53 protein-coding genes, 2 tRNA genes and 1 pseudogene are annotated in these 56,489 nt (G+C 28.9%); 49 read left to right on the top strand and 7 right to left on the bottom strand.

Going from position 1 to position 56,489, the window contains the following annotated elements; genetic code table 11:
• Window positions 1–108 precede the first annotated feature (108 nt).
• From I4V63_RS12870 to I4V63_RS12895, 6 genes and pseudogenes are all read left to right on the top strand, one after another.
• Window positions 109–183: transfer RNA gene (locus tag I4V63_RS12870), tRNA-Asn, on the top strand.
• Between the two features lie 107 nt (window positions 184–290).
• Entirely contained in the window at window positions 291–1,670 is a 1,380-nt protein-coding gene (gene trkA / locus I4V63_RS12875) for a Trk system potassium transporter TrkA (protein ID WP_347707735.1), read from the top strand.
• Window positions 1,670–3,118: pseudogene (locus tag I4V63_RS12880) on the top strand (TrkH family potassium uptake protein). Before trkA ends, I4V63_RS12880 begins: the two are co-directional and overlap by 1 nt.
• A gap of 104 nt (window positions 3,119–3,222) precedes the next feature.
• Window positions 3,223–4,602, top strand: coding sequence for a TldD/PmbA family protein (locus tag I4V63_RS12885; protein ID WP_196001655.1), 1,380 nt, complete (start codon window positions 3,223–3,225; stop codon window positions 4,600–4,602).
• 11 nt (window positions 4,603–4,613) lie between these two features.
• On the top strand, window positions 4,614–5,972 hold the full coding sequence (locus tag I4V63_RS12890) for a TldD/PmbA family protein (protein ID WP_196001656.1): 1,359 nt from the start codon (window positions 4,614–4,616) through the stop codon (window positions 5,970–5,972).
• Window positions 5,965–6,915, top strand: a complete 951-nt coding sequence (locus I4V63_RS12895) for an NAD(P)/FAD-dependent oxidoreductase (RefSeq protein WP_196001657.1) — start codon at window positions 5,965–5,967, stop codon at window positions 6,913–6,915. The genes I4V63_RS12890 and I4V63_RS12895 overlap by 8 nt, the downstream gene beginning before the upstream one ends.
• Before the next feature lie 139 nt (window positions 6,916–7,054).
• On the opposite strand, the gene I4V63_RS12900 is transcribed toward I4V63_RS12895, so the two are convergent.
• Together I4V63_RS12900 and I4V63_RS12905 are read right to left on the bottom strand one after the other, a co-directional pair.
• A complete protein-coding gene (locus I4V63_RS12900; protein WP_196001658.1) occupies window positions 7,055–7,621 on the bottom strand; it encodes a GDSL-type esterase/lipase family protein in 567 nt (188 codons plus the stop codon).
• 16 nt (window positions 7,622–7,637) lie between these two features.
• Entirely contained in the window at window positions 7,638–8,276 is a 639-nt protein-coding gene (locus I4V63_RS12905) for a RusA family crossover junction endodeoxyribonuclease (RefSeq protein ID WP_196001659.1), read from the bottom strand.
• A gap of 314 nt (window positions 8,277–8,590) precedes the next feature.
• Between I4V63_RS12905 and tsaD the strand changes: the two genes are divergently transcribed.
• The 3 genes from tsaD to I4V63_RS12920 all read left to right on the top strand — a co-directional run bounded on the left by tsaD (window position 8,591) and on the right by I4V63_RS12920 (window position 12,100).
• Window positions 8,591–9,601, top strand: coding sequence for a tRNA (adenosine(37)-N6)-threonylcarbamoyltransferase complex transferase subunit TsaD (tsaD, locus tag I4V63_RS12910; RefSeq protein ID WP_196001660.1), 1,011 nt, complete (start codon window positions 8,591–8,593; stop codon window positions 9,599–9,601).
• A 104-nt stretch (window positions 9,602–9,705) separates the two neighbouring features.
• Window positions 9,706–10,734 carry an alpha/beta hydrolase gene (locus I4V63_RS12915; protein WP_196001661.1) on the top strand — a complete coding sequence of 343 codons (1,029 nt, stop codon included), beginning with the start codon at window positions 9,706–9,708 and terminating at the stop codon, window positions 10,732–10,734.
• Window positions 10,735–10,879: 145 nt separating this feature from the next.
• Window positions 10,880–12,100: a trypsin-like peptidase domain-containing protein gene (locus I4V63_RS12920; protein ID WP_196001662.1), complete on the top strand. Its 1,221-nt coding sequence runs from the start codon at window positions 10,880–10,882 to the stop codon at window positions 12,098–12,100.
• A 60-nt stretch (window positions 12,101–12,160) separates the two neighbouring features.
• On the opposite strand, the gene I4V63_RS12925 is transcribed toward I4V63_RS12920, so the two are convergent.
• Entirely contained in the window at window positions 12,161–13,279 is a 1,119-nt protein-coding gene (locus I4V63_RS12925; RefSeq protein WP_196001663.1) for a glycosyltransferase family 1 protein, read from the bottom strand.
• 126 nt (window positions 13,280–13,405) lie between these two features.
• On the opposite strand from I4V63_RS12925, the gene I4V63_RS12930 reads away from it, so the two are divergent.
• From I4V63_RS12930 to I4V63_RS12940, 3 genes are read left to right on the top strand one after another with little or no spacing between them, the layout of a single operon-like run.
• Window positions 13,406–14,401, top strand: a complete 996-nt coding sequence (locus tag I4V63_RS12930; RefSeq protein WP_196001664.1) for a CotS family spore coat protein — start codon at window positions 13,406–13,408, stop codon at window positions 14,399–14,401.
• Window positions 14,402–14,416: 15 nt separating this feature from the next.
• The gene (locus I4V63_RS12935; RefSeq protein WP_196001665.1) at window positions 14,417–15,157 is read left to right on the top strand and encodes a hypothetical protein; all 741 of its coding nucleotides are present in this window, start codon (window positions 14,417–14,419) and stop codon (window positions 15,155–15,157) included.
• A gap of 13 nt (window positions 15,158–15,170) precedes the next feature.
• Window positions 15,171–16,205 carry a CotS family spore coat protein gene (locus I4V63_RS12940; protein WP_196001666.1) on the top strand — a complete coding sequence of 345 codons (1,035 nt, stop codon included), beginning with the start codon at window positions 15,171–15,173 and terminating at the stop codon, window positions 16,203–16,205.
• A 62-nt stretch (window positions 16,206–16,267) separates the two neighbouring features.
• Here the strand turns inward: I4V63_RS12940 and I4V63_RS12945 are convergent, their stop codons facing one another.
• The gene (locus tag I4V63_RS12945) at window positions 16,268–17,386 is read right to left on the bottom strand and encodes a glycosyltransferase family 1 protein (RefSeq protein WP_196001667.1); all 1,119 of its coding nucleotides are present in this window, start codon (window positions 17,384–17,386) and stop codon (window positions 16,268–16,270) included.
• Window positions 17,387–17,490: 104 nt separating this feature from the next.
• On the opposite strand from I4V63_RS12945, the gene I4V63_RS12950 reads away from it, so the two are divergent.
• Window positions 17,491–18,492, top strand: a complete 1,002-nt coding sequence (locus tag I4V63_RS12950) for a CotS family spore coat protein (RefSeq protein ID WP_196001668.1) — start codon at window positions 17,491–17,493, stop codon at window positions 18,490–18,492.
• Window positions 18,493–18,651: 159 nt separating this feature from the next.
• Here I4V63_RS12950 and yabG read toward each other — a convergent pair whose 3' ends face one another.
• Window positions 18,652–19,530: a sporulation peptidase YabG gene (yabG, locus tag I4V63_RS12955; RefSeq protein ID WP_196001669.1), complete on the bottom strand. Its 879-nt coding sequence runs from the start codon at window positions 19,528–19,530 to the stop codon at window positions 18,652–18,654.
• Window positions 19,531–19,789: 259 nt separating this feature from the next.
• Here yabG and I4V63_RS12960 point away from each other — a divergent pair, with 259 nt between their 5' ends.
• The 11 genes from I4V63_RS12960 to rho all read left to right on the top strand — a co-directional run bounded on the left by I4V63_RS12960 (window position 19,790) and on the right by rho (window position 32,583).
• On the top strand, window positions 19,790–20,026 hold the full coding sequence (locus I4V63_RS12960; RefSeq protein WP_196001670.1) for a Veg family protein: 237 nt from the start codon (window positions 19,790–19,792) through the stop codon (window positions 20,024–20,026).
• A 444-nt stretch (window positions 20,027–20,470) separates the two neighbouring features.
• Entirely contained in the window at window positions 20,471–22,039 is a 1,569-nt protein-coding gene (locus I4V63_RS12965; protein WP_196001671.1) for an SPOCS domain-containing protein, read from the top strand.
• Window positions 22,040–22,147: 108 nt separating this feature from the next.
• The gene (locus tag I4V63_RS12970; RefSeq protein WP_196001672.1) at window positions 22,148–22,981 is read left to right on the top strand and encodes a cyanophycinase; all 834 of its coding nucleotides are present in this window, start codon (window positions 22,148–22,150) and stop codon (window positions 22,979–22,981) included.
• Window positions 22,965–25,580 (top strand): cyanophycin synthetase, encoded by a 2,616-nt coding sequence (gene cphA / locus I4V63_RS12975; protein ID WP_196001673.1) that lies wholly within the window; start codon window positions 22,965–22,967, stop codon window positions 25,578–25,580. The genes I4V63_RS12970 and cphA overlap by 17 nt, the downstream gene beginning before the upstream one ends.
• A 127-nt stretch (window positions 25,581–25,707) precedes the next feature.
• A complete protein-coding gene (gene ispE, locus I4V63_RS12980) occupies window positions 25,708–26,553 on the top strand; it encodes a 4-(cytidine 5'-diphospho)-2-C-methyl-D-erythritol kinase (RefSeq protein ID WP_196001674.1) in 846 nt (281 codons plus the stop codon).
• A gap of 74 nt (window positions 26,554–26,627) precedes the next feature.
• Window positions 26,628–27,305 (top strand): stage II sporulation protein R, encoded by a 678-nt coding sequence (gene spoIIR / locus I4V63_RS12985; RefSeq protein WP_196001675.1) that lies wholly within the window; start codon window positions 26,628–26,630, stop codon window positions 27,303–27,305.
• Between the two features lie 13 nt (window positions 27,306–27,318).
• Complete coding sequence (locus tag I4V63_RS12990; RefSeq protein WP_196001676.1) at window positions 27,319–28,308, top strand: tRNA 4-thiouridine(8) synthase ThiI; 990 nt, start codon at window positions 27,319–27,321, stop codon at window positions 28,306–28,308.
• A gap of 9 nt (window positions 28,309–28,317) precedes the next feature.
• On the top strand, window positions 28,318–28,734 hold the full coding sequence (locus I4V63_RS12995) for a DUF1934 domain-containing protein (RefSeq protein WP_196001677.1): 417 nt from the start codon (window positions 28,318–28,320) through the stop codon (window positions 28,732–28,734).
• A 92-nt stretch (window positions 28,735–28,826) separates the two neighbouring features.
• Complete coding sequence (locus tag I4V63_RS13000; protein ID WP_196001678.1) at window positions 28,827–29,147, top strand: hypothetical protein; 321 nt, start codon at window positions 28,827–28,829, stop codon at window positions 29,145–29,147.
• 147 nt (window positions 29,148–29,294) lie between these two features.
• Window positions 29,295–30,896, top strand: a complete 1,602-nt coding sequence (locus tag I4V63_RS13005; protein ID WP_196001679.1) for a CTP synthase — start codon at window positions 29,295–29,297, stop codon at window positions 30,894–30,896.
• Window positions 30,897–31,152: 256 nt separating this feature from the next.
• The gene (gene rho / locus I4V63_RS13010; RefSeq protein ID WP_196001680.1) at window positions 31,153–32,583 is read left to right on the top strand and encodes a transcription termination factor Rho; all 1,431 of its coding nucleotides are present in this window, start codon (window positions 31,153–31,155) and stop codon (window positions 32,581–32,583) included.
• Window positions 32,584–32,747: 164 nt separating this feature from the next.
• Here rho and rpmE read toward each other — a convergent pair whose 3' ends face one another.
• The gene (rpmE, locus tag I4V63_RS13015) at window positions 32,748–32,954 is read right to left on the bottom strand and encodes a 50S ribosomal protein L31 (protein WP_005212373.1); all 207 of its coding nucleotides are present in this window, start codon (window positions 32,952–32,954) and stop codon (window positions 32,748–32,750) included.
• Between the two features lie 164 nt (window positions 32,955–33,118).
• Between rpmE and I4V63_RS13020 the strand changes: the two genes are divergently transcribed.
• The 24 genes from I4V63_RS13020 (at window position 33,119) to mreB (ending at window position 55,141) form a co-directional block, all read left to right on the top strand.
• Window positions 33,119–33,703, top strand: coding sequence for a thymidine kinase (locus tag I4V63_RS13020; protein ID WP_196001681.1), 585 nt, complete (start codon window positions 33,119–33,121; stop codon window positions 33,701–33,703).
• A 20-nt stretch (window positions 33,704–33,723) separates the two neighbouring features.
• Window positions 33,724–35,478 (top strand): peptide chain release factor N(5)-glutamine methyltransferase, encoded by a 1,755-nt coding sequence (gene prmC / locus I4V63_RS13025; RefSeq protein WP_196001682.1) that lies wholly within the window; start codon window positions 33,724–33,726, stop codon window positions 35,476–35,478.
• A gap of 180 nt (window positions 35,479–35,658) precedes the next feature.
• Entirely contained in the window at window positions 35,659–36,744 is a 1,086-nt protein-coding gene (prfA, locus tag I4V63_RS13030) for a peptide chain release factor 1 (protein WP_196001683.1), read from the top strand.
• Window positions 36,745–36,795: 51 nt separating this feature from the next.
• Window positions 36,796–37,383: a hypothetical protein gene (locus I4V63_RS13035; RefSeq protein ID WP_196001684.1), complete on the top strand. Its 588-nt coding sequence runs from the start codon at window positions 36,796–36,798 to the stop codon at window positions 37,381–37,383.
• Between the two features lie 19 nt (window positions 37,384–37,402).
• Window positions 37,403–38,452: an L-threonylcarbamoyladenylate synthase gene (locus I4V63_RS13040; protein ID WP_196001685.1), complete on the top strand. Its 1,050-nt coding sequence runs from the start codon at window positions 37,403–37,405 to the stop codon at window positions 38,450–38,452.
• 95 nt (window positions 38,453–38,547) lie between these two features.
• Entirely contained in the window at window positions 38,548–38,997 is a 450-nt protein-coding gene (rpiB, locus tag I4V63_RS13045; RefSeq protein WP_042399483.1) for a ribose 5-phosphate isomerase B, read from the top strand.
• Window positions 38,998–39,048: 51 nt separating this feature from the next.
• A complete protein-coding gene (gene upp / locus I4V63_RS13050; protein WP_042399484.1) occupies window positions 39,049–39,678 on the top strand; it encodes a uracil phosphoribosyltransferase in 630 nt (209 codons plus the stop codon).
• Window positions 39,679–39,855: 177 nt separating this feature from the next.
• The gene (locus tag I4V63_RS13055) at window positions 39,856–40,353 is read left to right on the top strand and encodes a dCMP deaminase family protein (RefSeq protein ID WP_196001686.1); all 498 of its coding nucleotides are present in this window, start codon (window positions 39,856–39,858) and stop codon (window positions 40,351–40,353) included.
• Window positions 40,354–40,657: 304 nt separating this feature from the next.
• Window positions 40,658–41,839, top strand: a complete 1,182-nt coding sequence (locus tag I4V63_RS13060; RefSeq protein WP_196001687.1) for an acetyl-CoA C-acetyltransferase — start codon at window positions 40,658–40,660, stop codon at window positions 41,837–41,839.
• A 646-nt stretch (window positions 41,840–42,485) separates the two neighbouring features.
• Complete coding sequence (locus tag I4V63_RS13065) at window positions 42,486–42,857, top strand: ATP synthase subunit I (protein ID WP_196001688.1); 372 nt, start codon at window positions 42,486–42,488, stop codon at window positions 42,855–42,857.
• Window positions 42,858–43,541, top strand: a complete 684-nt coding sequence (locus I4V63_RS13070; protein WP_196001689.1) for a F0F1 ATP synthase subunit A — start codon at window positions 42,858–42,860, stop codon at window positions 43,539–43,541.
• A 16-nt stretch (window positions 43,542–43,557) separates the two neighbouring features.
• Entirely contained in the window at window positions 43,558–43,791 is a 234-nt protein-coding gene (gene atpE / locus I4V63_RS13075) for an ATP synthase F0 subunit C (RefSeq protein ID WP_195467358.1), read from the top strand.
• A gap of 33 nt (window positions 43,792–43,824) precedes the next feature.
• Window positions 43,825–44,304, top strand: coding sequence for a F0F1 ATP synthase subunit B (locus I4V63_RS13080; RefSeq protein WP_196001690.1), 480 nt, complete (start codon window positions 43,825–43,827; stop codon window positions 44,302–44,304).
• A 2-nt stretch (window positions 44,305–44,306) separates the two neighbouring features.
• Window positions 44,307–44,846: a F0F1 ATP synthase subunit delta gene (locus tag I4V63_RS13085; protein ID WP_196001691.1), complete on the top strand. Its 540-nt coding sequence runs from the start codon at window positions 44,307–44,309 to the stop codon at window positions 44,844–44,846.
• A gap of 10 nt (window positions 44,847–44,856) precedes the next feature.
• Window positions 44,857–46,371 carry a F0F1 ATP synthase subunit alpha gene (atpA, locus tag I4V63_RS13090; protein ID WP_196001692.1) on the top strand — a complete coding sequence of 505 codons (1,515 nt, stop codon included), beginning with the start codon at window positions 44,857–44,859 and terminating at the stop codon, window positions 46,369–46,371.
• Between the two features lie 37 nt (window positions 46,372–46,408).
• Window positions 46,409–47,254: an ATP synthase F1 subunit gamma gene (atpG, locus tag I4V63_RS13095; RefSeq protein ID WP_196001693.1), complete on the top strand. Its 846-nt coding sequence runs from the start codon at window positions 46,409–46,411 to the stop codon at window positions 47,252–47,254.
• Window positions 47,255–47,269: 15 nt separating this feature from the next.
• Window positions 47,270–48,664 (top strand): F0F1 ATP synthase subunit beta, encoded by a 1,395-nt coding sequence (atpD, locus tag I4V63_RS13100; RefSeq protein WP_196001694.1) that lies wholly within the window; start codon window positions 47,270–47,272, stop codon window positions 48,662–48,664.
• A 12-nt stretch (window positions 48,665–48,676) separates the two neighbouring features.
• The gene (atpC, locus tag I4V63_RS13105; protein ID WP_196001695.1) at window positions 48,677–49,075 is read left to right on the top strand and encodes an ATP synthase F1 subunit epsilon; all 399 of its coding nucleotides are present in this window, start codon (window positions 48,677–48,679) and stop codon (window positions 49,073–49,075) included.
• Window positions 49,076–49,404: 329 nt separating this feature from the next.
• The gene (locus I4V63_RS13110; protein WP_196001696.1) at window positions 49,405–50,046 is read left to right on the top strand and encodes a hypothetical protein; all 642 of its coding nucleotides are present in this window, start codon (window positions 49,405–49,407) and stop codon (window positions 50,044–50,046) included.
• Between the two features lie 20 nt (window positions 50,047–50,066).
• On the top strand, window positions 50,067–51,329 hold the full coding sequence (murA, locus tag I4V63_RS13115) for a UDP-N-acetylglucosamine 1-carboxyvinyltransferase (RefSeq protein WP_196001697.1): 1,263 nt from the start codon (window positions 50,067–50,069) through the stop codon (window positions 51,327–51,329).
• A 127-nt stretch (window positions 51,330–51,456) separates the two neighbouring features.
• The gene (spoIID, locus tag I4V63_RS13120; protein WP_243280514.1) at window positions 51,457–52,635 is read left to right on the top strand and encodes a stage II sporulation protein D; all 1,179 of its coding nucleotides are present in this window, start codon (window positions 51,457–51,459) and stop codon (window positions 52,633–52,635) included.
• A gap of 147 nt (window positions 52,636–52,782) precedes the next feature.
• Window positions 52,783–53,625 carry a M23 family metallopeptidase gene (locus I4V63_RS13125; RefSeq protein ID WP_196001698.1) on the top strand — a complete coding sequence of 281 codons (843 nt, stop codon included), beginning with the start codon at window positions 52,783–52,785 and terminating at the stop codon, window positions 53,623–53,625.
• Window positions 53,626–53,752: 127 nt separating this feature from the next.
• The gene (gene spoIIID, locus I4V63_RS13130) at window positions 53,753–54,007 is read left to right on the top strand and encodes a sporulation transcriptional regulator SpoIIID (protein WP_195988674.1); all 255 of its coding nucleotides are present in this window, start codon (window positions 53,753–53,755) and stop codon (window positions 54,005–54,007) included.
• 99 nt (window positions 54,008–54,106) lie between these two features.
• Window positions 54,107–55,141: a rod shape-determining protein MreB gene (gene mreB / locus I4V63_RS13135; protein ID WP_196001699.1), complete on the top strand. Its 1,035-nt coding sequence runs from the start codon at window positions 54,107–54,109 to the stop codon at window positions 55,139–55,141.
• 46 nt (window positions 55,142–55,187) lie between these two features.
• Here mreB and yyaC read toward each other — a convergent pair whose 3' ends face one another.
• Complete coding sequence (yyaC, locus tag I4V63_RS13140; RefSeq protein ID WP_196001700.1) at window positions 55,188–55,721, bottom strand: spore protease YyaC; 534 nt, start codon at window positions 55,719–55,721, stop codon at window positions 55,188–55,190.
• A gap of 587 nt (window positions 55,722–56,308) precedes the next feature.
• On the opposite strand from yyaC, the gene I4V63_RS13145 reads away from it, so the two are divergent.
• Window positions 56,309–56,393 (top strand) — tRNA-Tyr (locus tag I4V63_RS13145).
• Window positions 56,394–56,489 lie beyond the last annotated feature (96 nt).

The raw sequence follows: 56,489 nt of genomic DNA on the forward strand, positions 1-56,489 counted from the left end.
TAAGTGCGGTAACGTATGTAGCTGACTGATACTAATAGGTCGAGGGCTTGACCAAATATTAAAAATAATTCATATGCAATTTTCAGAGAATAAATTCTCTAAGAATAATCCGCGATAGCTCAATGGTGGAGCATTCGGCTGTTAACCGACAGGTTGGAGGTTCGAGTCCTCTTCGCGGAGCCAAATAAAGCTAGAAGTAATTCTAGCTTTATTTTTTTATATAAATAAATGAAAAATATATAAATTTATCATTTATTTGAGTAAAATAAAAAATAATTAATCTAATATTAATAAGGGGTAAAAATATGGAAGTTATAATTATTGGAGCTGGTAAGGTTGGATATACCTTAGCTAAATTTCTTTCTAAAGAGGAGGATAATATAACTGTAATTGATAATAATATTGATGCATTGAATTCTATAATTGAAAAATTAGATATAATGGGGATAAAGGGGAATGGAACAAGCTTAAAAATACTTCACGAAGCTGGTATAAGTAAAGCTGATTTAGTTATATCAGTTACTGGTAGTGATGAAGTAAATATGCTTTGCTCATTAGCTGCTAAAAAATTGGGTGCTAAATATACTATAGCAAGAGTAAGAGCACCACAATATTCTGAAGAGATATTAATGCTTAAAGATGAATTAGGAATTGACTTAGTAATAAATCCGGAAAAGGAAGCTGCTTTAGAAATAGCAAAATTAATAAAATTCCCATCCGTTAGAAGTGTAGATACATTTGCAAGAGGAAAAGTTCATTTAGTAGGATTTACAATACTTGAGGGTGATGGATTAGATGGAGAAGCCATACAAAATATAAAATATTTAAAGGATTCTATATTAATTTCAGGCGTAGAAAGGGATGGCGAAATATATATACCAAGTGGTGATTTTGTTTTACATAAGAATGATAAATTATATGTAATAGGTGAACATAAAAAAATTAAAGTTTTTTTCAAAAGATTAGGGAAATTTCAAGATAAAATAAAGAACCCATTAATAATAGGTGGAGGAAGAATTACACATTATTTAGTAAATATAATAGATAGCTTACGAGTAACTGCTAAAATAATTGAATTAGACTTAGATAAATGTATTGAATTAAATGAGACTTTACCAGAAGCAATTGTTATAAATGGCGATGGGACTGATCATGAATTATTATTATCAGAAAACCTACAAGAAGCAGATGCTTTTATTGCGTTAACAGGTAGAGATGAAGAAAATGTATTAACGTCTTTATTTGCTATTAATAATAATGTGAAAAATGTTATAACTAAGGTTACTAGATTTAATTATAATGTAATAGCTAAAAATGTAGGAATAGACACTATAATAAGTCCTAAAGCTATAACTGCAAATAAAATATTAAAATATATACGTTTTTTAAAGAATAAAAAGAAGTGTTGTATAGAAAATATTTATAAGATATTTGATGAACAAGCTGAGGCTATTGAATTTTTAGTTAGGAAAGATGTGAAATTTTTAAATAAAAAATTAAAAGATATAAATATAATTAGTGATATAATTATTGCTACTATAGTTAGGAATGATAAGATAATTATTCCATCTGGGGATGATAAAATTGAAATTGGCGATAGAGTAATAATTATAACTAAAAAAGATAAACTTGTTGATATTAACGATATAGTAGTGGGAGGTCATAAATAATGAATTTTCCTGCTATATTAAATATATTAGGTCATGTAATAAAATATGAACTATTATTATTATTAATACCATTTGCTGTAGCACTTTTTTATGGTGATGGAGATGCTAGTGCATTTTTATATACGATATTAATAATGATTCCTATATATATAATTCTTATAAGAATAAAGGGAAAAAAGAAACAGATATACGCTAAAGAAGGATTTTTAACTGTTGGGTTAGCATGGATAGTAATTTCATTTTTTGGAGCATTGCCATTTATGTTTAATGGTGCTATTCCATCACTTGTGGATGCATTTTTTGAAACTTCGTCAGGATTTACGACAACGGGCGCATCTATATTAACAGAAATTCAATCTTTACCAAAAGGAATATTATTTTGGAGAAGTTTTACTCACTGGGTTGGAGGAATGGGATTCCTTATATTTATATTAGCTTTAATGCCATCATTTGGTGGAAATACAATATATTTATTAAAAGCAGAGAGTCCAGGGCCTACTCCAGGTAAAATAGTGCCTAAAATTAAGCAAACTGCAAAAATATTATATGCAATTTACTTTGTATTAACAGTTATAGAAACTATATTTTTAAAATTTGCAGGTATGTCATGGTATGATGCAATTATACATGCTTTAGGGACAGCTGGAACAGGTGGATTTTCTAATATGAATGCAAGTGTAGCTGCATTTAATAATCCAACAGTAGATTGGATTATCACAGTTTTTATGCTTTTATTTGGTGTAAATTTTGTTTTATATTTCCAATTAATTAAAGGTAATTTTAAAGCATTCTTCAGGAGTGAGGAGTTGAAATGGTATTTAATTGCTGTTTTTGGAGCAATTGCTATTATAGCAATTAATATAATACCTTTTAATAATGGAGATGTAACTAGGTCAATAAGAGATTCGGCATTCCAAGTGGCATCTGTAGTAACTACGACAGGTTATGCAACAGCAGACTTTAATTTATGGCCAACTCTTAGTAAAATGATTTTGGTAATGCTAATGTTCATGGGAGCAATGGCTGGGTCTACGGGTGGAGGAATTAAAACTGTAAGAATAGTAATAATTATTAAAGCTATAAGAAGAGAAATTGATAAGATATTACACCCGCGAAGAGTTAAAAGTGTAAAAATAGATGGAAATGTAGTAGAGGAAGAAACTATATCAGGAGTATTTATATTTATATTTGCATATATAGTTATTGCACTTATAGCTATATTTATAGTTTCTTTTGATAATTTTGATGTTACTACTACAGTCACATCTGTGATAGCAACTTTAAGTAATATATGACCAGGACTTGAAATGGTAGGGCCTACAGGAAACTATTCGGCTTTTTCAGATTTAAGTAAGATAGTATTATCGTTTTGTATGCTTGCTGGAAGACTTGAAATATATCCTATGCTTATATTATTTAGTCCTTCACTTTGGAAAAAAAGATATTAATATTTGCCTCTGGGGTCAATCCAAAAAATGGATTGACCCCAGAGGCATTTTAATAATAATATATTAAGTATATAATTAATAATAGTGAAAGGGAGGAATGTTTTATGTTATCTCGTGAAATTGCACAAAAGGTGCTTGGAAGATGTTTAATAACTGGTGGGGATTTTGCTGAAATATTTGAAGAAGATAGTTTAGACAACTCAATTAGTATATTAAATGGAAAGGTTGAAAATTCTATAGGAGGAAGAACTTATGGAATTGGAATTAGAATATTTAAGGGGTTAAAGAGTGTATATGCATATACAAATAATAATAGTTTAACTTCACTTTTAAATGTTGCTCAAAAGGCTGCAATGGCATTAGGTGAATTAAAAGAAGAAAAAATGATAGTTATTAATGAAAGAGAAAATATAAATTTAAATCCGATAATTATAACTCCATCATCTATAGAACTTAATAAGAAAATTGGTGTGATGAAAGTAGCATATGATGCTGCTAAAAACTATCACAGTGAAATAGTTCAAGTAGGAGTAGGATATGCTGATAAAGAGCAACATATATTAATTGCCAATACAGAGGGATTATATACAGAAGATAAGAGAACAAGAACAAGATTAACTGTAAACGCTATAGCATCTGCTAATGGAGAAAACCAAACTGGTTTTGAGGGGCCAGGAAGACATATGGGATTTGAAATGTTTAATGAAGTAAATCCTGAGTATTATGGAAGAGAGGCTGCTAAGCAAGCATATACTATGTTACATGCTAAAAATTGTCCAGCAGGAAGAATGACAGTTGCAATAGATAATGGGTTTGGTGGAGTTATTTTCCATGAGGCTTGCGGACATTCACTAGAAGCTACAGCTGTAGCAAAAGGAAATTCTGTGTTCACAGGAATGTTAGGAAAGCAAATAGCATCTACAAAAGTAACAGCAATAGACGATGGAACAATTCCAAATGCATGGGGATCTTTAAATATAGATGATGAAGGTAATAAGACTCAAAAGAATGTTCTTATTGAAAATGGAATCTTAAAATCTTATATGATAGATAAATTAAATGGACGTAGAATGGGTATGAAAGCTACAGGAAGTGGTAGAAGACAAAGTTATAAATTTGCACCTACATCAAGAATGACTAATACTTATATTGCAAATGGTGATGATAATCCAGAAGATATAATTAAATCTATAAGCAATGGGTTATATGCTAAAAAAATGGGTGGAGGATCAGTTAACCCAGTTACAGGGGAATTTAATTTTGCTGTTTCAGAAGGATATCTAGTTAAGAATGGTATTATTCAAGAGCCGGTTAGAGGAGCTAGTTTAATTGGTAAGGGTAGTGATATATTAATGGATATAGACATGGTTGGTAATAATATGACTCAAGGTCAAGGTATGTGTGGATCATCTTCAGGTACTATAGCAGCAAATGTTGGTCAGCCAATGATAAGAGTAAAAGAAATAACAGTAGGTGGAAGATAGGAGGGGAGTATATGGAACTAAATTTATTTGTAAATAGTTTATTTAAAAAAGCTAAAGAGGCTGGATTCACAGAGTATGAAGTATATTATGTTGATAGAGAAAGCTTAAGTATTAGTGTTTATAAGGAAGAAGTAGAAAAGTACAATTTAAATAATTCTGCAGGATTATCTTTTAGGGGAAAATTTGGAGATAGAATAGGGTATTCTTATACAGAAATATTAGATCAAGATGCTATAGAAATGCTTGTAAAAAAAGCTAAGGAAAATGTATTAGCAATTGAAAATAATGATATTCAATTTATTTATGAAGGTGATAGGGAATATAAAGAAATCAGTACTTATCATGATGCTTTAGAAAATTTAGCACCAGATAAATTAATTAATATTGCAATAAATATGGAAAAGGAAGCTAAGAAATATTGTGATAAAGTTGAAAGCTTTAGTGGATGTGCAATATCATATAGCTCAGGAAATTATGGAATAATAAACTCTAAGGGATTAAACTTAAAAAACAAATCTAATTTATTAACAGCGTATGTTGTTCCAATAGTAAAAGATGGGGATAATATGTATGATGGCTGTGGATATGTAGTTGCTAAATCATTAGATGAGGTTGATCCTGTAAAAATAGCAAAAATGGGAGTTGATGAAGCATTAAGTAAGATTGGTGCAAGTTCAGTTCCAGCAGGTAATTATAAGGTTATTATAAATAATGAAGCAATGGTATCACTTTTATCAACATTTGCAGGAATATTTAGTGGAGATGCAGTTCAAAAGGGATTAAGCTTGTTAAAAGGAAAAGAAGGGGAAAAAATAGCTTCTGATATAGTTAATTTAGTTGATGATCCGCATTTAAAAGATGGTTTAGCATCAGTTGCATTTGATGATGAAGGTGTGGCTACAGCAAAAACTTATTTAATACAAGATGGAAAATTAAATACTTTACTTCATAATTTAAAGACTGCTAATAAAGCAGGAGTAAAATCAACTGGTAATGGATTTAAATCATCATATGCTTTTCCTATATCAGTATCACCAACAAACTTCTATATTGAGCCAGGAGTTAATTCTTTAGAGGAAATGACTAAGAAAATTGATAAAGGATTAATAATTACAGATCTTGCAGGGTTACATTCAGGTGCAAACTCTATAACTGGGGATTTTTCTTTAGCAGCAAAAGGTTTTTATGTAGAAAATGGAGTTAAAACTCATCCAGTAGAACAAATAACAGTTGCAGGAAATTTCTTTACATTATTAACTGATATAGAAGAAGTAGGTAGTGATTTGAAGTTCCCTATGAGTAGTGTAGGTAGTCCAAGTGTTATGATAAAGGAGCTTTCCATCGCAGGAGAGGGGTCAAAGAATGAATAAATATGACTTAGTTATAATTGGAGCAGGAGCATCAGGGTTATCAGCAGGAGTAAGTGCATTAAAGTCTGGGATTAAAGATGTTTTAATTTTAGAAAAGGAAGATGTATTAGGTGGTAATTTAAATTTATTTATTGATAATGGGTTTGGAGAATATTATTTAAATAAAACTGTTACTGGTCCAGAGCTTGGAAGTATTTTAATAAAGGATTATAAAGCGTTAGAAGGAAAATACAAATTAAATACAAGGGTTTTAGAAATTAATAGAGATAAAGTTATTACTTATGTAAACCCAGAAGAAGGAATTCAAGAAATAGAAGCAAAATCAATAATATTAGCGGCTGGATGTAGAGAGAAATATACGGGTAATATTTTAATTCCTATTCATAAATTTACTGGAATATTTACTACTGGATCTGCACATAGATTAGTTAATTATAGTGGTTATTTACCAGGAAAAGAAACAATTATTTCCGGAAATGATCTATGGACTCTTATTGTGGCAAGGAGATTAGTAATAGAAGGCGCAAAGGTAAAAGGAATAGTTACGGAAAGAAAGTGTTTTAATAGAGATGAACTAGAAATAATTAATGGATTTAATATACCTATAATATATCAAAGTGAAGTTATTGATATTGAGGGTATTGAGAGAGTTAATTTAGTAAGGATTAAAAACCTTTATAATGAAGAGATTAAGTCTATTAATTGTGATTCATTGATTTTATCAGTAGGATATTTACCTGATAGTGATTTTGTAAAGAAAATTAGTATTATGATGGATGGAAATTATATAAAAAATAAAGATAATCATACATCTGTTGAGGGGATATTTATATCTGGAACCATGGAAAAGGGAATTGATGCATTATTAAACAGTGGTGAAAATGGGATAAAGGTTGGGAAACAAGCAGCAAAATACTTAGAAGAGTTGAGAGTGAATAGCTAAGAGATAAGGTAGAAACTCCTTAGGGAGTTTCTACAAAAAAATTATAACTGGTCATTTGAAATTTACTACACTGCTATTTTAGTTATTCATTATAGCTTGAAGCTGATGATTAGTATTACTTTAAAAATTACAAAACTAATTAGTTAAATTTATTTTCAGCAGTTTCTACTAGTAAGTCTTGACCTTCAGGGCTAAAATGAATGCCATCAACGTATAGATACTCATGTTGTTTGGCATCTATTGTAGCAGAATAAAAATCAATATAGTCTAATGAGTATTTATTACATAGATTAAGTAAAGCCTCTTTTAAACGTGGTAAATTATCTTGGCAGTAATCGTAAGTATCACATTTCATAAAAAGTTTATTTGCTAGATTGGGTATTATATTTGGAGGAAAACCTATAATTATATTTATGTTTTCTTTTAATGAATCCTTAACCATTAACTCAATATTATCAGTAATAGATTGTACACTTCTGTTAGAAAGTAAATCATTTGTACCACCCATAATAAATAAATCAGTGGGATTTAAATCGAGTACATCCTTTTGAAATCTAACAAGCATATCGGTAGTCGTACTTCCATTTACACCCTTATTAAATAAAGATAAATTATATTTAGTTTTTAATTTATAAACCCAATTATCTTTAGGTTTTACACCATAACCATAAATTAAACTATCTCCTAAAAATACGTATTTTCTCATAAGTAATTAACCTCCTTTAAAATAACTTATTAAAACAATTTTTACAAATAAGAGTTTTACCTTTATCGGCAGTAACGAAATTACTTTCTTTTAAAATACAATTGCAAATAGAACACTTCTTTGATGAGGATAACCTTTCTTTTGGAGAAGATGAGTTATTTAATTTGCTTTTAGTCTTTGAAATTTCAGTAGATTTTTTTAATGAAGAATATAATCTTTTTTCATCACAAGTATTTTTTTCTATAATTGAATATGAAATTGAAAATTTACTTTCACCAAAAAGTTCTAATTCAAATCTTGGATTTTCCTTATCATAAAACTCTTCAACAATTATTCTACGAATCTGAGCATCATTGACTATAAGTCCACTTTTTTCAATTCCATCAAATATACTTTTAGTTATATTTGCAGTATCAGGGTGACGCTTTTCACTTTTATAATAAACTTTTAATACTGCTATAAGTGATTCTTCTAATATTATTTCTGGATTTTGACTTCTTGCATAATATGCTATTTCTTCTTCATAAAGAGCATATTTATCATGTGATTTTCCTGTATTATAAGGTAAAATAGCTCTACCATCTTTATTATGTAATTTAAAATTTGATTTAGTAATAGGCGAGCCTAAAACTATTACTTTTGCATAAGGTTTCATATGTAATTCTCCTAAAGTTTTTTAAAGTAAAGTGTATATAATATAAAAGATGTTAATAATTATTAATGGATAACCTAAATGAAAAATAATTATTAAGAAATCCTTAAAAATCCATAAAAAGAAATAAAAAATAATGAATATTTTTTTTGAAAAGTATATAATACTCATTAGTATTAAATCTACAAATAAGTATTTATTATATTTCAACTATACATGAGAGAATTTATATTAACAAGTAATAATTTGATTATGTAATACGATTACGATATAATACAGATTGGTATTATTCAGTAAAAAAGAAGAGGTAAGAATAGATGGAAGATAAATATATTTTAGCTATAGAATCAAGTTGTGATGAAACTTCAGCAGCAGTTGTAGTAAACGGAAGAGAAGTATTGTCAAATGTAATTGCTTCACAAATAAGTACACATGAAATGTATGGAGGAGTAGTTCCAGAGGTTGCTTCAAGGATGCATATAGAAGCTGTTAGTGGAGTTGTTGAAGAAGCTTTATTAGAGGCTAATGTTACTTTAGATAAAATTGATGCAATTGGTGTTACATATGGACCAGGATTAGTTGGAGCCTTATTAGTTGGGTTACAATTTGCAAAGGGGCTAGCATTTTCAAGCAAGAAACCTTTAATAGGAGTGAATCATATTGAAGGACATATTTGTGCAAATTACATACAGCATAAGAATTTAAAACCACCTTTTGTTTCTTTAGTAGTTTCAGGAGGGCATACTTTTATAGTCCATGTTAAGGATTATGGAAAGTATGAAGTAATAGGTCAAACAAGAGATGATGCAGCTGGTGAAGCATATGATAAGGTTGCAAGAGCTTTAGGACTTGGATATCCAGGTGGGCCTAAAATTGATAAGTTAGCGAAAGAAGGAAATCCAAAAGCAATAGTATTTCCTAAGGCTAATTTCCATGAAGAAACATTAGATTTTTCATTTAGTGGTGTTAAATCTGCAGTACTTAATTATTTAAATAAGTGCAAAATGCAAAATATTGAAGTAAATAAAGCTGATGTTGCAGCATCGTTCCAGCAAGCAGTAGTTGATGTATTAAAAGATAATGTTTTATTAACATGCAAAAAGAAAAATGTAAAAACTATTGCAATTGCAGGTGGAGTTGCTTCAAATTCAACATTAAGAGAAACACTTACTAATGCTGCATCAAAGAGAGGAATAGAGGTTTTATTCCCAGCACCAATTTTATGTACAGATAATGCAGCAATGATCGGAAGTGCAGCTTATTTTAATTTTGTTAATGGAAAAATTAGTAATTTAAATTTAAATGCTAAACCAAATTTAAAATTGTAGTTATGTAGATTTGAGTATACGATTTGTAGAGGGATACATATACTTAAAAAACTTAAATATATTTATAAAAAATATAAGTTAAGGATGTATGGGGAGAGAAGGCAATGAATTTTTTACCTTATTCAAATGGGGTACGTAAAGTAAGTATGAAAAAACATAGAAGTCCTAAAGAAAAATTTAAAATTGTAGTCATTATAATGGTTGCTATTTTAATTATTGGGATTGTTACTCAAAATGTGGTTGACTTTATTGATGGGGAAAGATTAAAAAAGAGGGTAAACTATACTACAGTAGATGAATTAAGAATGGATTACAGAATTGAAGGGGAAGGTAGCTATACTATTATTTTTGATGGTGATATCGGGACTACTTTAGAAGAATGGACACCTATTGTAGAAGAATTAAAAGAAAATGATAGTGTTAGAACTTTTGTTTATAACAGGCAAGGGTATGGATATAGTGATATATCATCATCGGGAAGGACACCGGAAGAGCAAGCTAGGGATTTAAAAATATTATTAAGAAAAGCCGGACTTTCTGGACCATATATTATTGTAGGTGAAGGGTATGGTTCTTTGGTATTAACAAGCTTTGCAGAGCAATTTAAGGATTCAGTTGCGGCAGCCATAATGATTGATCCTATTAATGAACAAGTTATTCAAACAAAAGATTATAGAAAAAGTCAAACGTTAACTAAAATACGAAGAAGTATTGAAAAGATAGGTTCAAAATGTGGACTTACAATGTTATTAGATAAATTAAATTTAGATGTTAATTTAGAGGATTATGAATCAGGTCTTTTAGATAAGAATAAAGAGGAATTTTTAGCACTAAGAACTAAATCAAAGTATACAACGGCAGTTTATAATGAACTTAAAAATATACTGACTGGTACAAGCAACAGTCAAGTTGATGGAGTGTTTTCTGATGTGCCATATTATTTATTGACTAGAGATGAGAATGATCCATTGAAGAGTTTAGGTAGTGAAGAATTAACTGATATATATGTAAGTAGCTGTGAAAAAGATTATTTACCATTAAATGATAAAGATAATGTTTTGTTAGCTATAAGACAAACGGTTAAAAAACTACAAGAAATTGAAGCAGCAAATAAAGCAAGTAATAAAAATTAAAGCCGATAAATATCGGCTTTATTTTTTTGATAAAAAAGAATTAATATTTACTATTTGTCATATATTTGACACATACAGTGGTTATATTATAAGTATCAAATAAATGAAAAAATAATTTAAATATAAATTAAAGGAGTTAGTATATATGGATAATGAGAATATTTATGACGCTGCGTATAGTGAGACACAGATAATCGAAGAGGGGGAAGTAAAAAGTAATTTTGAAGAACAACATAAGAAAAAAAATAGTAAGAAAAAAAGAGGAAATGGAAACGGATTTGCTAAATATATCGCAATAGCTCTTATTTGTTCTTTATTTGGAGGAGTAATTGGTTCAGGAATTACTTATATTATAGCAGGTAAAGGTAGTAGCACTACTCAATCAAATAATAGTGTAGTAACAGATCCAGTATCTTTTGCAACAGATAATGCGGCTTTATCTGCAGCAGATATATATAAGAAAGTAGCACCTGCAGTTGTTATGGTATCAACAAAATCAGTTCAAAGTGTTAATGGTTGGTTCCAACAAGAAACTGAAGGTATGGGATCAGGATTTATAATTAATGAGGATGGATATATTTTAACAAACTATCATGTAATTGATGGAGCAAAGGAAGTTACAGTAACATTAAGTGATGATAGAGAAGTTACAGCTTCAGTGGTTAATTATGATGCCGATCAAGACGTAGCTATGATAAAAATTAATGGTGATATAGAAGTTCCTGGAGTAGTAGAATTAGGAGATTCAGATGCATTACAACCAGGTGAAGAAGTATTAGCAATTGGAAATCCATTATCAAAGGAATTATCATCAACATTAACAAAAGGAATAATAAGTGCATTAAATAGAAGTGTTGAAACTCAATCAGGTGTTAGCAGTAATTTAATTCAAACAGATACAGCTATTAATTCAGGTAATAGTGGTGGTCCATTAATAAACACTAAAGGTGAAGTTATTGGAATTAATACATTAAAAGCTAGTGATGGAGCAGAAGGTATTGGATTTGCAATTCCAATTAATGATGTTAAAGATAAAATAGATTCATTATCTAAGCCAATACTAAATTTAGGTGTTTCAATTAGAGTAGTTGATGAATCTTTAGCTAAACAATTAAACTTAGAAGAAGGTTTATATGTTGTAGAAGTTAATGAATATTCACCAGCTGAAAAAGCAGGATTAAAGGGTGGTGACTTAATAGTTAAAGCTGATGGTAGTAGAATAAAGACTTTTGAGGAGTTACAAGAAGTTAAAAACTCTAAGGAAGAAGGCGATACTATTAATATTGAATATATTAGAGATGGGAAAACTAAAAATGCTACTATAACATTGACATCAACATCATCTTCAGAATCAACAACAAATTAGTAATAAGTTATAAATAAAATAGACCATGTGGCTTAGTAAGGCTACATGGTCTATTTATTTTTATTTTAAAATGTGTTCATAAGCTTTTAATGTAGAAATAGCAGTATTCTTCCAAGTGAAGTTTAAGCTATTTTTATAACCTCTCTCACCATATTCAATTAATAAATCAGAAGAATTTAATAATTGAAGCATTGAAGAAGCTAATTCATCCTTGTTGTTTGGATTAATTAAAATTGCAGTATCAGAAGTAACTTCTGGTATTGATGTCAAATTAGATGTTATAACAGGAGTACCACAGCTCATTGCCTCAAGTGGAGGAAGACCAAAACCTTCATAAAGTGAAGGATAAATAAACAGTTCACATGCATTGTAAAAATAAGGTAAATCATCATCTGTAACAAAGCCAGTGAATATTACTTTATCATCAATATATAGATCTTTACATAAGCTTTGCAATTTGACACCTTCATCACGGACAGAGCCACATAACACAAGTTTATAATCTTTATTTAGTGATTTATATATGCTATTAAAGGATAATATAAGCTCTCTGACATTTTTTCTAGTACTAAAACCACCTATATATAATAAAAATGGTGAAGAAATATGATATTTATTTTTTATATAATCAATGCAAACTTGTTTATCTAAAGGCCTATAATTGGAATTTGCGGCTAAAGGGGTAACAAATATTTTATCTTCATTTACTGAAGGAAAGAACTTTAATATATCTTTCTTTGAGTATTCAGATACAGTTAAGATTGCTTTAGAATTATTAACTATTAGGGGCATATCCCTAAGAAATCTTTCTAAATATCCCCTACCAACAGTCTCTGGTAAGATATAAGGTATTAAATCATGTATAGTGACTATTACTGGTGAAGTATATGATGTATTTAATCCAATTCCATTTTGAGGTATATGATGTAAATCTATATTATTTTCTTCGATATAACTTGGATAGTAATAATCTTCATAGAATGTTCCATGTTTTTTTGAAGTAAAAATTATTTTTGAATTATCTTTTTTAAACTCTCTATAATTTTCACCTGCCCAAAAAACAGAATAAGTATTTTTTTGATCTATATTAAGAAGCTCTCTGAGAAGATTTTCTGTGTAAGTACCTATACCAGAACCCTTATATAAATTAATCCCTCTAGCATCTATTGATAATTTCAAAGCATAACGCCTCCTAAAAAAACCTATAATATTATAAATATTAAATTAAAGTAATTTATGTGATAGTAAACACAATGAAATAAAAAATTTCATATAATACAAGGAAGAAAGCTTTAGGAGTAAGCAATGAATAAGGAAAAGTTAAAGGAATCTATAGAATCTAATTATGATATTAAGGTGCTAGCTATAGAGAAAGTGAAAAATAGTTATAGATTAGAAACTGAAAATACTAATTATGCTATAAAAATAATAGAGTATGATTTTCCACATTTTTATTTTATTTTATCTGCAATAGAACATCTTCAAAAAAGGGAATTTCATAAAATACCTAAAATATTAAATAATAAGGATGGAACAAAGTATATTCAATTGGAAAATAGTTATGCTTATTTAACAGAATGGATACCATCTAGAGTAAGTAATTATGATAATCCTATTGAATTATCAAAGGTTGCTCAAAAGCTAGGAGAGCTTCATACCTGTAGTACAGGTTTTAATATAAATAATGATATGAAACCAAGAATAGGATGGTATTCATGGATAAATGTTTTTAATACAAGATGCAATGAGATATTGGATTTTAAAAATAGAATAAACCAAAAAGCATATAAATCAAAATTTGATTATATTTATTTAAGTAATATAGAGGCAGAATTAGAGAGAGGAAAAGAATCAATAGAAAATTTGAAAAGGCATAAATACATTGAAATAATGGATAAAGAAGTAATGAAGATGGGATTTTGTCATCATGATTATGCACATCATAATATATTAGTTGATGATAATGATGAATTGAATATTATTGATTTTGATTATTGTATTTTAGATTCACATTTGCATGATTTATCATCATTATTAATTAGAGCTATGAAGGGTGCTAAGTGGGGTAAGGAGAAGGCAGATTTAATTATTAAAAATTACTGTAAAAGTAATGGATTATATGAAGATGAATTTAAATTAATAGGTGATTTTATAAGGTTTCCACAAACATTTTGGCAAATAGGTATTCAGTATTATTGGGAGCAACAACCTTGGGGAGAAAGTTTTTTTGAAGAAAAAATAAATAAATATCTAGAAGATGTTGAGTATAGAGAAGAGTTTTTAGATTCATATTTCAAATAAAGAGGTGGATGATATTTGGATATAATAGAATTTTTAAATGGTAATGGTATTATTGTTGGAGAAGAAAACTTTCCTAGGGGTAGTAAGAAAAAATATATGTGGGATATCGAATATCAAATAAAGTTAATGGTAGAAATTCAAAAAATAATGATGGGAAAAAAATCATATATAATTCCTAGGATAGAAAGTTCAATTGGACATGAAGTAGAAACATTTATTGTACAAGCTAAAAAAACTTCTAAAATGTTAAAGTTAGTTGAAGAAAAGGTTTCTAAAAATGATTTTGATTATTTTATTATTGAGGAAGGAAAGAAAATTTTAGATAGAGCTAATAGGTCTTTAGATACATTAGATGAGAATGAATACTTAAAAATAATAGTAAGGAGTATGAATAATTATGAGGTATGCTTAGGAAGAGTAGATGAAGGAAATTTAAAAAAAGAAGGAATGGCAATTTGTATAAGAACAATAAGATATATTTCATATAATATGATTGAACATGATTGCTATAGCTATATAAAAAGGTTAAAAAGAAGGGGGTATAGTGGAGATATTGTTAATATAATAAATAAGTTTGCAGAAGAGGCAAGATTGGAAAGTGAAAGCAAAAATTATATTAAAGTACTAGCAAATTATCCTGTAGAGTCAATAAAAGTATTATCAAAACTAAGGTACGATAGGGAACGATTTACCGATGATGAATGGGTAAAGGAGATTAATATGTCTCAAAGTATAGATGGTATTGAGCTTTTATGAATGGAGGAACAAGATGAATAAATTTAGATATATAGATAAAAAAATATTATGTAGCTATGACTTAAGCGAAGAATTTTTTCAAGAGCTAGGGGTAAAGGTATATGATATTATTCCCTTAAGAAAAGTATTTGTAATTTTCACAGATAAGGGTAAAAAAATATTAAAAAGAATTAACTCATCAGAAGAAAGAGTTGAATTTATAAATAAGGCTTTAAATATAATCAAAGAAAAAGATAATTATGTACTTCAATATTGTACTAATTCAAAGGGAGAAATAATCACTAAGTGGCATGGAAAATCTTTTGTATTATTAGATATGATAGATGGAAGAGAAGCTACATTTACAAACCCTATTGAAGTTGAATGGTGTACGAAATCTTTAGCTAATTTTCATAAAGCATCAAAAGGAATAATTAATAATTTAAATGAAAAAGAAGTTAATTTAAACAGTTCAAGAAATTTAATTTATGAATTTCTAAATGATTTATGTATTATAACAGAAATTGAAAGAGTAGTTAGCAAATTTAATTATAAAAATGAATTTGATTTAATATTTCTAGATAATGTAGCAAAGGCAAAAAATGATTTAAATAAGTGTATTAATTTATTAACTGAGGGACCATATAATGCGTTATATGTTGAAAAGGATAATTATGTATTATGTCACCTAGATTTGGCTCATCATAATTTTATAATAGAGGATAACGAAATAAACATGATTGATTTTGATTATTGTAAATTAGGCATAAAGGTGCTGGATATATATAATTATATTGTTAAAGTTATAAAAAATTATGCCTATAATAAAGAGATAGTGGTTAAAATAATAAATGATTATAATGAAATTTTTGAAATATCAATTAAAGAGAAGAAAATAATTTTTGCATTATTAAATTATCCAAGGGACTTTATAAATATTTCAATGGATTATTATTTAAAACAAAAGTCCTGGGATGAAGAGGTGTTTATTAGTAGATTTAGGGATAAGATTGAAAATGATACTTTTAGAACCGAATTATTAAGGAACTTAAATAAAAATTTAGAATAAAATTAAAGGGACTATGCTAACGCATAGTCCTTTTTGTGTATATTACTTTATAAAAATAAGTGTTAGAACTTTATTATGCTTTCATAAGCCTTTATAGTATTTAAAGCTGTATTTTTCCAAGAATAATTATTGCTAGTAGACAAACCTCTTTCAATCATAGTCAATTTTAAAAAGCTATCAGTCAATACACGCTCCATCGAATAGCAGAGTTCATCAATATCATTAGGATCTATTAGTATAGCTGAATTTCTACATACTTCTGGGAGTGAAGTGACATTAGAAGCTATTACCGGTACCCCACAAGCCATTGCTTCAAGTGGAGGTAGTCCAAATCCCTCATAAAATGAAGGATATACTAAAAATTCACATGCATTATAAAAAATAGGTAAATCATTTAATGGAATAAAGTCAGTAAATATTACTGAATTAGAGATACCTAATTCTATTGCTTTATTTTTATAGATTTCATATGATATTCCCTTTTTACCTGTTATTACAATTTTTAAATTTTCTTTTAAATTATCTTTTAAAAGAGAAAAAGCCTCTAAAATACCAATTATATTTTTTCTAGGGCTATATCCCCCAACATACAAAATAAAGTTATCAGTTATCTTGTAATTATCCTTAATAAATTTTTTACAATAAGCCCTGTCAATTGGTCTATAAATATCTTCAGCGGCAAGATGTGTTACAAAAATTTTTTCCATTGGGAAATTAAATTCTTTGGCTATATCTAGCTTTGAAAATTCTGAAACTGTAATTATGCCATCACAATTATCTAATATTTTTGGCATTTCTTCATTGAATATTCTTAAATAACGGTCACTAACAGTCTGAGGCATTCTAAGTGGAATTATATCATGTAAGGTAATGGTCTTAGGACAATTAACATTGCCAGAAAGGCCTACACCATTTTGAGGAACGTGATATAGCTCCATATTGAAATTTTCAAGTAAATTAGGAACTTTTACATCATCCCAAAAGTTATTGTTAGAGGAGTCTTTTGTATATTCTATGGAGAAATTATCTTTAAGATTTAAATCAGAATCTTCTGGGATGAAGGTAAGATAATGATTTAAATTGTCATATTTGCTTAAATTGGTAATAAGCTGATAAGTGTAGGTTCCTATACCTGTTCCCCTATACCATTTTGCGGCTCTTCCATCGATACCAATCTTCATGATTTAATCCTTTCAAAATAGTTATAATTTATTATATTATAATAATTTAAAAATGTTAATAAAAGTAGAGATATGTACATATAAATATAAAGGGGGTGAGGAATATGATGAGAGAATTTGAAATAGAAAGACAGTTTCAAATAAAAATAGATATAATAAAAGCTAATAAAGGTATCTATTATATTAAAACTAATAAAGGTGAGCGATGTCTTAAAAAAATCAATTATGGGCCACAAAAACTTTTGTTTGTTTATGGTGCGAAAGAACATCTAATAAAAAATGGATTTGACAATGTAGATAAGTATTTTTTAAATATAGATGGTGAACCATATGCATTAGTTAATGAAGATTTATATACCTTATCAGAGTGGCTAGAAGGAAGAGAATGTGACTTCCATAACATAGAAGAAGTTAAAATTGCAGCACAAACTTTAGCAAAATTACATGAAGCATCAAAGGGATATGATCCTCCTGAAAACTCAAAATTAAAGAGTGATCTAGGAAGATGGCCAAGCCTCATGGAGAAAAGAATCAAATCATTAGATAAGATGCGTGATATGATAAGGAAAAAAAATAGGAAGAGTGATTTTGATTTATTGTATTTAAAGTCAATGGAATTTTATAAGGAAATAGGAAAGAAAGCATTAAATACTTTAAATTCTTCTGAGTATATTAAATTATGTGAAATTGCAGAACAGGAAAAGAGTTTCTGCCATCATGATTATACTTATCACAATATTATTTTAGGTAATGATAATTCTGTTAGTGTAATAGACTTTGATTATTGCAAGAGGGAAGTAAGAACATTTGATATTTCAAACTTTATGATAAAAGTTTTAAAGAGAAATAAGTGGAACATAGATTTTGCAGATGCAATTATTGACTCCTATAATAGTATTTCGAAGTTAGATGAATGTGAATATAATGTCTTATATGCATACTTACAATTTCCACAAAGGTATTGGAGATTAGCTAATAGATATTATTATAATGAAGTAAATTGGGGACAAAATACTTTTGATAGTAAATTAGAAAGTATAATTAACGAGAAAGATGAGTATTTAAAATTCTTAGATGAGTTTAAAAAGAAATATAATACAATTTAAAAGCCGGCTTTAAAGCTGGCTTTTAAATTATTAAGAATCTATAGTTTGTTTAGTTAATAGTTAGTAGTTAATGGTTAATTGTTAATGAATAAATTCAGCTCAGCTGAATTTATTCATTAAGGAACTCTGATAGTAGTTCCTTCTTTAACCATTAACTATTTAAATATATGGTGATTTAGGATAGCCTTCACGATATTTTCCACGAGTTTGAAGTCCACCAATACCTTTTATGCCTGTAATTGTATTTTCAACTATATTTGTTATTGAGACTACAGAGTCAATGTTAGTATAAGCTATTTTTTCACAAACAAAAACTGGGTCTAAGCAATGAATTAATACTCTACTAGGGGAACTAGCAAAATTAGCGCCAGCATCTAATAGGCATTCATAGCAGGATTGACATGCACCTGCAAAAATAACTAATTCATCATAACTAGAATTATAATTTCTAAGGGCCTTGACCGCATCTATATAATATTTTGAATTTCTATAATTATTTAAATCTAAGTAATCATCACTTGTTTTTAACACACTATCGTGTCCGGTTAAAACTACAATATCTGGTTTAATTTCTTTAACTAAATCAACAACCTTTGTAGCTTGATCCCTTTCTGAAATAGCTCGACCAACAGCATCTAAAGAAAGTTGTTTATAAACCTTTAAGCATGTTTCTAAATAGTCTTTGTCACCATCAATATGAAGTATTTTTCCAGGACGACCAAAAATTAATTCGTTATTAGGTGCTTTTTTTTGAGATTTACTACTACGGGTAAGTGTAGTGGGATCGTGCCTATATCCACGGGTATTTACAGCTTTCTTTATTGCATCATTAACTCTACTATTTAATATTTTTTCTTTTTCACCAATAAAATTAACATCGACATGCTCTAAATCATCTTCAGGTGAATCGGCAATTATTCTTATACTTATACCTTTAAGTATATATACTATTTTCCCATCCATTTCTTTTATATCAATAATTTTAAAAGTTATATCCTTATCATAGGATTTTCTTACAACAGTATCACCTATTACCATTTTATTCTCCTAACTAATACATGATTTCAATCTATAATATGATATTTTAATAGCATTTGCCCCTTAAATATTTAGTGATAATTTAATAATAATGAATAAAAAACTATAAAAAAAGCAATAATAATTAATAGATAAAATGATAGATAAACAAAGGTAAAAGTTTACATTGACAAAACTACCGTAAGGTGATAAAATAATTGGTTTTATTTGACAAAAGTGCTAAAAAGTTTTATAATATAGTTAGAAAGATGGTGGTCATATGGAAGGAAATAAAACATTAGCCAACATAAGAAGAGACATAGAAAACCACGTAGGTGAAAAAGTAACTTTAAAAGCCAATGGTGGAAGAAAAAAAATACTAGTAAACGATGGTGTAATAGAAAGCGTTCATCCAAGTATTTTTGTTGTAAGATTAGAGAGTGACAACCAAAGGACTGTAACTTATAGTTACTCAGATGTTTTAACTAAAACTGTATCTTTATACTATGCGGTATAAGTAAGAGCTTCGAATTTTTTTTCGAAGCTCTTATTTTTGTTAGATTAAATTTAAATAAAAAAAATTGCATTTTATTTCTAAAAATACAATTTTATTAATATACATATATAAGAATAAAAAAAAGAAAGATGGCGGGTATCCATCTTTCAACTATGGTATAAAAGGGTATTGAGAATTTATGAGAGGTTATATGGTCAATAACCATCTTTATAATATGACATATTTATAATAAAGTCAACAATTTATTTAAAAAAAAATAAAACTTTTTTATTTTGATACTAAATTTCGACATTTAGCATTAAAAAATGGAAAAAAATAATAGGTTTCTAAAAAGCATGATGAATTTATTATTTAAAAATTAGTAAACAGTTTGCCTATATTAGAATAAATATATATTTAGAGAATATAAATTATAGTAGGTATATACTATGGAGGAGGGATAGGATGTCTCAGATAGATGTTATTAAAGAAAGTGTTCAAAATGAACAGCTAATAAGAGAAAACTCTACTAATAATGTATTAAAGGGTGAATATTTAATAAAGGACTCACATCCAGATGTTCATCAAATTTTAGGAGTAGAAGCAAAAGCAACTATTACTAATAAAGAGATACTAGCCGATAAAATAATGATAGAGGGTCAAATTAATTATTCTGTCATGTACTTATCTGAAGATGAAAGTAAGGTAACTAGTATAAACTCTGTTTATTTATCAGAAAAATTCGCTGACTACCTTGATATTAATGCTGAAGAACATAAAGTCATTTGTGAAGTAGAGTGTGCAATAGAACATATTCAAGCTAGTATAATGAATGAACGTAAGATTGCTATTGATGGAATAAGAACAACAAAATGGTTACTTTATAAAATTTGTGAATTTGAATTTGTAAAGGAAATAGAAGGTAGAGACGACATACAAATTAAGAGAAAGAGTGAAGAGATAAACCAATTAAAATGTGAAAAAGAAATAGAAATAATGGGTAAATCTATGATTAAAGTAACAATGGATAAGCCAGAGATTGAGGAAATATTAGCATGCTCATTAAATTTGCATAAAAAGGAAGTAAAACTTGGGGAAGGAAAAATTTACTTTGGTTGCTATTGCAAAATAGAAGTTTTATGTAGAGGAAAAGAAGAAAATGATATTTTCTTACTACAAGATGATGTTTATTTATCTAAAGAAGAAGAGTCTATTGGCGTTAATGGAGATATGATGGCTACTCACCAAATAGAAATAGTAAATTCAGATAGTATAATAACTGCTGATGATTTAGGTGAGAATAGGGTTATTAATGTTGAATTTAATGTAAAAGGAACTGTTAAGGTTATATCTAAGGAGATAATTGATGTTATTAAAGATGCATATTCACCAACACAATCAATTGAATTAACAAAGAAAAAATATGATATTGGAATAGTGCAAGGAGTAATACCATCAGAATTAATAATAAAAGATAATTTATATCCTAAGGATGAGGAAGAAAAGATTTCTTGTGTAGTTTGGACAGGGGGATGTCCTTTAATTACTGAAACTTATATTGAAGAAGATAAAGTTAAGATTGAAGGTATATTAAAAGTACAAGTACTTTATAAAGTATCTGAAGAGGAATGTAAATTAGATATGTGTAGTGGAGAGATTCCATTTACAACAGTAATTGATTTAAAGGGTATTAAACCTGACATGAGTGCTATTTGTAAAGTTAAGTTAGAAAACTTAGATGGAACTGTTGAAGCTAATACAATAGCAATAAGAGCAACATTATTAATAGTAACTAAGGCTTACTATAAGATTGAAAAAGAATGGATAGTTGATATCCAAGAAGGAGAGTCAGAAAAAGAGTGTAAAAAAGCATCAGTAACAATATATGTTGTTACTACTGGTGATACATTATGGGAATTAGCTAAGAAATATAATACAACAATGGATTCATTGATTAAAATTAATGAATTAGAAGGTCCGGAAGCATTAGTCGAAGGAAAGAAGATAATAATACCAGGTAAATGTAAATTTTAATATGATTTAAATTAGAGGTCATTACAGCTTGATGTAATGACCTTTTGCTATATGAATATATTTTGTTGTATTGGATAAAATAAGAAATACATGATATGAGGTGATAATTTGAGTGAAAAAATAAGTGGCAATTTAATTATAATTGGAGGAGCTGAAGATAAGAAGGGGAAAAAAGAGATACTAAAAAGAGTAGCAAAATATATTGATCCAAATAAAGAAAAAATGTTAATAGCAACCATAGCGACAGAGTATCCTGAAAAAAGCTACGAGAATTATAAAAATATATTTAATAATTTGGGTATAAAAAATATTGAAAAATTAGATATAGGTGTGAGAGAAGAGGCCTTTGATAAAAAAAATATTGATTTAATTAAAGAAGCAGATTTATTATTTTTTACAGGTGGAGACCAATTAAGGATAACAAGCATGATAGGGGGAAGCCCTGTATATGATGCTATTAAGGAATTATGTATTAATGGTGGTATTATTGCAGGAACATCGGCAGGGGCGTCTGTAATGAGTGATACGATGATTGTAGAGGGAAATGATGAAGAGTCACCACATAAATGCACATTAAAAATGTCACCAGGATTAGGTTTAGTAAAAAATATAATAATAGATCAGCATTTTGCTCAAAGAGGAAGAATAGGAAGATTGCTTACTGCAATTGCTCAAAATCCAGAAGTATTAGGTATAGGCATAGATGAAGATACAGCAATATTAGTAAGTGATAATGGAACAGCAGAGGTAATTGGTTCAGGAGCAGTATATTTTGTTGATGGAAGCTGTATTGATTATAGTAATGTTTCAGAGCAATATAGCGAAGAAGTACTGAGCATGTTTAATGTTAAGCTGCATGTATTAAAAGAGGGCAATAGATTTAATCTATTAAAAAAGGTACCTTTTGAGGAGGATAAGAATTTTTATGAAAATCATAGATAGTACTGTTTATGATGGCAGAAATATTCATTCACATAAGAAATGTATAGTGTTAGACGTTGATTTGGAGGGATATTCGGAAATACCAAGCAAAGACATTGAGGGGTTTAACGAAAAATTAGTAAGCATACTTCCAATATTATATACACATAGATGTGGTATAGATGAGGAAGGTGGATTTGTTAAACGCTTAAAAGAAGGAACATATCTTGCACATATTTGCGAGCATATGATTATTGCCATGCATAATATTCTTGGAATAGATATAGCTTACGGAAAGGCTAGAGAAATTGAAGGCGATAAATATATTGTTGTATTTCAATATGAGTATCCAAGAGTAGGACTTGAAATAGGAAGACTTGCTGTAGATATTATCAATTCATTTATAGAAAATAAAAATATATCATTTGATGATAGACTTAACGTAATAAAAAATATATTAAATGAAGAATTAATTGGACCTAGCTCATTTGAAATTTGCAATGCAGCGCAAAAAGTTGGTATGCCTATTTTAAAAATGGGAAATAGCGGATTTTATCAAATTGGATATGGAAAACAAGGCAGGATAATAGAATCAGCTATTAGTAATTCAACTAGCTGTGTTGCTGCTGATATTTCTTGTGATAAATTACTTACTAAAGAAATGCTTAGAATACAGAATTTGCCCGTTTCTAGGGGGGAGAAGGTAAGTAATGTTATAGGGTTATTAAAGTCTGCAGAGAATTTAGGATATCCGGTCGTATTAAAACCAGAGTTTGGAAGTAAAGGTAGAGATGTAATATTAAATATTAAAACTGATAAAGATTTAGTGGATTGTTATCAGAAGTTAACTAAAAAATATAAGGATATAATGATAGAAAGGTATTATGAAGGCGATGACTATAGAGTGTGTGTTATTAACAATAAAGTTGTTGCTGTATCAAAGAGAATTCCACCATATGTTGTGGGGGATGGAATAAAGTCAATAAGTCAGCTTATAAATGATTTGAATAGTGATGAAAGAAGAGGAGAAGATCATGAAAAGCCACTTACTAAAATTAAGATAGATGATGAAGTTATTAGAAATTTAAAAATAAATAATTATGAAATGAATTCAATTTTGGAAAAAGATAAAAAGCTAATTTTGAGAAAAAATTCAAACTTATCAACAGGGGGATTAGCTATAGATTGCACTGATGATATTTCAGAGGAAAACAAAGAAATATGTGTAAGAGCGGCTAAGGCCATTGGATTGGATATTTGTGGCGTAGATATTTGCACAAAGAGTATTAAAAGATCTTTACTTGAAGATGGTGCTATAATAGAGGTTAATGCAGCACCAGGATTAAGAATGCATTCATATCCTGCTATTGGAAAGAAAAGAAATGTTGGAACTGAAATAGTTAATATGATGTATAATAATAATCCTAAAAATATACCTGTTATTTCAATTACAGGAACAAATGGAAAGACTACAACTACAAGAATTATAAATAGTACATTGTCAAAAATGGGATATTGTGTTGGTATGACCAGTACAGATGGTATTTACATAAATGGAGCATGTATAGATAGTGGTGATGATACTGGGTTTGAAAGTGCAAAATGTGTATTGTTTAATAGGGATGTTGATGTAGCGGTTTTAGAAACAGCAAGAGGCGGTATAATAAGAAGAGGGCTTGCTTATGATTTAGCAGATGTTGCAGTAATAACGAATATTACTGAAGATCATTTAGGTCTAAATAGAATTAATACAATGGAAGATTTATGTATGGTCAAATCTTTAGTTGCAGAAGCTGTTAAAGAAGATGGATATGTTGTAATAAATGCAGATGATAAGTGGAGTAAAGAGATAATAAGTAGAATTAATGCTAATATAATTTATTTTTCAAAGGATTGTAATAATGAGTTAATAATAAATAATGAATCTAAAAATAATATAGCAGTATATTTAAAAGATAATTATATATGTGCTAAAAATCTTGGAAAAGAATATAAAATAATTAATATTAAAAATATACCTATTACATTAAACGGAACATTAGAATTTAATGTTGAAAATGCAATGGCTGCTTGTGCTGCGTTAGTAGCACTAAAAGTTGATTATTCAATGATAAAAATAGGCCTTAGCAATTTTAACTCAAATGAAAATACAGGAATATTTAATATTTATAATTGTAATGGAATTAAAGTTATTTTGGATTATGGTCATAATATAGAAGGTTATAAAAAAGTACTACCTACATTGAGAAATATCACTAAGGGGAAAATAACTGGTATAATAGGTGTACCAGGAGATAGAGGTAACTATGTTGCTAAAGAAATTGGAAAAATAAGTGCTAACTATCTTGATAAAATAATAATTAAGGAAGACAAAGATAGGCGTGGAAAAAATATAGGTGAAGTAGCAGAAGTAATTAATCAAGGTGTTTTAGAAAATAAAAATAATATTAAAACACGAATTATATTAGATGAAGTAAAAGCCTTAGAAACTGCATTTAGTGAATCTATTCCGGGAGATACAATAATCGTATTTTTTGAAAAATTACAACCACTATTAGATTTTATAAAAACTAATCAGTCTGATGATGAAAATCTAGGTAATGTTGCTAATTCAATTTAAAGAATACAACAATGACATATTTACTATAGTAAAAATAATATATATAATATATTTTATGAAGTTCAGGGTTTATGGCTCTGAGCTTCAATTTAAAATAGATACTTTCCGGTTGAAAGGATTTGAATATATGAAGATAAAGGCGTATGCAAAGATAAACATTTCCTTAGATGTAGTAGGAAAAAGAAAAGAGGATGGTTATCACTTATTAAAAATGATAATGCAAAACATTGATTTATATGATGAGATATATGTTGAAAAGCGTAAAGAAGGTATAACTATACATTGTAATAAAAATTATGTACCTACTGATTCGAGAAATTTGGCATATAAGGCAGCCATGTTATTTAAAGAAAAGTATAATATTAAAGAAGGTGTCTATATAAACATCATAAAAAATATTCCTGTTTCAGCTGGATTAGCTGGGGGTAGTACTGATGGAGCAGCAGTATTAAAGCTTATGAATAGGCTTTTTGAGGTTAATGCTTCAGATGAAGAATTAATGAAAATTGGTTTAAGTCTTGGTGCTGATATACCTTATTGCATTAAAGGAGGGACTGCTCTTTGTGAGGGTGTTGGAGAAGAAATTACACCTCTAAAACCGTTTAAGGATAAAATCTTAGTATTGGTTAAACCTGGTTTTGGAGTGTCAACAAAAGAAGTATATAAGGCTTTTGATTTAGAAAAAGCAAGAATACATCCAAGAACTGAAAAATTAATTGAAGCTATGGAAAAAGATGATTTATATTATGTTGCAAATAATATGAAAAATTTATTAGAAAATGTTACCTTAAGAAAACATAATGTATTGATTAGAATAAAAGAAGAAATGAATAGATATGGTGCTGTTGGAAGCATGATGAGTGGTAGTGGACCAAGTGTTTTCGCATTTTTTGATGATATGCTAAAAGCTCAAAGGTGCTACGAAAAGATGAAGGAAAGTCATAGAGAGGTATTTTTAACTAGAACTATCTAAAAAATTAAATATTATAATGAGATGAATAAACCCCTTTAAATTGTCAATAATTATTACTAGAAAGGGGTTATGTTATGAAAAGATATATGTATTTTATAATAGTTTTAATTTTAGTAATATTTACATTGAACGGATGTGCTCAAGTTAATAATATAAATAATAAGGATTTAGAGCTTAATGAACTTAATTATGATGATATAAAGGACAAGCTGATTAGATTTCATGTAATAGCAAATAGTGATACAGAAGAAGATCAAAATCTTAAACTAAAAGTAAGAGACAAGGTTGTTGAAGCATTAAGTGAAAAACTTAGTGGAGTAGAGTCATTAGAGGAAGCAGAGAAAATTTTAGAAGATAATATTGACTATGTTAATCAAATAGCAAGAGAAGTTATTACTAGCAATAATTATGATTATGAAGTAAATACAATGTTATCATATGAAAATTTTCCTAATAAAGTATATGGTGATTATGTATTTCCACAAGGAAACTACGAGGCATTTAGAGTTATAATAGGTTCTGGGCAAGGACAAAATTGGTGGTGCGTAATGTTTCCATCATTATGTTTTGTTGATGAAAGTAAAAGTGATGTTGATTCAACAAATTTAAAAGAGGAAATTGAGAGCGTTGAACCAAAAGAGGATAATAAAGTAGAAGAAAATACAAGTGATTTAAATAAAGAAGATGATAATAAAAATGATATTAAAATGAAATTTAAAATTGTTGAAGTTATTAATGATTTATTTAAATAATTAGGAGGATAAAATGACAAAAGCATTAGCAATGGTTTCAGGTGGATTAGACAGTATATTAGCAGCTAAGTTAATAAAAGAACAAGGGATAGAAGTAATAGGGGTATGTTTTAGATCATATTTCTTTAGTGAAGCAAGTGCAATTAAAATGACAAAACAAATAGATATACCTTTAATAGTAGTTGATTTTTCACCAGAACATTTTGAGTTAGTAAAAAATCCTAAGCATGGTAGAGGGAAAAATATGAATCCATGTATAGATTGCCATGCTATGATGATGAATTATGCAGGAAAATTATTAGAAGAGCATAATGCAGATTTTATAATTACTGGAGAAGTATTAAATCAAAGACCGATGTCACAAAACAGACAAGCTTTAAATATAGTAAAAAAAGAATCAGGATTTGCAAATAAGATATTAAGACCACTATGTGCTAAAAATATAGAACCAACTGAAATGGAGTTAAATGGTTTAGTTGATAGAGAGAAATTACTAGGTATTTCAGGTAGAAGTAGAAAGCCGCAAATGGAATTAGCTGCTAAATGGGGAATAACAGAATACCCATCACCAGCAGGGGGCTGTAGACTTACTGAACCTAATTATGCATTAAGATTAAAGGATCTTTTAACATTTAAAGATGAAGTGGAAGAAGATGAATTAAGTTTATTAAGATATGGAAGACATTTTAGAACATCTGACAATAATAAAATAATAGTTGCTAGAACTAAAGAGGAGTCTGAAGCTATTAAGAAGCTTGTAAATAAAGAATATTTATTATTCCATGCAACAGATTTTTCAGGAGCATTAGTTTTATTAGATAAGAATGGAACAGAAGAGGATAAGGTATTAGCTGCAAGAATGGCAGCAAGATATAGTAAGGGAAGAGATGAAGAAAGAGTTAAAATAAAATTTGGTATATATGGAACAAGGCTAGAAAATCATATAGAAGTAGAACCAATTAATGATAATGAGTTAGAACAATATATGATTTCTATAAAATAGGAGGAGAATATGGAGAAGAGAGCAATAATATCAGTAAAGAGTTTTTCAGATATTGATCCAAATGAAGCGATAGAAGTTGTAACACCAGGAACTTTTATCATACATGACGAAGGATTTAAGGCTATATATGAAGAATCAGAAATATCGGGAATGGATGGTACAACAACTACATTAAATATAAAGGATAATAGCATGACACTTGAGAGAGTTGGATCCATAAATACAAATATGGAATTTAAAGAGGGGTTGACTGCTATATCTTTGTATAATACTCCTTATGGAATTTTGGATTTAAATATTGATACTGAGAAATTAAAGATAAATATAGATGAAAATGGTGGAGAAATACATTCAAAATATGTTTTAGGACTTGAAGGTCAAGAGGGTATAACTACAGTATTAGATATTAAAATTAAAGTTAATTAGGTTAAATAGGCTTCTGAAAGTAAATATATTTTCAGAGGTCTATTTTTATGTGTATAAAAGTTTAGTGTAAGGGGATAATTAAAGAAAATAAAATGTTAAAAATAAAGGGTGTGAACAAAATAAATAAGTATGAAAATATAATAATGATATTATGTCAGTATTATGAAATAAGTTATTATGAATTTAATAAACTATTAAGGAAAAAGGAAAAAGCTTATTTAACAGTATTATTGATGAAAAAGTTTAGATGTTTAAATAGTGAAGGAGTAAAAGAAAAGTTAGGGATTATAAGTAATAGAAGTTTGCACTATAAGATTAAAATGGCAGAAAAAAAGATCCTCATTAATAAGAATTTTAGGGATGAATATTTTGAATTAGAAGAAAAAATAAAAGAAAATTTAAGAAATGCATAAAAAACACTAGCTTAAGTTAAACTAATGTGATACTATATTATTTATGATTATTATTGCCTTAGGCAATAAGAGAGGTAATTTAGATTATACCATCATTAAAATCAATAGTCAACAATAAAAATAAAAAATAGAGCTGGGGGATTATGCATGAATACAAAATATGTTTTCGTTACAGGTGGGGTTGTATCAGGATTAGGAAAGGGAATAACAGCAGCTTCATTAGGAAGATTGTTAAAAAATAGAGGATTAAAGGTTTCTATACAAAAATTTGATCCATATTTAAATGTAGATCCTGGGACAATGAGTCCATATCAACATGGAGAAGTTTTTGTAACTGATGATGGTGCAGAAACAGATTTAGATTTAGGACATTATGAAAGATTTATAGATGAAAATTTAACTCAAAACAGTAATATTACATCAGGTAGAATTTACTGGTCAGTTATTTCAAAAGAGAGAAGAGGAGAATATCTTGGAGGGACAGTTCAAGTAATACCTCATATAACAAATGCTATTAAGGAAAGAGTGTACAGAGTAGCTAAAGAAAGAGATGTAGATGTTGTAATAACTGAAATAGGTGGAACAGTTGGTGATATTGAATCACAACCATTCCTTGAGGCTATAAGACAAATAAAGTATGATGTAGGCAGAGAAAATGTATGCTTTATACATGTTACATTAGTACCTTTCTTAGGAAAATCAGGAGAACTTAAGACTAAGCCAACTCAACATTCAGTAAAAGAATTAAGAAGTATCGGTATTCAACCAGATATAATAGTTTGTAGATCTGAAAAAGAGATATCAGAAGACTTAAGAAATAAAATAGGATTATTCTGTAATATTGAAGGTAAGTCTGTAATTCAAAACTTAGATGCTGATCATTTGTATGAAGTTCCATTAATGTTACATAAAGAAGGATTAGATAGATTAGTAATAGAAAAGTTAGAACTAGGATGTAGAGATATTGATAATAGCGAATGGATCGATATGGTTTCTAGATTAAAAGGATTAAAGGGGAACACAACTATTGCATTAGTAGGAAAATATGTTGAATTACATGATGCATATTTATCGGTAGTAGAAGCATTAAGCCATGGTGGATTAGCTAATGAAACTAATGTTGATATTAAATGGGTAAATGCAGTAGATCTTACTGTTGAAAATGCAGATGAATTATTAAGTGAAGTTGATGGTATTCTTGTACCAGGTGGATTTGGAGATAGAGGAGTAGAAGGTAAAATAGAAGCTATAAAATATGCTAGAGAAAATAAAATACCTTTCTTAGGAATATGTTTAGGAATGCAAACAGCTGTAATTGAATTTGCAAGAGATGTATTAGGATATAGCGATGCAAACAGTTCTGAAATTAATCCAGAAACATCATATCCAGTAATAGATTTAATGCCAGAACAAAAGGATATTGAAGATCTAGGTGGAACAATGAGATTAGGATTATATCCATGTAAGTTAGATGAAAATTCAAAGGCTCACGAAGCTTATGAATCATCATTAATCTATGAAAGACATAGACATAGATATGAATTTAATAATGAATATAGAAAGCAAATAATTGAAGCAGGAATGAAGATTACAGGGACAAGCCCAGATGGTAGATTAGTAGAGATTGTGGAAGTTGAAAATCATCCATGGTTTGTAGCGGCACAATTCCATCCAGAATTAAAATCAAGACCAAATAATCCACATCCTTTATTTAAAGCATTTATAAAAGCTGCTTTAAGTGGAGAATAGTAAAAAACGAAGGGTTTACCTTCGTTTTTTTTATAGATAAATGTTTGTTATAAAAAATATATAAAGTGGATAAGCTTAAAAGAGAAGTTAGTATTGTATTTTAAAGAGTATTAGTTCATAATTATATATAAATTTAAGTTTATTTTTTAAATTTATAATTTATTTTTGTATAGTTATGTTTCATTTCAAATATATCAAACCTTAAGGTAAATCTAATTTTTATCCCTAATTAACGAAAACTATTGGAGGTGTCATTTTGACAAGAGAAATATACTCTGAGATGACTTTAGTAGAGTTAAAAAACAAAGCTAAAGAACTTGGAATAAAAAACATAAGCAAGTTAAAGAAAAGTGAATTAATAGATGAATTAGTAAAGGCTACGCCTAATGCAATTGAAAAAAATGGTGTTGTTTTAAGAGAAAAAATTGCACCAAAAGCAAAAGAACAAGAAAGTATTAATAGCACTTATAATAATTATTCAAATAGAGAAAGTACTAATAATATGACAGAAGAACAAAGGGAAGAGAAAAAAGAAAGATTAAAGGTAATGATAAATGAGTCTGGTTCTTCTAAAGGAGTTTTAGAGGTTCAAGAAAATAATAACTTTGGCTTTTTAAGATGTAATAATTATTTAACTGGTGAGAATGATATATATGTATCACCTTCTCAAATTAGAAGATTTAATTTAAGAACTGGTGATGAAGTTCAAGGAAAAGTTAGAGAAGCTAAAGAAGGAGAAAAGTTTAAAGCTTTATTATTCGTAGAAAAAGTTAATGGAGATAATCCAGAAAAAGCTATTGGAAGAAAGAACTTTGAAACATTAACACCAGTATATCCTAATGAAAGGCTACATTTAGAAACTAGTAATGAAAATGATTTATCTTCAAGGTTGATGGATATAATTTGTCCAATAGGAAAAGGACAAAGAGGAATAATTGTAGCACCACCAAAAGCTGGTAAGACTACTTTGTTAAAAAAGGTTGCACAAAATATCACTATAAACCATCCAGATGTAAAATTAATTGTTTTATTAATTGATGAAAGACCTGAAGAAGTTACAGATATGAAACGATCTATAAATGGGGATGTAATTTATTCAACATTTGATGAAGAACCTCAAAATCATGCTAAAGTAGCTCAGATGGTATTAGAAAGAGCTAAAAGAATGGTAGAGCAAGGAAAAGATGTAGTTATACTATTAGATAGTTTAACAAGATTATCAAGAGCATATAATTTAACTATCACTCCTACAGGAAGAACATTATCAGGTGGATTAGATCCAGGTGCATTAATTATGCCTAAAAAGTTCTTTGGGGCAGCAAGAAATATTGAAGAGGGTGGAAGTTTAACAATACTTGCAACCGCTTTAGTAGAAACTGGTTCAAGAATGGATGATATGATTTTTGAGGAATTCAAAGGAACAGGTAATATGGAAGTTCATCTTGATAGGAGACTGCAAGAAAGAAGAATATTCCCTGCTATTGATATTTATAAGTCAGGAACAAGAAAAGAAGATTTATTATTAAGTGATGAAGAAAAAGAAGTAGCATATGCAATTAGAAAAGTAATGTATAGAGATGGAAACATTGAGAATATTACAGAAAACTTAATAAATATGTTATCAAAAACAAAAAACAATAAAGAGTTTATACAAGTTTTCCCTAAAAATGATGTGTTTAAAAAATAAAGAAAACTACAGAAATATGTAGTTAAAAATATATCTAGCTAAAAAGAGGTTATATACAAGTATTGTAATAACCTCTTTTAGTAGTATTATGAATAATAAAATTTATTAAAAAATGAAAAAATGAGAAAGAAAATAAATTCTTTCTCATAAATTCTAACCTAATCTTATTTGTTAAGACCGAACTTCTTGTTGAATTTGTCAACTCTACCGCCGATATCAACGATTTTTTGCTTACCAGTGAAGAATGGGTGGCATTTAGCACATATATCAACTTTTAACTCTTCTTTAACAGAACCAGTTGTGAAAGTATTTCCACATGCGCACTTAACCACAGCATCGTGATGGTATTCTGGATGTATGCCTTGTTTCATTTGATTCACCTCTTTCAAAATACATTCATTGACTTAGCAATGACCTATTGAATTATAGCATAGTCGACAAATACAGTCAATATAGGCAGGAAATAAAAACATCTTTTTAAGTATTTCTTAAAATGCTATAATCGAATGAGATACATATACAGAGGAGAGACATTATGAGTAAATTATATTTTAGATACGGTGCAATGAATTCAGGAAAATCAACAAATCTTATGCAGGTTGCATATAACTATGAAGAGCGTGGAATGAAAGTTCTATTAATTAAACCATCTACCGATAAAAAGGGTGGAGATAAACTAGTTTCTAGACTAGGAGTAGAAAGAAAAGTGGATTTATTAATTGATGATAATCAAAATATATACGAGAGTGTTAAAAAATGGAATGATGAAAAATATAAAATTGATTGTATTTTAGTAGATGAAGTTCAATTTTTTAAAGCGCATCAAATAGACCAACTTTTTGAGATAGCAGTTTGTTTAGATATACCGGTTATATGTTATGGACTTAGAACAGATTTTAAAATGCAAGGATTTGAAGGAAGTACCAGATTATTATTATTAGCACATAGTATTGAAGAATTAAAAACTATTTGTAAATGTGGGAAAAAGGCAATATTAAATGGAAGAAAAATAAATGATAAATTTGTATTCGAAGGAGAACAAGTAGCAATAGATAATATAGATAATGTTGAATATGAATCATTATGTGGTCATTGTTACTTTAAATTTAAAAATCAATAAAAGGGTGAGAGTGTGATTTTATGAAAAAATGTGATGTCGGAGGGCAAGCTATAATTGAGGGAGTTATGATGAGAGGCTCTAAAGGATTAGCAACAGCTATAAGAACTCCCAGTGGGAAAATTGAAGTAGATGTAAAGAAAACTAAACCAATTACCAAAAAATATAAATTTTTAAATATTCCTATCATTAGAGGAGCAGTTGTACTAATTGATTCATTAATTGTTGGAATTAAAACCTTAAATTATTCAGCAAGTTTTTTTGAAGAAGATGAAGAAGAATCAAAATTTGATATTTGGTTAAGAGAAAAATTAGGGGATAAAGGTGCAAATGATTTATTAGTTACTTTTACTATGATGATTTCACTTTTAGTTGCAGCTGGGTTATTCTTAGGAATTCCTACAGCAATTGCTTCTTTATTTAAAAACACTGGAATTTCTTCAGTAGTGTTAAACTTAATTGAAGCTGCAATAAGAATAACTATCTTAATTACTTATATGTTTTTGATAAGTAAATTAGATGATATTTATAGGGTGTTTCAATATCATGGGGCAGAACATAAAACTATTTTTTGCTATGAAGCTGAAGAAAAGCTTACAGTAGAAAATGTAAGAAAGTTTGGGAGATTACATCCAAGGTGTGGTACTAATTTCTTGTTTTTAACTATGCTTGTTAGTGTTATTTTGTTTTCACTAACTGGATGGGGTGGATTTTGGCAAAGGTTAATATTAAGAATTGTATTGATGCCTATAGTTGCAGGTATAACTTATGAACTTATTAAATGGCTAGGGAGAACAGAAAGTAAATTGGGAAAAATAATTGCATATCCAGGATTAAAATTACAAGAACTTACAACAAAGGAGCCTGATGATGCTCAATTAGAAGTTGCAATAGAATCTTTAAAAGCGGCAGAGGGAATTGAATATAAGAAGAAAATAGGGGAATTATTAATAGATGGAAATAAAATATTAAAAGAAGCTAATATAGACACTTATATTTTAGATACACAACTATTATTAGGGAAAGTATTAGGTAAAGATAAACTATATTTAATTACTAATAAAGAAGAAGTAGTGAGTAAGTTTAAAGAGAAGGAATTTTATTCTTTAATTGAAAAGAGAAAAAATAAAATGCCTATAAGCTATATTTTAAAAACAACTGAATTTATGGGATTAGATTTACATGTAGAAGAAGGGGTATTAATACCAAGAGGAGATACAGAGGTATTAGTAGAAGAAACTCTTAAACTTATGGATGAAGATAAAGAGTATGAAGTTTGTGATTTATGTTGTGGAAGTGGTGCTATAGGTATATCTCTTGCACATTTTAGAGAGAATATTAAGGTAGATTTAATTGATTACTATGATGTTCCTGAAAAGGTAACAAAAAGAAATATTGTAAAGCAAAAGTTAAGTAATAGAGCTAAATTTATAAAAAGTGATTTATTATTGGAAGTTATTAATAGAGAAAAAAAATATGATATTTTAGTATCAAATCCCCCATATATTAAGGAAGAAATTATTGATACTTTAATGGAAGATGTTAAAGATTATGAACCTCATACAGCATTAAGTGGTGGGAATGATGGATTGGATTTTTACAGAAGAATTGTAGATGATAGTGATAAAATATTAAAAGAAAATGGTATTCTTGCATTTGAAATTGGCCATGATCAAGGGACTGAAGTTAGCAGTTTAATGATTGAAAAAGGTTATAAAAATGTTAGGGTAGTTAAAGATTTAGCTGGACTTGATAGAGTTGTTATAGGAAACATGTAGGTTTAGTTAATAGTTAATGAATAAATTCAGCTTAACTGAATTTAAAATATATAGTTAAAAAACTATGTTAAGAGTTTTCCATTAACTATTAACTCTTAACTATTATAGTGAAACTTGATAAGTACACAATGATTATGTTATAATATTTCAATATGAAAAAATACAGTACGGAGTGATATTATGTTATTAGATAAATTAGCATTTACGGAAAATAAATACGAAGAACTATCAGTTAAAATATCAGATCCTTCAATAATGGCTAACCAAAAAGAATGGAGAAAGCTATGTAAGGAGCACGCTGATTTAGAAATAATCGTAACAGCTTATAGAGAGTATAAGAAAGTTGTTGAAGATTTAGAAGCTAATAAAGAGATGTTAGAAGAAGAATCAGATAGAGAAATGAGAGAAATGTTATCTGAAGAAATTTCTTTATTAAAAGATCAAGAAGAAGAATTAGAAAAGAAAATTCAAATTCTTTTATTACCTAAAGACCCTAATGATGACAAAAACGTATTTGTTGAAATTAGAGGTGGTGCTGGAGGAGATGAAGCAGCATTATTTGCAGCTAATCTTTTCAGAATGTATACTAGATATGCTGAATCTCAAAGATGGTCAGTTGAAATGATGAGTTCAAATGAAAATGACCTTGGTGGATTTAAAGAAGTTGTATTTATGATTAAAGGTAACGGAGCTTATTCAAAGTTAAAATATGAAAGTGGTGTACATAGAGTTCAAAGAGTACCTGATACAGAAAGTTCAGGAAGAATACACACTTCAACAGCTACAGTAGCTGTATTACCAGAAGTTGATGATGTTGAAATAGAAATCAATGATAAAGATTTAAGAATTGACGTTTATAGATCTTCAGGTAATGGAGGACAATGTGTTAATACAACTGACTCAGCAGTTAGAATTACTCATATTCCAACAGGAACAGTTGTAGCTTGTCAAGATGAAAAGTCACAGCTTAAAAATAAAGAAAAAGCAATGAAGGTTTTAAGAGCAAGATTGTTTGAAGTTGCTGAAGCAGAAAGACTTGCTGGAATTGCCGAAGACAGAAAAAGTCAAGTAGGAACAGGGGATAGAAGTGAAAGAATAAGAACTTATAACTATCCACAAGGAAGAGTTACAGATCATAGAATCGGATTAACGTTATATAAATTAGATAGTTTCATGAATGGAGATATTGAAGAAGTTATTAATGCTTTAATTACTGCAGATCAAGCAGAAAAAATGCAAGCAATGGGTAATACTGATTCAATATAATATTAAAAGCCTTGCATTGTATAATGTAAGGCTTTTAAAATAGGTGATTACATGAAAATAGAAAAAGCATTAAAGAAACAAAAGTTTTATAATAAGATATTTTATATAATTATGATATTATTAGCGGTATTTCTTCCATTATGTACTTATTTAGCTTATATTGATTCAGTAATAATATTAATTTTTCTAGCAGTAATAGAAATTTTAATTTGCATAGCAGTAATAAATAAAATTAATAAATCTACTCTTAAATTTTATTTTTATAATAATAAATTGAAAGTTAAAAATGGATTATTTTTGAGTTATAGCTTAATTCAATGTGATAAAGTAGCTATTGTACATACTAATAAAAGTAATGAGGATATGGAAATAATTATTATTACACCAGTAAGGTATAAGAATAGAAAATTAAATCCTATTTCAAAAGATTTTATGAGAAAGAATAAAGAGGCGGCAGATGAATATCTAAGAATAAAAAGGATACATAAAGATTGCTTATATTATTTTCAGGTTATTAATTGTGGTGAATTAAATAAGTATGTATTACTAGATAATATTTATAGAAATTGTGTTAATGCAGTATACACGTCTTCTGCTATAGAAAATATTAAAATAGCAAGAGGGCAAAAAGAAATTTAATGAAAGAAGGTAAGTCCTTATGGAAACAAAGGTTGCCATAATAAAAGATATAAATAACGATATTAAATTTATAGAGGAAGCTGGTACTATTATTAGAAATGGTGGAACTGTAGCTTTTCCAACTGAAACTGTATATGGACTAGGTGCAAATGCTTTAGATGAAGAAGCTGTAAAGAAGATTTTCATTGCTAAAGGTAGACCTCAAGATAATCCGTTAATTGTACATGTTTGTTCAAAGGATATATCTGAATTAGTTAAAGAAGTACCAGAAATAGCACAAAGAATGATTGATAAGTTTTGGCCAGGGCCTTTAACAATTATATTAGAAAAAAATGATATTATACCTAACATGACAAGTGCAAATCTTAATACGGTTGGAATAAGAATGCCAAGTTCTGAAATTGCTCTTAAACTTATCGAATTATCAAAAAGACCAATTGCTGCTCCTTCAGCTAATATCTCTGGTAGGCCAAGTCCAACAGAAGTCGAAAGATGTGTTGAGGACCTAAGTGGCAAGGTCAATTATATAATTGGTGGAGAAAGTAGTGATATAGGAGTTGAATCAACTATAATAGACTGCACTGTAAATCCACCATTAGTATTAAGACCAGGTGGAATCACATTAGAAATGCTTAAAGAAATAGATTCTAATATTGAAATTGATAGTGCTTTAAAATCAAAACCAACGGAAGAGTTTAAGCCAAAAGCACCAGGAATGAAGTATAGGCATTATGCGCCTAAAGCCCATTTAAAAATAATTAAAGGGAAAAATGAAAAAACTATTGAAATAATCAATGAAATATTAGAGAATTATATAGAAAAAGGTAAAGACGTAGCTATATTAACTACAGATGAAAATTTAAATAAATTTAATAAAGGGAAAATAATATCATTAGGAAGTGAAAATAATTTAAGCGAAATTGCAAAAAACCTTTTTGAGACATTAAGAAAATGTGATGACTTAGGAGTTCAACATATATTATGTCAGGGCTTTGAAGAAAAAGGTGTTGGTCTTGCAATAATGAATAGATTAAATAAAGCTGCTGGTTATGATATTTTAGAAGTATAAATAAGGAGGATGGGGGAGCCTATTCTTCTTTTTTTATAAATAATTAATGTAATAAAGTTAGTTATTACATAATAAGTGATAGGAAGGTTGGTTTTATGAAAATTGCATTAGGTTGTGACCATGGTGGATTAAATTTAAAAGCAGAAATAGCTAATTATTTAAAGTCTCAAAATATTGAGTTTAAAGACTTTGGAACTTATACAGAAGAATCTTGTGATTATGCTGATATAGCATTACCAGTAGCTGAAGCAGTAGTAGCTAAAGAATTTGATTTTGGTATATTAATTTGTGGAACTGGAATAGGAATAGGAATCGCAGCAAATAAGGTACCAGGAATAAGAGCTGCACTTTGCTCTGATACATTCAGTGCACATGCAACTAGAGAGCATAATGATGCTAACATATTAACTATGGGCGAAAGAGTTGTTGGTAAAGGATTAGCAATAGACATAGTAAAAGCATTTTTAGGGGCTGAATTTGAAGGCGATAGACATGCAAGAAGAATAAATAAAATTACTGAAATTGAAAAAAAATACTCTAAATAATAATGAGTGACTTAAATAATATTTAAAGGTTTTACTAGGAGGAAGAAGATAATGAGTAAAGTAACAGAAATTAAACATCCATTGATATTACATAAATTAGCATATATTAGAAGTAAGGATACAGGATCAAAATATTTTAGAGAATTAGTAGAAGAAGTTTCTATGCTAATGGCATATGAAGTAACAAGAGATTTAGAAACTGAAGAAGTAGAGGTAGAAACACCAATATGTAAGACAAAATGCCAAATGTTAGCTGGTAAAAAGATGGCTATAGTTCCAATATTAAGAGCCGGTCTTGGAATGGTAGATGGAATATTAAATTTAATACCAGCAGCTAAAGTTGGGCATATTGGATTATATAGAGATGAAGAAACACTTCAACCAGTAGAATATTTCTGTAAATTACCACAAGATATAGCAGAGAGAGATATAATAGTAGTAGATCCAATGTTAGCAACTGGTGGTTCTGCAGCTGATGCAATCTCTTTATTGAAGAAAAGAGGAGCTAAAAAAATTAGATTAATGTGTTTAATTTCTTCTCCAGAAGGTGTTAAACTTGTTCAAGAACAACATCCAGATGTTGATATATATTTAGCTTCTATTGATGAAAAATTAAATGAAAAAGGATATATTGTACCAGGACTTGGTGATGCTGGGGATAGACTTTTCGGAACTAAATAATAAAAAGCGAAGACTAAGTCTTCGCTTTTTAATTAAATTATAAAAAAGTTAGTTTAGTTAATAAATTCAGCAGAGCTGAATTAAAAAATATATCATTTACTAAGAAACTCTACTAGGAGTTTCTACCTTAACTATTAATTCAAAACTATTAACTAAAAAAGCAGAGGAGTGAAAAGTATGGCAAAAAGAGAAGGATACTTATCGTGGGATGATTATTTTATGTCTTTAGCGTTATTATCAGGAAAAAGAAGTAAGGATCCTAATACACAAGTTGGAGCTTGCATTGTAAATAGAAATAATGTAATTGAAAGTATAGGGTATAATGGATTACCTAAGGGATGTTCTGATGATGAATTCCCATGGGAAAAGGAAGGGGAAGCATTGGATACAAAGTATCCATTTGTTGTTCATGCAGAGTTAAATGCAATATTAAATGCAAAAGGTAAGGAATTGTCTGGTTGTAAAATATATGTTGCATTATTTCCATGTAATGAATGTGCAAAAGCAATAATACAATCAGGAATAAGTGAGGTTGTTTATTTAAGTGATAAATATGCTGATACTGATTCGGTAAAAGCTTCTAAAAGAATGTTTAAGTGTGCTGGAGTTGCTTTAAATCAACTGATCCCAACTCATGAGAAAATAGAATTATCTCTAAACATAAAGGATATTTAAAGAGTTTATAAATTAATAACATATTGAATAAAATAATAATTACTCATAAATTAAATTATATTTATATAAAAATAAAAATACATACTTTTAAATAGAAAAAATGCAATATAAAGAGTTTAAATAAAATAAAAAAAGTGAAAATATAGAACAAAAAACTATTGTGAATAACTGTAAAAAGTAAAATGTTTTAAATATTAGTTGATATTGGAAAATACAAAGTGGTATAATAATAGTGTTAATTGTTTAACAATTTAAACAATTAACACTATTATGATTTTAGGGTAATTTAATGGGAGGATTTTTTATGAGAGAAGTAGTAATAGTTAGTGCAGTTAGAACTGCCATTGGATCATTTGGTGGGTCATTAAAGGATGTTCCAGCAGCAGATTTAGGAGCACTAGTAATTAAAGAGGCTGTAAATAGAGCTGGTGTTAAACCAGAATTAGTTGAAGAAGTAGTGATGGGAAATGTTATACAAGCTGCTCAAGGTCAAAATGTTGCTAGACAAGCTGCTGTAAAAGCAGGATTACCAGTAGAAGTTCCAGCTATGACAATAAATAAAGTTTGTGGATCAGGTTTAAGATGTGTTGCATTAGCAGCTCAAATGATTAAAGCGGGAGATTGTGATGTAGTAGTTGCTGGAGGAATGGAAAATATGTCTGCAGCACCATATGCTATTCCAGGAGCAAGATGGGGCCAAAGAATGGGCGATGGAAAAATGGTAGATACAATGATTAAAGATGCTTTATGGGATGCATTTAATGATTATCACATGGGTGTAACTGCTGAAAACATAGCTAAAGAATGGGGTTTAACAAGAGAAATGCAAGATGAATTCTCATTAAATTCTCAATTAAAGGCTGAAAAAGCAATTAAAGAGGGTAAATTTGTAGATGAAATAGTTCCAGTAGTTATTCCACAAAGAAAAGGCGAACCAAAAGTGTTTGCTCAAGATGAATTCCCAAGATTTGGATCAGATATTGAAAAGATGGCTAAATTAAGACCATCATTTATTAAAGATGGTACTGTAACTGCTGCTAATGCATCAGGGATTAATGATGGTGCAGCTGCATTTGTAGTTATGAGTGCTGAAAAAGCAGAAGAATTAGGATTAAAACCAATGGCTAAAATACTTTCTTATGGAAGCAAAGGGTTAGATCCTGCAATAATGGGATATGGACCATTCCATGCGACAAAGAAGGCATTAGAAGTCGCTGGATTAACTGTAGAGGATATGGATTTAATTGAAGCAAATGAAGCATTTGCAGCACAAAGCTTAGCTGTAGCGAAAGATTTAAATTTCGATATGGAAAAAGTAAATGTAAATGGAGGTGCAATAGCACTTGGGCATCCAGTAGGTGCTTCAGGAGCAAGAATATTAGTTACATTACTTCATGAAATGGAAAAAAGAGATGCAAAAAAAGGTTTAGCAACTCTTTGCATCGGTGGAGGAATGGGAACTGCTTTAGTAGTTGAAAGAGTGTAATTTATATAAAAAGAAGAAAAAAGGAGCTTTTTAGAGGCTCCTTTTTTAATTTTAGTTATTATAAATAGCTTTAATGATAACTATTAGAATAAAAAATAATAAAATTATAAAAAATAATGAATAAAATGTAAAATAATTATTCATAAAAGGTTAAAAAAATATACAAGATATATTATTGATAATTATAAAATGATAAAAAAACTTAAAAAAAATTTAAAAATATTAATAATTTTATCAAAAAGTAACAAAATGAAATTATGAAACGTTATCAAGAAAAAAGAACTATAAAAAAGGAATATTATGAAAATTTAGACAATTGAAAGGTTTGGAAATAATTTGCAAGAATGATTAAAAAAGTGTAAAAACGAGATTTTGGTTGAGTATTTATGGATTATTATCTAATAACAGGCAATTTTAACGTGTGATTGTAAAAAATAACTAAAAATGAGGTTTTTATTAATCGGAAAGTAGGTATATAATTAGCTAATGTCAGCAGGGATAGAACTAATAACAAAGTAATAGTATTCCTATATAAGAGCTTATTTGTATAAGCAAATATAAATATATAACTATATAATAGTTAGTTTTTATATAGGAATAAAATGAGATTCTAGTTCCCCAATAAGTTATTTACTAGGAGATTAAAATGGCAAAATATCTAAGGTTTACAGTAAAATCTGTAGCAAATAATGATTTGATAACTGCAACTATTTCATTTTTATTATTAGTGTTATTAGGGAAATATAAAATTGGATTAATTTTGTTGCTAGGAGTAATAATTTCTATGTTGAATTTTATTATTTCAGCCAAAATAACAGATATGTTCCTAAATAACCCTAAAAAAAATAAAGCATTTTTATTTCCATTAAGTTATCTAATACGAATAATAACTATAGTTGCTATAGCAGTATTTTTCTCTAATAGCTTAGTTAATTTATTAGTCTTTCTAATAGGATTTTTTATACATTATATAATCCTAGTAATAACTACTATAAAAGTGCAGAAGGGAAGTGAATAGATGGAACCATCAAAAGCTATATTTTCTTTTTACTTAGGCAAAATGGCCATTGATATAAAGCCAGAATCAATAGTGCAGTTAGTAATTGTTTTATTAATTTTAGCTTTAGCGTGGTGGTCTACTAGAAATATGAATATAAGACCATCTAAAAAGCAAACTATTGTTGAATGTATTTATAACATGTTAAATAATGCTGTAGTGAGTAATGTTGGAGAAAGCTTTATAGGTATAGTTCCTTTCGTAGGAACTCTAGGAATATTTGTACTAGTAATGAATTTTACAGGACTAGTAGGAATATCACCACCAACAAAAAACTTTAGTGTTACATTAACTTTAGCTTTAATATCATTTGTAATGGTACAAGCATATGCCATTAAAAAGAATGGTATTGGAGGATACTTTAAGGGATATTTAGAACCAGTATCTTTTATATTACCAATAACAATATTGGAGAGGGTAATGCTTCCAATATCTTTATCTTTAAGACTTTTTGGTAATATGTTAGCAGCTACTTTTATAATAGAACTTGTTTATGAAAGTTTAGAAAAGATAGCGTGGTTTGCACAACTAATTATACCAATTCCATTACATTTGTATTTCGATATATTTGATGGTGGTATTCAAGCAATTATTTTTGTAATGTTAACAATGATAAACATTAAAATAGTATCTGAACATAATTAAAAGGAGGAAATTAAAAATGAGTGAAATAGGAATGAGAGCATTAGGAGCAGGTATTGCAGTATTAGTAGGATTAGGAGCAGGTATTGGTATTGGAAATGCTACAGGAAAGGCTGTTGAAGGAGTTGCAAGAAATCCAGAAGCTACAGGAAAAATTACAACAACATTAGTTATAGGGTCAGCATTCGCAGAAGCAACTGCTATTTATGGATTATTAGTATCAATATTATTAATATTTGTAGGAGTAGCTTAATATTTTAATAACTCCAGAAGGGGGTAACAAATAATGGAATTTAATCCAGGTATTATATTAGCCACTATAGTAAATTTTTTGATTCTATTTTTTGGATTAAAATATTTCTTTTTTGAAAAAGTTAAATTAATAGTTGAAGCAAGAGAAAACGAGATAGTGGACAAGTTAGATAATGCAGATATGGAACTTGAAAAAGCAAGAAATCTTGCTATTAGCAATGAAAGAGAACTTCAAAGGGCTAAGGAAGAAGGAAAGGCTATCACAGAAAGTCATAAGAAAAAGGCTGAAAAAGTATATGATGAAATTGTTGAGGAAGCAAAATCTGAAGCAAATTTAATTATAGAAAGAGCCAAAGTAGAAATTGAAAGGGAAAAAGAAAAAGCAGAGTATTCTTTAAAGAAAGAAGCAATAGACTTAGCTTTAGAACTTTCTAAAAAGGTAATTGAAAAAAATATCGATGAGGAAAAAAATAAAACTTTAATTGATGAGTTTATTTCAGAGGTAGGTAAATAAATATGTATGAATATTTAGACCGAAGATATGCCCTTGCACTATATGAAGTTGCTGAAAAAAAAGGAAAAGTTGATGAATATCTTGGGGATTTAAGAGAAATCTGTAATCTGATAGATAACAATACTGATTTTTTAGAAGTAATTAAACATCCTCAAATAGGTACAAAACAAAAGAAAAGGACTTTTATTAATATATTTAAAGGTAAAATTGATGAAGAACTTTTGTCATTTTTATTAATATTAATAGAAAAAGATAGAATTTTATTCTTAAAAGAAAAATTAAAAGAAATGGAGAAAATCCATTTAGAAAAATTAAATGTTTTACAAGGAATTGTTAAGACTACAATACCTTTAGAAGAATATGAATATAATGCTTTAGTAAGAAAATTAGAAAAGAAGTACAATAAAGATATTATATTAAAGAAAATAATAGATCCTGAGATTCTAGGCGGAATTTATGTAAGAATAGGAAATGACGTTATTGATGGAACTGTAAGAACAAGATTAGAAGATTTAAAAAAGCTAATGCTTACTACGGAATAGAGGTGATTGCATGAACATAAAACCAGAAGAAATAACATCGATCATAAAAAAAGAAATACAAAGATATGAAAATCAAATTAAAACTTCTGATTCTGGAACAATAATTCAAATTGGTGATGGAATTGCAAGAGTTTATGGATTAGATGATTGTATGCAAGGTGAACTTTTAGAGTTCCCTAATAATGTATTTGGTATGGCTTTAAACTTAGAGCAGGATAATGTCGGATGTGTTTTATTAGGTTCTGAAGAAGGAATTAAAGAAGGCGACATAGTAAAAAGAACTAATAGAATTGTTGAAGTTCCTGTAGGAGAAGGTATTTTAGGGAGAGTTGTAAATCCCCTTGGTGAAGAAATTGATGGTAAAGGTCCTATCAATTATGCAGGAACTAGGCCAATAGAGGTGCCAGCTCCAAGTATTATAGATAGAGCTTCAGTAAATGAACCTTTACAAACAGGAATAAAGGCAATCGATTCTATGGTTCCTATTGGTAAGGGTCAAAGGGAACTTATCATTGGTGATAGACAAACAGGAAAAACTGCTATTGCAGTAGATACAATTTTAAATCAAAAAGGTAAAGATGTAATATGTATATATGTAGCTATTGGGCAAAAGCAATCAACAGTTGCACATATAGTTAATACATTAGAAGAAATGGGAGCACTTGATTATTCGATTGTTGTTGCAGGAACTGCATCAGAAAGTGCGCCACTTCAATATTTAGCACCATATGCAGGGTGTAGTATGGGTGAATATTTCATGCATAAAGGTAAAGATGTTCTTATAATATATGATGATTTATCTAAGCATGCAGTAGCCTATAGAACAATGTCATTATTACTTAGAAGACCGCCAGGAAGAGAAGCGTATCCAGGAGATGTGTTCTATATTCATTCAAGACTTTTAGAAAGAGCTGCAAAGCTATCTAAAGAAAATGGTGGAGGTTCATTAACAGCACTTCCAATTATAGAAACACTAGCTGGAGACGTTACAGCATATATTCCAACTAATGTAATATCGATTACGGATGGTCAAATATTCCTAGAAAGTGAATTATTCAATACTGGACAAAGACCAGCTGTAAATGCAGGTATCTCAGTATCAAGAGTTGGTGGTAATGCTCAAATTAAAGCTATGAAGCAAGTTTCAGGAACATTAAGATTGGAACTTGCACAATATACAGAACTTGCAGCCTTCGCTCAATTTGGATCTGATTTAGATTCTGATTCTAAGAGAAGATTAGAAAAAGGTAAAAGAATATTAGAGGTATTAAAGCAAGATCAATATAAACCAATGGATGTTGAAAAGCAAATAGTTATATTGTATGCAATTGTAAATGACTTTTTATCAGATATAAAGGTTAAGGATATTAGAAAATTCGAGGCTGAATTCTTAGAATATATGGATACTCATAATAGAGAGGTCTTAAAGCAAGTTATTGTTGAAAAACAATTAACAAATGAATTAAAAGAAAACATTGAAAAATGTATAATTGATTTTAAAAAAGAATTTTTAAAAGATGCATAGCTTTTTATAGCTATGCAATTCTTTAGGAGGTAAAACAGTGGGCGCAGCGGGACTTATAGAAATTAAAAGAAGAATGAAGTCAGTTGAAAGTACTAGAAAAATAACTAAGGCTATGGGGCTTGTTGCCACTTCAAAACTTAGGAAGGCAAGAAAAGAGCTTGCAGATAACGAGAAATATAATAATTTGTGTAAAGAAGTTATTAGTGAAGTTGTTTCTAGTATGCCAGAAGATTTTGACTCAATTTATTATAAAAGCTTTGATGGAGATAAACTCTATATTGTATTAACTTCAGACACTGGATTATGTGCAGGTTATAATAATACTGTAGCCATATATTTAAATAATTTAGTTCAAAAAAGTGGCGGGGCAAAGGTTGTTGTTGTTGGAAGCAAAGGAATTTCATATATTTCTAGATATAAAATAAGCACATATGCTGAATATGTGGATTTACCAGATATGCCTGCTACGAAAGACATTAATAGAATATATAATGATGCTATATATTTATATGAAAAGGGAGAGGTTTCTGAAGTAAATATAGTATATACAGAATTTATTTCTCCTGTTAAACAAGAGGTAAAAAGTGTTAAAATATTACCAATAGAAAAGAAAGCTTCTCAAGAAGGACAATATATAATTGAGCCAGATGAAGAAGCCGTATTTAAAAATGCAATAGATATGTATTTAAAAAGCCAGCTTAAGACATGTATGCTTAGTGCAAAAGCTAGTGAACATAGTGCTAGAATGACTGCTATGGATGGTGCTACAGAAAATGCAAATGACATACTACAAAGTCTTAATATTAAATTTAATAGAATTAGGCAAGGTATTATAACACAAGAGATTTCAGAAATTGTTGGGGGAGCCGAAGCTCAAAAGTAGCAAGGAGGAAGAAGTATGGCAGAAAATAAAATTGGAAAAGTAGTTCAAGTAATTGGACCTGTAGTAGATATAAAGTTCGATGAAGCTTCTTTACCAAACATATACAATGAAATTAAAATTGATATGGGTGATAGAGAGCTTGTTGTAGAAGTTGAGCAACATGTTGGAGATGATATTGTTAGAGCAATAGCAATGGAATCTACTGATGGATTGAAGAGAGGTATGAAGGCTTTAGATACAGGAAAACCAATATCAGTGCCAGTTGGAAAGAATGTATTAGGAAGATTATTTAATGTATTAGGAACTCCTATAGATAATAAAGGAGCTATAGAATCAGATGAATCATATCCTATACATAGACCGGCACCAAGTTTTAAAGAACAATCTTTAGAACCAGAAATGTTCGAAACGGGAATTAAAGTTATTGACTTAATTGCACCATATCAAAAGGGTGGTAAGATAGGGCTATTTGGAGGAGCTGGAGTAGGAAAAACAGTATTAATCCAAGAGTTAATTAATAATATTGCTAAAGAACATGGTGGAATTTCTGTATTTACAGGTGTAGGAGAGAGATCTAGAGAAGGTAACGATCTGTATCATGAAATGATGGATTCAGGCGTTATAAATAAGACTGCATTAGTATTTGGTCAAATGAATGAATCACCAGGTGCTAGAATGAGAGTCTCATTAACTGGGTTAACTATGGCTGAATACTTTAGAGATCAAGGACAAGACGTGTTATTATTTATAGATAATATATTTAGATTTACACAAGCAGGTTCAGAAGTTTCTGCATTATTAGGAAGAATACCTTCAGCAGTTGGATATCAACCAACATTAGCTACTGAGATGGGTGCTCTTCAAGAAAGAATTACTTCAACTAAAAATGGATCTATAACATCAGTTCAAGCGGTATATGTTCCAGCTGATGACTTAACAGACCCAGCTCCAGCAACTACATTTACTCACTTAGATGCTACAACAGTATTATCGAGAGCTATTTCATCTTTAGGTATATTTCCAGCTGTTGATCCACTAGAATCTTCTTCTAGAATTCTTGATCCAAGAATAGTTGGAAAAGAGCATTATGAAGTTGCAACTGAAGTTAAAAATATCCTTGAAAGATATACAGAATTACAAGATATAATTGCAATTTTAGGTGTTGATGAATTATCAGATGAAGATAAAGCTGTAGTTGCAAGGGCAAGAAGAATCCAAAGATTCTTATCACAGCCATTTACAGTTGCAGAACAATTTACAGGAATGCAAGGAAGATATGTTCCTGTTAAGGAGACTGTAAGAGGATTTAAGGAAATTTTATCAGGAAAATATGATGATTTACCTGAATCAGCATTCTTATTTGCAGGAACTATTGAAGAAGTTGTAGAAAAAGCAAATAAAATGAAATAGGAGATGTAAGTTATGGGAAAAACAATAAAACTTAACATTGTATCTCCTGGGCGTGAAGTATTAACAGAGGAAATTATTAGTTTATTAACAACAGAGCCTAATGGTAAAATTGAATTTCTTGCAAATCATGCAGCGAGTATAGTAGCTGCTATACCAACAGTAAGTATTTATACTACAGCTAATGGTGATGTGAAGAAATTATTTACATCTTCAGGAATTATATATGTTAAAGATAACGTGATTAATTTCTGCTGTGATTCATTTAATTATCCAGAAGAAATTGATATAAATCGTGCGGAAGAGGCTCTTAAGAGAGCAGAAGAACGATTAACTAGTAAAAAAGAAAATGTTGATATAGAAAGAGCAAAGAGAGCATTAGCTAGGGCAAATGCAAGATTGCAATTTAAATAAGGAAATCGCTAAAAAGCGACTTCCTTATTTTTTTTATGAAAAATTATTTATATAACCTTTTTTTTTAGATTTGAATAGAATGATATATATACACGAAATCAGTAGATAAATATATTAAATTTAGAATAAAGAGAACTATTTTAAGACCTTAATAATATATATATATTATTAAAAGAAATTATTTTAAAGGAATATAAGGGGATATATTTATGTAACCCTAAGTAACTAAATATATGGTTAAGAATTTCATTTAGACAATTAGTATTGCAGCGATGTATAAAAAAAATAGTTTGGACAATAATTTTAGAGGAAGGGCAGGGGATTACAATATGAAAAAGGTGTTTTTTGTATTTCTTTTAATCTTTTCTCTATTAATTATTTGTGGAAAAGAATATAAGTGTGAATCAAAAGAGGATTCTTTCAGCAAGATTGAAGGATATGTGATGAATAATTATGATTTTGTCCAAAATGGAATTAAGTTAGAATATACAGTTGATGAAACATTAAGGAATGAATATTTAAGGATAAAACAATTTTTTGAGGAAAACAATTTTTTGTTACTTTCTACAGATAAAAATAATATTACAGCAGAAAGTGAAAATATTGATTATAGTATTAGTATTTGTGAATATAATGGTTTGATAAAAGTTCAGGTTATTCTAATTAATAATGATGTTAGTAAATCAGAGAAAGAATTGAAAAAATTATCACAGAAAATAAGAAGTGATAATTTTATAAATGAAAGGTATTTTTCATTTATAAAGGGAAAGATAAATACACAGGATAAAAATTTAATTGGTGATTTGGAAAAAAATTTAAATATAAAGGTTAATGAATATTTAGATATAAATAATGGGTGTGTTGCTGAAGCTACATTTGAAGATAATCAACATATAAACATTGGACAAATTAAGTACGATACAGGTTCATATTTAATTATAGGAACACCGATAATTTTCGTAACATACTAACAATAAATATGGAGGATAATATGGAAAAAATCATAGTTAGAGGTGGAAGGGAACTTCATGGAGAAGTTGATATAAGTGTTGCAAAAAATTCAGTATTACCTATAATAGTTGCAACTATTTTAAATCCAACCGAAATAATTTTAAAAAAAGTACCTATGTTAGAAGATGTTACTGTCTTGATTAATTTATTAAGAGAGTTAAATTGTGAAGTGCAATTTTCTTCAATAACAGGGGATTTAAAAATAAATACTCAAAATTTAAAAGAAGTAGATCCAAATAGTGAATTAATTAGAAAAATGAGAGCATCTTTTTTAATTATGGGACCTATGTTAGCAAGGTTTGGCAAATGTAAAATATCAATGCCTGGAGGCTGTAATATCGGAAGCAGACCTGTAGATTTACATTTAAAAGGTTTTAATGCTTTAGGAATAGAGTCAGAAGTTGGCTATGGTTATGTAGAAGCTAAAATTGATAAATTGCATGGAAGTAGAATTTATTTAGACTTTCCATCTGTAGGAGCTACAGAGAACATTATGATGGCAGCTGTTTTAGCACCAGGAGTTACTGTAATAGAAAATGCTGCTGAAGAACCAGAAATTTGGGATTTAGCAAGATTTTTAAATTGTATGGGTGCTAAGATTGAAGGAGCTGGATATGGAAAGATAACTATACATGGTGTATCAGAATTGAAACAACCAAAACCATTTACACCTATATTTGATAGAATAGAAGCTGGCACTTTTATGGTTGCAGCTGGAATTACTAATAGTAAGATAACAATTAATGGAGTAAATGAAGAGCATTTAATGCCAACAATCGAAAAATTAAAAGAATGTGGGGTTTACTGCACTGTAGACGGACAAAAGATGATTGTGGATGGAACTAGAGAAAAAAGGCCAGTAGATATAAAAACAATGCCTTATCCAGGTTTTCCTACAGATATGCAAGCTCAAATGATGGCTTTATTATCAATTACTAAAGGCGTAAGTGTAATAACTGAAACTGTATTTGAAAATAGGTTTATGCACGTTGGAGAGCTTGGGAGAATGGGCGCCAATATAAAAATTGATGGTAGAATAGCTATAGTAGAAGGTGTAACTACTCTTACTGGATGTGAAGTTAAAGCTACTGATTTAAGAGCTGGAGCAGCAATGATATTAGCAGGATTAGTTGCAAATGGACAAACGGAGATAGGAGAAATATATCATATTGATAGGGGATATACTAATATTGAGGAAAAGTTTAGACAACTTGGAGCGGAAGTATATAGAGTTTATAAATAAAAGTAGGAGCCTTTTGGGGTTCCTAATTTTTTTGTGTAGAAATATAAGATTAATAATGAAAATTGTATGGAATTGTTTAACAGATTAAAACATATATATAGATGTAACTTGATAAGATGGAGGGATTATGAGTAAAAGAATTTTAAAAGGATTCACAACCATTAAGTTAGTAATAGTAACAGCTATATGTATTATTTTATTTATGATAGTAATTCCAGTAATAACTATGAAAGCAGATGTGAAAATAGATTTTAATAAATATGCAGCTAATGAAGAAAAGATGAATGTTAATGAATCGAATAATACTGAAAATATTAAAGTAGAAGAAGAGGTAGATAATATAGAGATTGAAGATAAAGTAGATGAAATAGAAAAAGTAGATGAAGGTAACAATACAGATAATGTGGATAATATAGAGAATACAAACAATGAAATAAACATTAATATAAATAGTACTGTTTCTTTATATATTACTTTAGAGAATAGAATAGAGGAGATAGAACTAGAAGAGTATGTATGTGGTGTACTTGCAAATGCAATGCCTATTAGCTTTGAACCTGAAGCGTTGAAGGCTCAAGCTATTGTAGTTAGAAGTTATGTTGTTAGTAAAAAATTAAATCCCTGTATAGAGGCTAATGGTGGAGATATATGTGACTCAGCACATTGTCAGGTTTATTCATCAAAGGATGATATTATTAAAAAATGGGGAGAGGAAAATGGAGAGAGATACTGGGAAAAAATAAAAAATGCGGTAGGTGATACAAAAGGTAAGGTTTTAACTTATGATGGTGAATTGGCAATGTATCCATTATATTTTTCTGTTAGTTCTGGGAAGACTGAGTCAGCAGAAGAATTAGGGCTTGGAAAAATTCCGTATCTTAAATCAGTAGATAGTCCTGGTGATGAGGAATCATCTAAATTTGAAAGTTCTAAGGAAGTTACATTAAGTGATTTAGCCTATATAATAAGTAATAAATATCCTAAGTCTGGCGTAACTTCAAGTAATATAAGAGATAGTATTAGTATATTATCAAGGAGTAAGGCTGGAGGAGTTATTGAATTAAAAGTAGGAGATAGTGTGATTAAGGGATCTGATTTTAAGGTTTTACTAGGGCTGAACTCAATAAACTTTGATTATTCCATAGGCGATAATACGATTGTATTTGATTGTAAAGGCCATGGTGAAGGGGTTGGAATGAGTCAGTGGGGAGCAAATGTTATGGCTAAAGACGGTAAGAGTTATGATGAAATATTAAAACATTATTATACAGGAATTAATATAGGAGATTTAAAATTTAATTTATAATTTTAGTGTATACTATATAAACAGTGAGAGATTTGATTTATCAAATCTCTTTTTGTTTTTTTATATATAAATTTGGCGAATAAAAAATTGGTATAGATTGAATTAATTTGGTTTTAAGGGCAAGAATACAATACAGGAGGTGTTGAAATGGACCAAAATAAAAAAAATAAAGTAAAGGACTTTTTCAGAAAGGAGGGCTTTTACTTAGTTTTACTAGTATGTTTATGCGTAGTTGCAACTGTAGCAGCATTTACTATTAAAAAGAATTCAGTTGCTAAGGAGCAAAATAATACTAGCAATGAATTATCTTTAAATGATGTTCAAGATAGCAGTTCTTCAGATGTTGATTCTAACTTTAATATGCAAAATGCAGAAAGAGTGGAAAGCAATGATGAATTAGCGGAAGCAAATGATAATGAAATATCTCAAGAGGAAGTTACTAATGAAGTGGCTAATGATACTAACGAAGTAGCTACTGATGACGAAGCAACAGTTTCAGAAAATCAAAATAACTCAGAGCAAGAAGCTGACGTTGATGTTTCAGCAGGAACTGATAGTAATATTGTTTTATCATTACCTATAGACGGTGAGGTAGCTATCTCAAGAGAATTTGGAAAAATGGTAAGAACTTATTCAGATGAAGCTAGAAGTGAAGATACATCTAGAAGAGGTATTGATATAAATGCTGCTGTTGGAACATCTGTTAAAGCAGCTGCAGAAGGTAAAGTTGAAGAAGTATCAAGTAATACTACAGATGGAACTTATGTTGTTATTGCACATGCTAATGGGCTAAAAACAAAATATACTAACTTAAGTGAAGATGTTAAGGTAGCAGCAGGGGATACTGTTAGTGCTGGTACTGAAATAGGTACAGTAGGAAATAGTTCAGGTATATTTACATCAAAAATTTGCGGAGATGTATTAAATATTCAAGTACAAGATGCAAACGGAAAAGATGTTGATCCAAGTGCTTATTTTGAAGTCAAATAATTTATTAAAGTATCAACCATTTTTATGGTTGATACTTATATAATTATTTAATTGGTTAGAGAGTATGAATTTTTTTTATAGATTAAGTAAATAATATATGAAAAATAGAGATTAAGGAGGTATAATCTTGAAAGACTATATAGAAGAAAGAGTTTTAGAGGTAGCCCAGTATATAATTGATTCAAAAGCTACAATTAGAAAAACAGCGAAAGTATTTGGAGTAAGTAAGAGTACTATTCATAAGGATATGACAGAAAGATTACCTAAAATTAATCCGGCTATAGCTGAACAAACACATTTAATATTAGAATTAAATAAGTCTGAAAGACACATTAGAGGTGGGAAGGCTACAAAAATGAAATATAAGGCAAATGAGCTATAAATTTATTGAATGATAAATTCATTGCATATATAATATAAAAAGGAATAATTTTGTAGAAAAAACAAATATTTTGAATTTTATTATATAGGAGTGAATAAAATGTGGTTTTGGAGAAGTGGTAATGATTTGGGTATTGATTTAGGGACAGCCACTGTACTTGTTTATGTAAAGGGAAAAGGAATACTATTAAAAGAACCATCAGTTGTAGCAATTAATAAGAATAATAATAAAGTTTTAGCAGTTGGAGAGGAAGCAAGAAGAATGATAGGGAGAACCCCAGGTAATATTGTAGCAGTAAGGCCACTAAGAGATGGTGTAATTTCTAATTATGATATTACTGAAAAAATGCTTAAGGCTTTTATAAAAAAGGCTTTAGGAAAAAGAAGGGTTATAGCACCGAGAGTTATGATTTGTATTCCATCAGAAGCAACGGAAGTTGAAAAAAGGGCTGTAATAGATGCAGCTATGAATTCAGGAGCTAAGAAAGTTAATCTAATTGAAGAACCATTAGCAGCTGCAATTGGAGCAGGATTAGACATTACTAAACCAGATGGTCATATGATTGTTGACATTGGTGGTGGAACAACTGATATTGCAGTTATTTCATTAGGTGGAATTGTTATTAGAGAGTCTATAAAAGTTGCAGGTGATAAATTTGATGAAGCAATTACTAGATATGTAAGAATGAAGTATAAGCTTCTAATTGGTGAAAAGACTTCAGAAGATTTAAAAGTTAGCGTTGGGTCTGTATTTAAAGGTTCAAGAAACATATCAACAACTATGAAAGGTAGAAATTTAATTACTGGGTTACCTGATGAAGTTATTATTTCTACTGAAGAGTTAAGAGAAGCATTAATGGAACCAGTATTAATGATTGTTGAAAGTGTAAAATCTGTATTGGAAAAGACTCCGCCAGAATTAGCAGCAGATATTATTGAAAAAGGAATATTAATGACTGGTGGTGGTTCATTAATAGATGGGTTAGATAAACTTATAGAGGAAAATACAGGTATTAATGTTAGTATTGCAAGTAACACAGTGGAAGCAGTAGCAATGGGAACAGGTGAGGTTCTTAATTATGCTGATAAAATGGACAATAATATTTCTAATAGAGAAATTACTTTAATAGATTAAATTTATATTAATGAACAAATAATGCTAGAAGTTATAACTTCTAGCATTATTTGTTCATTATAGAATTTAAATAACAAGCATGAATTAATCCATGGGAAATTACTTTTGCCATTTCGAAAACAAGGTGAAGTCTTATACTTCTAGAAGTGAAGAATTCAGCGGTATCACTGGAGTCTATTATACCAATTATTGAAGCAATACCTACATCTGGAAGAGATTTTCCAACGCCTTTTCCAGGATGAATAGGATAATCACGAGTGTGTATTTCACCAATTGAATTTACATCTCCGAGGCATGCATCTATACCTATTATAGAGGCATTAGGATGCAGTTTGTTAATTTCAATAAGCTTTTTATCTAAGTTTAATGCATGAATTGGATTTTCCAACGTACCGTATACAGGTAAAGGAAAATTATGTTCTTGAAGAAAAGTTCCAACAAGTGGACCTAAACAATCGCCTACGCATTTATCAGTACCGATACATACTATAATACTATTAGAATTAATATATTTTCTCATAAATTCAGCAATTTCATAGTATGCTAAATTAGATTTATAATTAAACTTTCTTTTAATCAAATAATTCACCCCTATCTTTATATATGGAAATTATTTTTAGCTATTTAAAATAACGAAAGATAATGCTTGCTATTTTAAGGAAAACTTTTTTATATTTGTTTAGTAAATAAACTTAAATAATAAAGTTTGAGCTTTAAATTTTAATTACATGAAGCTTGTCTTATATAAAATATATGATTTATAAAGCAATAATATAATTTTATTATAAAAAATTATATTAAGAACTTTAAAATATAAAGTCTATGATTTGTGCAATTATAATTTATAAAAGTATGTAAATCTTAATATACAGTAAGAATGTTAATAGCCTTGTACTTATACTATATTTATAGGATGGTAAATTTGTTACTAATTATGGGATGAAAAATGAATAAAAAATATACTATTAAATTTAAATAAATATTATTATAAAAAAATAAAATTATATATTAAAGCAAAGAAAAATAGAGAAAAGTAGAGAAAATAGAGAATAATTATGTATAAACAGGAAAAATGGGGGTTGAAATATAATTGGTTTAATTATATACTAGTCCTTGTCAGTTCGGCAGTAACATAATGAATGACAAAAAAGTTGTAAATAAACATATGGGGGAGTTCCCGAGAGGCCAAAGGGGGCAGACTGTAAATCTGTTACGTTTCGTTTCGATGGTTCGAATCCGTCCTCCCCCACCATTAACAACTTTAAAAAATAATAAATTTGAAATTTGGTATTATGCTTCATTGGCTCAATGGCAGAGCAGCTGACTTGTAATCAGCAGGTTGTTGGTT

This window comes from Clostridium sp. 1001271B_151109_B4, from assembly GCF_015670405.1.
Classification (GTDB): Bacteria; Bacillota; Clostridia; order Clostridiales; family Clostridiaceae; genus Clostridium.

Excerpts from the sequence above, each read along its gene's own strand:
- I4V63_RS13020 (WP_196001681.1), top strand. The coding sequence starts at position 33,119 with ATGAGTAAATTATATTTTAGATACGGTGCAATGAATTCAGGAAAATCA.
- I4V63_RS12960 (WP_196001670.1), top strand. The coding sequence starts at position 19,790 with ATGGAAGGAAATAAAACATTAGCCAACATAAGAAGAGACATAGAAAAC.
- I4V63_RS12990 (WP_196001676.1), top strand. The coding sequence starts at position 27,319 with ATGACAAAAGCATTAGCAATGGTTTCAGGTGGATTAGACAGTATATTA.
- cphA (WP_196001673.1), top strand. The coding sequence starts at position 22,965 with ATGAAAATCATAGATAGTACTGTTTATGATGGCAGAAATATTCATTCA.
- mreB (WP_196001699.1), top strand. The coding sequence starts at position 54,107 with ATGTGGTTTTGGAGAAGTGGTAATGATTTGGGTATTGATTTAGGGACA.
- I4V63_RS12940 (WP_196001666.1), top strand. The coding sequence starts at position 15,171 with ATGAATAAATTTAGATATATAGATAAAAAAATATTATGTAGCTATGAC.
- I4V63_RS12900 (WP_196001658.1), bottom strand. The coding sequence starts at position 7,621 with ATGAGAAAATACGTATTTTTAGGAGATAGTTTAATTTATGGTTATGGT.
- I4V63_RS12930 (WP_196001664.1), top strand. The coding sequence starts at position 13,406 with ATGAATAAGGAAAAGTTAAAGGAATCTATAGAATCTAATTATGATATT.
- I4V63_RS13040 (WP_196001685.1), top strand. The coding sequence starts at position 37,403 with ATGGAAACAAAGGTTGCCATAATAAAAGATATAAATAACGATATTAAA.
- I4V63_RS12945 (WP_196001667.1), bottom strand. The coding sequence starts at position 17,386 with ATGAAGATTGGTATCGATGGAAGAGCCGCAAAATGGTATAGGGGAACA.
- I4V63_RS12915 (WP_196001661.1), top strand. The coding sequence starts at position 9,706 with ATGAATTTTTTACCTTATTCAAATGGGGTACGTAAAGTAAGTATGAAA.
- spoIIR (WP_196001675.1), top strand. The coding sequence starts at position 26,628 with ATGAAAAGATATATGTATTTTATAATAGTTTTAATTTTAGTAATATTT.
- atpA (WP_196001692.1), top strand. The coding sequence starts at position 44,857 with ATGAACATAAAACCAGAAGAAATAACATCGATCATAAAAAAAGAAATA.
- I4V63_RS12950 (WP_196001668.1), top strand. The coding sequence starts at position 17,491 with ATGATGAGAGAATTTGAAATAGAAAGACAGTTTCAAATAAAAATAGAT.
- I4V63_RS13080 (WP_196001690.1), top strand. The coding sequence starts at position 43,825 with ATGGAATTTAATCCAGGTATTATATTAGCCACTATAGTAAATTTTTTG.
- rpiB (WP_042399483.1), top strand. The coding sequence starts at position 38,548 with ATGAAAATTGCATTAGGTTGTGACCATGGTGGATTAAATTTAAAAGCA.
- I4V63_RS12905 (WP_196001659.1), bottom strand. The coding sequence starts at position 8,276 with ATGAAACCTTATGCAAAAGTAATAGTTTTAGGCTCGCCTATTACTAAA.
- I4V63_RS12890 (WP_196001656.1), top strand. The coding sequence starts at position 4,614 with ATGGAACTAAATTTATTTGTAAATAGTTTATTTAAAAAAGCTAAAGAG.
- prfA (WP_196001683.1), top strand. The coding sequence starts at position 35,659 with ATGTTATTAGATAAATTAGCATTTACGGAAAATAAATACGAAGAACTA.
- prmC (WP_196001682.1), top strand. The coding sequence starts at position 33,724 with ATGAAAAAATGTGATGTCGGAGGGCAAGCTATAATTGAGGGAGTTATG.
- yabG (WP_196001669.1), bottom strand. The coding sequence starts at position 19,530 with ATGGTAATAGGTGATACTGTTGTAAGAAAATCCTATGATAAGGATATA.
- ispE (WP_196001674.1), top strand. The coding sequence starts at position 25,708 with ATGAAGATAAAGGCGTATGCAAAGATAAACATTTCCTTAGATGTAGTA.
- I4V63_RS13110 (WP_196001696.1), top strand. The coding sequence starts at position 49,405 with ATGAAAAAGGTGTTTTTTGTATTTCTTTTAATCTTTTCTCTATTAATT.
- murA (WP_196001697.1), top strand. The coding sequence starts at position 50,067 with ATGGAAAAAATCATAGTTAGAGGTGGAAGGGAACTTCATGGAGAAGTT.
- atpD (WP_196001694.1), top strand. The coding sequence starts at position 47,270 with ATGGCAGAAAATAAAATTGGAAAAGTAGTTCAAGTAATTGGACCTGTA.
- I4V63_RS12895 (WP_196001657.1), top strand. The coding sequence starts at position 5,965 with ATGAATAAATATGACTTAGTTATAATTGGAGCAGGAGCATCAGGGTTA.
- I4V63_RS13065 (WP_196001688.1), top strand. The coding sequence starts at position 42,486 with ATGGCAAAATATCTAAGGTTTACAGTAAAATCTGTAGCAAATAATGAT.
- I4V63_RS13070 (WP_196001689.1), top strand. The coding sequence starts at position 42,858 with ATGGAACCATCAAAAGCTATATTTTCTTTTTACTTAGGCAAAATGGCC.
- I4V63_RS12920 (WP_196001662.1), top strand. The coding sequence starts at position 10,880 with ATGGATAATGAGAATATTTATGACGCTGCGTATAGTGAGACACAGATA.
- I4V63_RS13000 (WP_196001678.1), top strand. The coding sequence starts at position 28,827 with ATGTTAAAAATAAAGGGTGTGAACAAAATAAATAAGTATGAAAATATA.
- I4V63_RS13055 (WP_196001686.1), top strand. The coding sequence starts at position 39,856 with ATGGCAAAAAGAGAAGGATACTTATCGTGGGATGATTATTTTATGTCT.
- tsaD (WP_196001660.1), top strand. The coding sequence starts at position 8,591 with ATGGAAGATAAATATATTTTAGCTATAGAATCAAGTTGTGATGAAACT.
- I4V63_RS12965 (WP_196001671.1), top strand. The coding sequence starts at position 20,471 with ATGTCTCAGATAGATGTTATTAAAGAAAGTGTTCAAAATGAACAGCTA.
- rpmE (WP_005212373.1), bottom strand. The coding sequence starts at position 32,954 with ATGAAACAAGGCATACATCCAGAATACCATCACGATGCTGTGGTTAAG.
- I4V63_RS13125 (WP_196001698.1), top strand. The coding sequence starts at position 52,783 with ATGGACCAAAATAAAAAAAATAAAGTAAAGGACTTTTTCAGAAAGGAG.
- I4V63_RS13085 (WP_196001691.1), top strand. The coding sequence starts at position 44,307 with ATGTATGAATATTTAGACCGAAGATATGCCCTTGCACTATATGAAGTT.
- I4V63_RS13035 (WP_196001684.1), top strand. The coding sequence starts at position 36,796 with ATGAAAATAGAAAAAGCATTAAAGAAACAAAAGTTTTATAATAAGATA.
- atpC (WP_196001695.1), top strand. The coding sequence starts at position 48,677 with ATGGGAAAAACAATAAAACTTAACATTGTATCTCCTGGGCGTGAAGTA.
- atpE (WP_195467358.1), top strand. The coding sequence starts at position 43,558 with ATGAGTGAAATAGGAATGAGAGCATTAGGAGCAGGTATTGCAGTATTA.
- upp (WP_042399484.1), top strand. The coding sequence starts at position 39,049 with ATGAGTAAAGTAACAGAAATTAAACATCCATTGATATTACATAAATTA.
- I4V63_RS12885 (WP_196001655.1), top strand. The coding sequence starts at position 3,223 with ATGTTATCTCGTGAAATTGCACAAAAGGTGCTTGGAAGATGTTTAATA.
- I4V63_RS12995 (WP_196001677.1), top strand. The coding sequence starts at position 28,318 with ATGGAGAAGAGAGCAATAATATCAGTAAAGAGTTTTTCAGATATTGAT.
- I4V63_RS13060 (WP_196001687.1), top strand. The coding sequence starts at position 40,658 with ATGAGAGAAGTAGTAATAGTTAGTGCAGTTAGAACTGCCATTGGATCA.
- spoIID (WP_243280514.1), top strand. The coding sequence starts at position 51,457 with ATGAGTAAAAGAATTTTAAAAGGATTCACAACCATTAAGTTAGTAATA.
- I4V63_RS13005 (WP_196001679.1), top strand. The coding sequence starts at position 29,295 with ATGAATACAAAATATGTTTTCGTTACAGGTGGGGTTGTATCAGGATTA.